Source organism: Azohydromonas caseinilytica, assembly GCF_012927045.1.
GTDB lineage: Bacteria > Pseudomonadota > Gammaproteobacteria > Burkholderiales > Burkholderiaceae_C > Azohydromonas > Azohydromonas caseinilytica.
In genome coordinates this window covers 113,973-169,972 of the sequence record NZ_JABBFW010000011.1, presented here as the reverse complement: position 1 = coordinate 169,972, position 56,000 = coordinate 113,973, and the positions used below count along the sequence as shown (strand labels likewise).

General features: G+C 71.3%; 50 protein-coding genes (2 of these 50 cut by a window edge). 32 read left to right on the top strand and 18 right to left on the bottom strand.

The features are described 5' to 3' along the window. From paaB to HHL10_RS16835, 12 genes are all read left to right on the top strand, one after another. A protein-coding gene (gene paaB / locus HHL10_RS16890; RefSeq protein ID WP_169161563.1) for a 1,2-phenylacetyl-CoA epoxidase subunit PaaB crosses the window boundary here: on the top strand, positions 1-265 show its 3' portion. It extends 32 nt beyond the left edge of the window; only the last 265 of its 297 coding nucleotides appear in the window; the start codon falls outside the window, past its left edge; the stop codon is at positions 263-265. A gap of 7 nt (positions 266-272) precedes the next feature. Beyond that, positions 273-1,055 (top strand): 1,2-phenylacetyl-CoA epoxidase subunit PaaC, encoded by a 783-nt coding sequence (gene paaC, locus HHL10_RS16885; protein ID WP_169161562.1) that lies wholly within the window; start codon positions 273-275, stop codon positions 1,053-1,055. After that, on the top strand, positions 1,052-1,570 hold the full coding sequence (paaD, locus tag HHL10_RS16880) for a 1,2-phenylacetyl-CoA epoxidase subunit PaaD (protein WP_310734614.1): 519 nt from the start codon (positions 1,052-1,054) through the stop codon (positions 1,568-1,570). The genes paaC and paaD overlap by 4 nt, the downstream gene beginning before the upstream one ends. 3 nt (positions 1,571-1,573) lie before the next feature. Next, positions 1,574-2,665, top strand: coding sequence for a 1,2-phenylacetyl-CoA epoxidase subunit PaaE (gene paaE / locus HHL10_RS16875; RefSeq protein ID WP_169161561.1), 1,092 nt, complete (start codon positions 1,574-1,576; stop codon positions 2,663-2,665). Positions 2,666-2,674: 9 nt separating this feature from the next. Continuing rightward, positions 2,675-3,367, top strand: a complete 693-nt coding sequence (locus HHL10_RS16870; RefSeq protein WP_169161560.1) for a TetR/AcrR family transcriptional regulator — start codon at positions 2,675-2,677, stop codon at positions 3,365-3,367. Further along, a complete protein-coding gene (locus tag HHL10_RS16865; RefSeq protein ID WP_169161559.1) occupies positions 3,364-4,524 on the top strand; it encodes an ABC transporter substrate-binding protein in 1,161 nt (386 codons plus the stop codon). Before HHL10_RS16870 ends, HHL10_RS16865 begins: the two co-directional genes overlap by 4 nt. Positions 4,525-4,796: 272 nt before the next feature. Further along, the gene (locus HHL10_RS16860; protein ID WP_169161558.1) at positions 4,797-5,822 is read left to right on the top strand and encodes a branched-chain amino acid ABC transporter permease; all 1,026 of its coding nucleotides are present in this window, start codon (positions 4,797-4,799) and stop codon (positions 5,820-5,822) included. 2 nt (positions 5,823-5,824) lie between these two features. Next, positions 5,825-7,741, top strand: coding sequence for a branched-chain amino acid ABC transporter ATP-binding protein/permease (locus tag HHL10_RS16855; RefSeq protein WP_169161557.1), 1,917 nt, complete (start codon positions 5,825-5,827; stop codon positions 7,739-7,741). Next, a complete protein-coding gene (locus HHL10_RS16850) occupies positions 7,738-8,481 on the top strand; it encodes an ABC transporter ATP-binding protein (RefSeq protein WP_169161556.1) in 744 nt (247 codons plus the stop codon). The genes HHL10_RS16855 and HHL10_RS16850 overlap by 4 nt, the downstream gene beginning before the upstream one ends. A gap of 25 nt (positions 8,482-8,506) precedes the next feature. Next, positions 8,507-10,552, top strand: a complete 2,046-nt coding sequence (paaZ, locus tag HHL10_RS16845; protein ID WP_169161555.1) for a phenylacetic acid degradation bifunctional protein PaaZ — start codon at positions 8,507-8,509, stop codon at positions 10,550-10,552. Positions 10,553-10,830: 278 nt separating this feature from the next. Next, positions 10,831-12,972 carry an Ig-like domain-containing protein gene (locus HHL10_RS16840; RefSeq protein WP_169161554.1) on the top strand — a complete coding sequence of 714 codons (2,142 nt, stop codon included), beginning with the start codon at positions 10,831-10,833 and terminating at the stop codon, positions 12,970-12,972. Positions 12,973-13,244: 272 nt separating this feature from the next. Further along, positions 13,245-15,383, top strand: coding sequence for a hybrid sensor histidine kinase/response regulator (locus tag HHL10_RS16835; protein WP_205833076.1), 2,139 nt, complete (start codon positions 13,245-13,247; stop codon positions 15,381-15,383). Positions 15,384-15,546: 163 nt separating this feature from the next. Here the strand turns inward: HHL10_RS16835 and HHL10_RS16830 are convergent, their stop codons facing one another. Both HHL10_RS16830 and HHL10_RS16825 read right to left on the bottom strand, forming a co-directional pair. Beyond that, complete coding sequence (locus tag HHL10_RS16830) at positions 15,547-16,812, bottom strand: glycosyltransferase (RefSeq protein WP_169161552.1); 1,266 nt, start codon at positions 16,810-16,812, stop codon at positions 15,547-15,549. Between the two features lie 24 nt (positions 16,813-16,836). Then, a complete protein-coding gene (locus HHL10_RS16825) occupies positions 16,837-17,439 on the bottom strand; it encodes a phenylacetic acid degradation protein PaaY (protein WP_169161551.1) in 603 nt (200 codons plus the stop codon). 238 nt (positions 17,440-17,677) lie between these two features. Between HHL10_RS16825 and pcaF the strand changes: the two genes are divergently transcribed. Both pcaF and HHL10_RS16815 read left to right on the top strand, forming a co-directional pair. Continuing rightward, complete coding sequence (pcaF, locus tag HHL10_RS16820) at positions 17,678-18,889, top strand: 3-oxoadipyl-CoA thiolase (protein WP_169161550.1); 1,212 nt, start codon at positions 17,678-17,680, stop codon at positions 18,887-18,889. 27 nt (positions 18,890-18,916) lie between these two features. Then, the gene (locus HHL10_RS16815; protein ID WP_169161549.1) at positions 18,917-19,357 is read left to right on the top strand and encodes an acyl-CoA thioesterase; all 441 of its coding nucleotides are present in this window, start codon (positions 18,917-18,919) and stop codon (positions 19,355-19,357) included. A gap of 55 nt (positions 19,358-19,412) precedes the next feature. On the opposite strand, the gene HHL10_RS16810 is transcribed toward HHL10_RS16815, so the two are convergent. Further along, entirely contained in the window at positions 19,413-20,597 is a 1,185-nt protein-coding gene (locus HHL10_RS16810; RefSeq protein ID WP_169161548.1) for a hypothetical protein, read from the bottom strand. Positions 20,598-21,388: 791 nt separating this feature from the next. Between HHL10_RS16810 and HHL10_RS16805 the strand changes: the two genes are divergently transcribed. The 3 genes from HHL10_RS16805 to ggt all read left to right on the top strand — a co-directional run bounded on the left by HHL10_RS16805 (position 21,389) and on the right by ggt (position 25,046). Beyond that, positions 21,389-21,631: a hypothetical protein gene (locus tag HHL10_RS16805; RefSeq protein ID WP_169161547.1), complete on the top strand. Its 243-nt coding sequence runs from the start codon at positions 21,389-21,391 to the stop codon at positions 21,629-21,631. 12 nt (positions 21,632-21,643) lie between these two features. Beyond that, positions 21,644-22,933: a DUF2325 domain-containing protein gene (locus tag HHL10_RS16800; protein ID WP_169161546.1), complete on the top strand. Its 1,290-nt coding sequence runs from the start codon at positions 21,644-21,646 to the stop codon at positions 22,931-22,933. A gap of 211 nt (positions 22,934-23,144) precedes the next feature. Next, positions 23,145-25,046 (top strand): gamma-glutamyltransferase, encoded by a 1,902-nt coding sequence (gene ggt, locus HHL10_RS16795; protein WP_169161545.1) that lies wholly within the window; start codon positions 23,145-23,147, stop codon positions 25,044-25,046. Between the two features lie 69 nt (positions 25,047-25,115). On the opposite strand, the gene HHL10_RS16790 is transcribed toward ggt, so the two are convergent. Further along, positions 25,116-26,510 carry an aminotransferase-like domain-containing protein gene (locus HHL10_RS16790; RefSeq protein ID WP_169161544.1) on the bottom strand — a complete coding sequence of 465 codons (1,395 nt, stop codon included), beginning with the start codon at positions 26,508-26,510 and terminating at the stop codon, positions 25,116-25,118. 138 nt (positions 26,511-26,648) lie between these two features. Here HHL10_RS16790 and gabT point away from each other — a divergent pair, with 138 nt between their 5' ends. The 9 genes from gabT (at position 26,649) to HHL10_RS16745 (ending at position 37,053) form a co-directional block, all read left to right on the top strand. Then, positions 26,649-27,944, top strand: coding sequence for a 4-aminobutyrate--2-oxoglutarate transaminase (gene gabT, locus HHL10_RS16785; protein ID WP_169161543.1), 1,296 nt, complete (start codon positions 26,649-26,651; stop codon positions 27,942-27,944). Between the two features lie 17 nt (positions 27,945-27,961). Continuing rightward, positions 27,962-29,155, top strand: a complete 1,194-nt coding sequence (locus HHL10_RS16780) for an acyl-CoA dehydrogenase (protein ID WP_169161542.1) — start codon at positions 27,962-27,964, stop codon at positions 29,153-29,155. A 35-nt stretch (positions 29,156-29,190) separates the two neighbouring features. Next, positions 29,191-30,423, top strand: a complete 1,233-nt coding sequence (locus HHL10_RS16775) for a CaiB/BaiF CoA transferase family protein (protein ID WP_169161541.1) — start codon at positions 29,191-29,193, stop codon at positions 30,421-30,423. 74 nt (positions 30,424-30,497) lie between these two features. Then, positions 30,498-31,571 carry an ABC transporter ATP-binding protein gene (locus HHL10_RS16770; RefSeq protein WP_169161570.1) on the top strand — a complete coding sequence of 358 codons (1,074 nt, stop codon included), beginning with the start codon at positions 30,498-30,500 and terminating at the stop codon, positions 31,569-31,571. 80 nt (positions 31,572-31,651) lie between these two features. After that, positions 31,652-32,680 carry an ABC transporter substrate-binding protein gene (locus HHL10_RS16765; RefSeq protein WP_169161540.1) on the top strand — a complete coding sequence of 343 codons (1,029 nt, stop codon included), beginning with the start codon at positions 31,652-31,654 and terminating at the stop codon, positions 32,678-32,680. Positions 32,681-32,720: 40 nt separating this feature from the next. After that, the gene (locus tag HHL10_RS16760; protein ID WP_169161569.1) at positions 32,721-34,001 is read left to right on the top strand and encodes an ABC transporter permease; all 1,281 of its coding nucleotides are present in this window, start codon (positions 32,721-32,723) and stop codon (positions 33,999-34,001) included. A 5-nt stretch (positions 34,002-34,006) separates the two neighbouring features. Beyond that, a complete protein-coding gene (locus HHL10_RS16755; protein WP_169161539.1) occupies positions 34,007-34,828 on the top strand; it encodes an ABC transporter permease in 822 nt (273 codons plus the stop codon). Between the two features lie 47 nt (positions 34,829-34,875). Then, positions 34,876-35,844, top strand: a complete 969-nt coding sequence (gene speB, locus HHL10_RS16750; RefSeq protein WP_169161538.1) for an agmatinase — start codon at positions 34,876-34,878, stop codon at positions 35,842-35,844. A gap of 183 nt (positions 35,845-36,027) precedes the next feature. Continuing rightward, positions 36,028-37,053 carry a lysylphosphatidylglycerol synthase domain-containing protein gene (locus HHL10_RS16745; protein WP_169161537.1) on the top strand — a complete coding sequence of 342 codons (1,026 nt, stop codon included), beginning with the start codon at positions 36,028-36,030 and terminating at the stop codon, positions 37,051-37,053. A gap of 52 nt (positions 37,054-37,105) precedes the next feature. Here the strand turns inward: HHL10_RS16745 and HHL10_RS16740 are convergent, their stop codons facing one another. The 3 genes from HHL10_RS16740 to HHL10_RS16730 all read right to left on the bottom strand — a co-directional run bounded on the left by HHL10_RS16740 (position 37,106) and on the right by HHL10_RS16730 (position 38,515). Then, positions 37,106-37,405: an EscU/YscU/HrcU family type III secretion system export apparatus switch protein gene (locus tag HHL10_RS16740; RefSeq protein ID WP_169161536.1), complete on the bottom strand. Its 300-nt coding sequence runs from the start codon at positions 37,403-37,405 to the stop codon at positions 37,106-37,108. Positions 37,406-37,421: 16 nt separating this feature from the next. Then, positions 37,422-38,279 carry a hypothetical protein gene (locus HHL10_RS16735; RefSeq protein WP_169161535.1) on the bottom strand — a complete coding sequence of 286 codons (858 nt, stop codon included), beginning with the start codon at positions 38,277-38,279 and terminating at the stop codon, positions 37,422-37,424. Between the two features lie 77 nt (positions 38,280-38,356). Next, positions 38,357-38,515: a hypothetical protein gene (locus tag HHL10_RS16730; RefSeq protein ID WP_205833082.1), complete on the bottom strand. Its 159-nt coding sequence runs from the start codon at positions 38,513-38,515 to the stop codon at positions 38,357-38,359. A 151-nt stretch (positions 38,516-38,666) separates the two neighbouring features. Between HHL10_RS16730 and HHL10_RS16725 the strand changes: the two genes are divergently transcribed. Further along, positions 38,667-39,590, top strand: a complete 924-nt coding sequence (locus tag HHL10_RS16725) for a LysR family transcriptional regulator (protein ID WP_169161534.1) — start codon at positions 38,667-38,669, stop codon at positions 39,588-39,590. Position 39,591: 1 nt separating this feature from the next. On the opposite strand, the gene HHL10_RS16720 is transcribed toward HHL10_RS16725, so the two are convergent. After that, the gene (locus tag HHL10_RS16720) at positions 39,592-40,932 is read right to left on the bottom strand and encodes a sigma-54 interaction domain-containing protein (RefSeq protein ID WP_169161533.1); all 1,341 of its coding nucleotides are present in this window, start codon (positions 40,930-40,932) and stop codon (positions 39,592-39,594) included. A 224-nt stretch (positions 40,933-41,156) separates the two neighbouring features. On the opposite strand from HHL10_RS16720, the gene HHL10_RS16715 reads away from it, so the two are divergent. Both HHL10_RS16715 and HHL10_RS16710 read left to right on the top strand, forming a co-directional pair. After that, positions 41,157-41,813, top strand: coding sequence for an MBL fold metallo-hydrolase (locus HHL10_RS16715; protein WP_235971552.1), 657 nt, complete (start codon positions 41,157-41,159; stop codon positions 41,811-41,813). Positions 41,814-41,936: 123 nt separating this feature from the next. Beyond that, positions 41,937-42,404, top strand: a complete 468-nt coding sequence (locus HHL10_RS16710; protein ID WP_169161532.1) for a methyltransferase family protein — start codon at positions 41,937-41,939, stop codon at positions 42,402-42,404. On the opposite strand, the gene HHL10_RS16705 is transcribed toward HHL10_RS16710, so the two are convergent. The 3 genes from HHL10_RS16705 to HHL10_RS16695 form a co-directional block, all read right to left on the bottom strand. Beyond that, positions 42,401-43,228 carry a hypothetical protein gene (locus HHL10_RS16705; protein ID WP_169161531.1) on the bottom strand — a complete coding sequence of 276 codons (828 nt, stop codon included), beginning with the start codon at positions 43,226-43,228 and terminating at the stop codon, positions 42,401-42,403. The genes HHL10_RS16710 and HHL10_RS16705 overlap by 4 nt on opposite strands. A 170-nt stretch (positions 43,229-43,398) precedes the next feature. Continuing rightward, complete coding sequence (locus tag HHL10_RS16700) at positions 43,399-43,590, bottom strand: hypothetical protein (RefSeq protein ID WP_169161530.1); 192 nt, start codon at positions 43,588-43,590, stop codon at positions 43,399-43,401. Between the two features lie 35 nt (positions 43,591-43,625). Continuing rightward, positions 43,626-43,895 (bottom strand): PqqD family protein, encoded by a 270-nt coding sequence (locus tag HHL10_RS16695; RefSeq protein ID WP_169161529.1) that lies wholly within the window; start codon positions 43,893-43,895, stop codon positions 43,626-43,628. A 166-nt stretch (positions 43,896-44,061) separates the two neighbouring features. On the opposite strand from HHL10_RS16695, the gene HHL10_RS16690 reads away from it, so the two are divergent. The 3 genes from HHL10_RS16690 (at position 44,062) to HHL10_RS16680 (ending at position 47,004) form a co-directional block, all read left to right on the top strand. Beyond that, entirely contained in the window at positions 44,062-45,123 is a 1,062-nt protein-coding gene (locus HHL10_RS16690) for a nucleotidyltransferase family protein (protein ID WP_169161528.1), read from the top strand. A 353-nt stretch (positions 45,124-45,476) separates the two neighbouring features. After that, the gene (petA, locus tag HHL10_RS16685; RefSeq protein WP_169161527.1) at positions 45,477-46,082 is read left to right on the top strand and encodes a ubiquinol-cytochrome c reductase iron-sulfur subunit; all 606 of its coding nucleotides are present in this window, start codon (positions 45,477-45,479) and stop codon (positions 46,080-46,082) included. Between the two features lie 100 nt (positions 46,083-46,182). Beyond that, positions 46,183-47,004 (top strand): TlpA disulfide reductase family protein, encoded by an 822-nt coding sequence (locus tag HHL10_RS16680; RefSeq protein ID WP_169161526.1) that lies wholly within the window; start codon positions 46,183-46,185, stop codon positions 47,002-47,004. An 84-nt stretch (positions 47,005-47,088) separates the two neighbouring features. On the opposite strand, the gene HHL10_RS16675 is transcribed toward HHL10_RS16680, so the two are convergent. From HHL10_RS16675 to HHL10_RS16645, 7 genes are all read right to left on the bottom strand, one after another. Continuing rightward, positions 47,089-47,928, bottom strand: a complete 840-nt coding sequence (locus HHL10_RS16675; RefSeq protein ID WP_169161525.1) for an ABC transporter permease — start codon at positions 47,926-47,928, stop codon at positions 47,089-47,091. After that, positions 47,925-48,953, bottom strand: coding sequence for an ABC transporter permease (locus tag HHL10_RS16670; RefSeq protein WP_169161524.1), 1,029 nt, complete (start codon positions 48,951-48,953; stop codon positions 47,925-47,927). Before HHL10_RS16670 ends, HHL10_RS16675 begins: the two co-directional genes overlap by 4 nt. Continuing rightward, complete coding sequence (locus HHL10_RS16665; RefSeq protein WP_169161523.1) at positions 48,950-50,050, bottom strand: ABC transporter ATP-binding protein; 1,101 nt, start codon at positions 50,048-50,050, stop codon at positions 48,950-48,952. Before HHL10_RS16665 ends, HHL10_RS16670 begins: the two co-directional genes overlap by 4 nt. 23 nt (positions 50,051-50,073) lie before the next feature. Beyond that, complete coding sequence (locus HHL10_RS16660; RefSeq protein WP_169161522.1) at positions 50,074-51,552, bottom strand: DUF3138 family protein; 1,479 nt, start codon at positions 51,550-51,552, stop codon at positions 50,074-50,076. A gap of 19 nt (positions 51,553-51,571) precedes the next feature. Beyond that, a complete protein-coding gene (locus tag HHL10_RS16655) occupies positions 51,572-52,687 on the bottom strand; it encodes a polyamine ABC transporter substrate-binding protein (protein ID WP_169161521.1) in 1,116 nt (371 codons plus the stop codon). Positions 52,688-53,043: 356 nt separating this feature from the next. After that, on the bottom strand, positions 53,044-55,776 hold the full coding sequence (locus HHL10_RS16650) for a histidine kinase dimerization/phosphoacceptor domain -containing protein (RefSeq protein WP_169161520.1): 2,733 nt from the start codon (positions 55,774-55,776) through the stop codon (positions 53,044-53,046). Positions 55,777-55,940: 164 nt separating this feature from the next. Beyond that, on the bottom strand, positions 55,941-56,000 hold the final stretch of the coding sequence (locus HHL10_RS16645) for a zinc-dependent alcohol dehydrogenase family protein (protein WP_169161519.1). The gene runs 930 nt beyond the window's last position; only the last 60 of its 990 coding nucleotides appear in the window; its start codon lies beyond the right edge, outside the window; the stop codon is at positions 55,941-55,943.

The following is a 56,000-nucleotide window of genomic DNA, read 5'->3' as shown; positions in this document are numbered from 1 at the left end:
GTGGGAAGTGTTCGTGCGCAGCCGCGCCGGGCTGGACCACAAGCATTGCGGCAGCCTGCATGCCGCCGACCCGCAGATGGCGCTGCAGATGGCGCGCGACGTCTACACCCGGCGCCAGGAAGGCTCCAGCGTGTGGGTGGTGCGCAGCGACCAGATCATCGCCAGCGACCCGGGCGACAAGGGCATGTACTTCGACCCGATGGAGGACAAGGTCTACCGCCATCCCACCTTCTACAAGCTGCCGGACTCGGTGGACCACATGTGAGGCGGCGATGCAGGCATCCATCCAACTTCAACGCGACCCGCGCCAGCAGTACCTGCTGCGCATTGGCGACACCTGCCTGATCCTGGCGCAGCGGCTGGGCGAGTGGACCGGCCACGCGCCGGTGCTGGAAGAGGACATCGCCCTGGCCAACATGGCGCTGGACCTGCTGGGCCAGGCGCGCGCGGTGCTGACGCTGGCCGGCAGCGCGCAAGGGCTGGACGAGGACCAGCTCGCCTTCCTGCGCGAGGAGCGCGACTACTTCAACCCCACGCTGGTGGAGCTGCCCAACGGCGACGGCCGCCCCGGCGACTTCGCGCTCACGGTGCTACGCAACCTCTTCGTCTCCACGCTGCTGCGGCACCTGTGGGTGCGGCTGCACGACTCCAGCGACGAGGAGCTCTCCGCCATCGCCGCCAAGGCCGTCAAGGAGGCGAGCTACCACCAGCAGCACGCGGCTGACTGGGTGCTGCGCCTGGGCGACGGCACCGACGAGTCGCACCGCCGCATGCAGGCCGCGCTTGAAAAACTCTGGCCCTACGTGGCCGAGCTGTTCGAGGACGACGCGGTGGACGAGCAGGCGGCCGCCGACGGCCTGGGCCCGCGCTGGGCCGAGCTGCGCGCGAACTGGCACGCCGAAGTCGCGCCGCTGCTGCAGGAAGCCACGCTGCAGCCGCCGCCGGACAAGTCCTTCATGAGCACCGGCAAGCGCGGCGTGCACAGCGAGCACATGGGCTACATCCTGGCCGAGATGCAGCACCTGCAACGGGCCTATCCGGGAGGCGCCTGGTGAGCGCGCAACGGGCCGTCCCGGCGCGCGTGCAGCGCGCCTGGGACGTGCTGGCCGGCGTGCTGGACCCGGAGGTGCCGGCGCTGTCGCTGTGCGACCTGGGCATCGTGCGCGACGTGCGCGAGGCCGGTGACGCGCTGGAGGTGGTGCTCACGCCCACCTACTCCGGCTGCCCGGCCACCGAGGTCATCGAGCAGAGCGTGCGCGAGGCGCTGGAGCGCGACGGCCTGGGGCCGGTGCAGCTGAAGCTGCAGCGCGCGCCGGCCTGGACCACCGACTGGATCAGCGAGGATGGCCGGCGCAAGCTGCGCGAGTACGGCATCGCGCCGCCCGGCCACATCGAGCCCGGCGCCCCGGTGGCGATCCGCCTGGTGCCGCGGCGCATCGCGCCGGTGGCCTGCCCGCGCTGCGGCAGCACGCACACCGAGCAGCTGTCCGCCTTCGGCGCCACCGCCTGCAAGTCGCTGCACCGTTGCCTGGATTGCCGCGAGCCTTTCGAACACTTCAAGCCCATTTGAGCCATGAGCGTCCTGTTCCATCCGCTGCGGGTGCGCGCGGTGATTCCCGACACCCCCGAGGCCGTGGTCGTCAGCTTCGACGTGCCGCCCGAGCTGCGCGAGGTCTTCGGCTTCACGCAAGGCCAGTACCTGACGCTGCGCAAGACCATCGACGGCCAGGACCTGCGCCGCTCCTACTCCATCTGCGCCGGCGTCGATGACGGCGAGCTGCGCGTGGGCGTGCGCAAGGTCCGGGGCGGCGTGTTCTCCAACTGGATCAACACCTCGCTGCGCCCGGGCGACGAGATCAGCGTCATGGCGCCGCAGGGCCGCTTCTTCGTGCCCATCGAGCCCGAAGCGCAGCGTCACCACGTCGGCATCGCCGGCGGCAGCGGCATCACGCCGATCCTCTCCATCATGAAGACGGTGCTGGCGCGCGAGCCCCGATCTCAGTTCACGCTGATCTACGGCAACCGCTCGCTGCAGTCCACCATGTTCAAGGAGGAGCTGGAGGACCTGAAGAACCGCTACATGTCGCGGCTGGTGCTGCACCACGTGTTCTCCGACGAGCCCACCGACGCGCCGCTGAACATGGGGCTGATGAACCGCGACAAGATCGGCGAGTTCCTGCGCAGTGTGGTGCCGGCCGCGTCCATCGACCATGTCTACATCTGCGGCCCGTTCCAGATGAACGACGAGGCCGAGGCCGCGCTGCTGGCCGCGGGCGTGAGCGAGGAGCGCATCCACATCGAGCGCTTCGGTGTCGCTCAGGCCGCTACCCCGGACGCGAAGGCCGACGCCGTGGTGCACGAGGCGCAGCCCGGCGACGCGGAGAGCGCGCGCATCGTCATCATCCGCGACGGGCTGCGGCGCGAGATCCAGTTCCACAAGCAGCAGCCCAGCATCCTGGATGCGGCCTCGGCCTGCGGCATGGAGGTGCCGTTTTCCTGCACCTCGGGCGTGTGCGGCACCTGCCGCGCCAAGGTGGTCGAGGGCGAGGTGCGCATGGAGCGCAACTTCGCGCTGGACAAGAACGAGGTGGCCGCCGGCTTCATCCTCACCTGCCAGGCGCACCCGCTCACCGAGCGCGTGATCCTGTCCTTCGACGAGCGCTGAAAGACCCGCATGGCCCGCGGACGCGCCGCCAACTACGAAGACCAGCGCGAGATGATCCTCGCGCGGGCGGCGGAGCTGTTTGCCAACCGCGGCTATCCGGCCACCTCCATGAACCAGGTGGCCGAGGCCGCGGGCCTGTCCAAGGCCACGCTCTACCACTACTACCGCGACAAGTACAGCCTGCTGGTGGAGATCGCCGAAGGCCATGTGGCGCGGCTGGTGGCGATGGTGGAGGACGTGCAGGCCCAGCCGCTGGAGCCCGAGGCGCGCGTGCGCGAGCTGGTGGCGCGCATCATGCGCGAGTACGCGCATGCGCAGCACGCGCACCGCGTGCTCACCGACGACGTGCGCTTTCTCGACCCCAAGGACTGCGAGCGCATCCGCGCCATGCAGCGCCGCGTCACGGCCGGCTTCGCGGCGGCGCTGGCGCAGTGGCATCCCGAGCAGGACGTCGCCGGGCTGGTCAAGCCGTTGACCATGTTACTTTTTGGCATGATCAACTGGATGTTCACCTGGCTTCGGCCCGAGGGTGAGCTCACCCATGAGACCATGGGCTCCATCGTGGCGGACCTGCTCGTCGGCGGCGTGCCGGCGGTCAGGGCGCCCGATGTCACGACCATTTCCTACAAAAGCACCAAGACGGCCCCGCGCCGGCGCCCTGCGCGCGCGGAGGCCACATCCACCGAAGGAGACAACACATGAGCAAGAGCTTCAAACTCGTCGCTGCCGCGGCCGCGCTGCTGGCGGCCACGCTGGCGCAGGCCGACATCAACGTCGGCGTCACGCTCTCGGCCACCGGCCCGGCGGCCTCGCTGGGCATCCCGGAGAAGAACACGGTGGCGCTGATGCCCAAGACCATCGCCGGGCAGAAGGTCAACTACATCGTGCTCGATGACGCCTCGGACACCACGGCGGCGGTCTCCAACGCCCGCAAGCTCGTGAGCGAGCACAAGGTGGACGTGCTGCTGGGCTCCACCACCACGCCGAACTCGCTGGCCATGATCGACGTGGCCGCCGAGTCGCAGACGCCCATGATCTCCATGGCCGCGTCGGCGCGCATCGTCGAGCCCATGGATGCCAAGCGCAAGTGGGTGTTCAAGACGCCGCAGAACGACATCATGATGTCGCTGGCCATCGCCGAGCACATGGCCGCCGCGGGCGTGCAGAACGTGGCCTTCATTGGCTTCTCCGACGCCTACGGCGAGGGCTGGTACCAGGAGTTCAGCAAGGCCGCGGCGCTCAAGAAGCTCAAGATCGTCGCCAACGAACGTTACGCGCGCACCGACACCTCCGTCACCGGCCAGGCGCTCAAGATCATGTCGGCGCGGCCCGACGCGGTGCTGATCGCCGGCTCGGGCACGCCCGCGGCGCTGCCGCAGAAGACGCTCAAGGAGCGCGGCTTCAACGGCAAGGTCTACCAGACGCACGGCGTGGCCAACGCCGACTTCCTGCGCGTGGGCGGCAAGGACGTGGAAGGCACGCTGCTGCCCGCCGGCCCGGTGCTGGTGGCCGACCAGCTCCCGGCCACGCACCCGGTGAAGAAGAGCGCCCAGGCCTACGTGGCCACCTACGAGGCCGCGCATGGCAAGGGCAGCGTCTCCACCTTCGGCGCGCACGCCTGGGACGCCGGGCTGCTGATGGCCGCGGCCGTGCCCGCGGCGCTGAAGAAGGCGCAGCCCGGCACGCCGGAGTTCCGCAGCGCGCTGCGCGACGCGCTGGAGTCGTCCAAGGAAGTGGCGGGCGCGCACGGCATCTTCACCATGTCCGCCAACGACCACCTGGGTCTGGACCAGCGCGCGCGCGTGATGGTCAAGATCGAGAACGGTGCCTGGAAGTACCAGCCGGCCACGCAGCCTTGAGTCACTGATCGTTGCCCCCAGTGGGCTGGAGCGCGTGCCAGTTACCACTCCGTCATTCCCGCGAAGGCGGGAACCCAGGCGGTCCCCGAGCCAGCCATTGCCGTATGAGTCAGCGTGCCAGTGCTTGGGGTCTCTTTTGCCTGCATGGGCGCTCACGCTTTGGCGTGGGACCGCCTGGGTCCCCGCCTGCGCGGGGATGACGAAGTAGAGAGCGGGCTGCCCAGGCTCACGGCGTGACGAAGCCGTAATCCCCCTACGGGAATCCGACCCTCATGGACCTACAAATCGCCCTCTTGCTGGGGCAGGACGGCATCGTCAACGGTGCCGTCTACGGACTCATGGCACTGGCCCTGGTGCTGGTGTTCTCGGTCACGCGCGTGATCTTCATTCCGCAGGGCGAGTTCGTCGCCTTCGCGGCGCTGTCCATGGCCATGCTGCAAAGCGGCCGCGCGCCGGCCAGCCTGTGGCTGCTGCTGGCGCTGGCCGCGGTGGTGCTGGCGGTGGAGGCCTGGCGCGCGCAGCGCGGCGCCGCGGTGGACTGGCGCTCGACGCTGGTCTGGTGCGTGGCCTGCCCGGCGGCGGCCGCGGCGCTGGTGGCGCTCAAGCCCGAAGGGCAGGCGCTGCAGGCCGTGGCCACGCTGCTGCTGATCACGCCGCTGGGCCCGCTGCTGTACCGGCTGGCCTACCGGCCGCTGGCGCGCGCCAGCGTGCTGATGCTGCTGATCGTGTCGGTGGCGCTGCACGGCGTGATGGTGGGCCTGGGCCTGCTGTTCTTTGGCGCCGAGGGCTCGCGCACCGCCGCCTTCTCCGAGCTGCGCCTGGACCTGGGCGGCTTGAGCATCACCGGCCAGTCGCTGGTGGTGGTGGGCACGGCGCTGGCACTGGTGGTGGCGATGTTCGTGTTCTTCGAGCGCTCCATCGTCGGCAAGGCGCTGCGCGCCACGGCCATGAACCGCGTGGGCGCGCGGCTCATGGGCATTCCCACCGAGCTCTCGGGTGACGTGTGCTTCGCCTTCGCCGCGCTCATCGGTGCGGTGGCGGGGCTGCTGGTGGCACCCATCACCACCGTCTACTACGACACCGGCTTTCTCATCGGCCTCAAGGGCTTCGTCGCCGCCATCGTGGGAGGCCTGGCGAGCTACCCGCTGGCGCTGGCCGGCGCGCTGCTCGTGGGCCAGCTGGAAGCCTTCGCATCGTTCTGGTCCAGCGCCTTCAAGGAGGTGCTGGTGTTCACGCTGATCATCCCGGTGCTGTGGTGGCGCAGCCTGCGCAGCCACCATGTGGAGGACGAGGAGTGACCATGTCCCACACCGTGTCCGACCCCGTGCCGGGCGGCGCCTCGAAGGCGGCCCAGGCCGCATCCGTGCCCGCCGCGGCGGCCTCCGCTCCGTCGCGGGGCCTCAACACGCGCCACGTGGTGCTGGCGGCCGTGGCGCTGCTGCTGGCGTCCTGGGGCTTCCTGCCCGAGTTCAGCGTCACGCTGCTCAACTACATCGGCCTGTACGCGCTGGTGGCGCTGGGGCTGGTGATGCTCACCGGCGTGGGCGGCATGACCAGCTTCGGCCAGGCCGCCTTCGTGGGCGTGGGCGCCTATGCCACGGCCTGGGTCTGCACCTCGGCGCAGGCGGCCCAGTGGCTGGGCGGCCTGCCGCCGGCGCTGCTGCCGTGGGCCGGCCTGGCCCTGGGCCTGGCGCTGACCTTTGCCGTGGCCTGGTTCCTGGGCGCGATCACGCTGCGGCTGTCGGGCCACTACCTGCCGCTGGGCACCATCGCGTGGGGGCTGAGCCTGTACTTCCTGTTCGGCAACCTGGAGGTGCTGGGCGGCCACACCGGCCTCGCCGGCGTGCCGCCGCTGGTGGTGGCGGGCTTCTCGCTGGCCTCGCCGCGGGTGCTGGGCCTGCTGATCTGGGCCGTGCTGCTGCTGGCGCTGTGGGCGCTGCACAACCTGCTCGATTCGCGCGAGGGCCGCGCCATCCGCGCGCTCAAGGGCGGGCGCGTGATGGCCGAGTCCATGGGCGTGGACACCGCGCGCTACCGCATCAAGGTGTTCGTGCTGGCGGCGCTGTTGGCGGCCGTCTCCGGCTGGTTGTACGCGCACCTGCAGCGCTTCGTGAACCCCACGCCCTTCAACCTCAACATCGGCATCGAGTACCTGTTCATGGCGGTGGTGGGCGGCGCCGGGCACCTGTGGGGCGCGGTGCTGGGCGCGGCGCTGATCACGCTGCTCAAGGAGCAGCTGCAGGACTGGCTGCCGCGCCTGCTGGGCAGCAGCGGCAACTTCGAGGTGATCGTCTTCGGCCTGCTGATGCTGGTGGTGCTGCAGCGCTTCGCCGACGGGCTGTGGCCGCAGCTGGCGGCGCTGGCTCGGCGCTGGGTGCGGCCCGCGCCCTCGGTGCTGCCCGCGGCCGCGCCGCTGCCCGCGCGGCCGCTGCCGCCGCGCGGCCAGGTGGTACTGGAGGCGCGCGAGGTGACCAAGCGCTTCGGCGGGCTGGTGGCCAACAACGCCGTCAACCTCACGGTGCGCGCCGGCGAGGTGCTGGCGCTCATCGGCCCCAACGGCGCGGGCAAGAGCACCTTCTTCAACATGATCTCGGGCGTGGACGATCCCACCACGGGCGAGGTGCGGCTCATGGGCAAGCCCATGGCCGGCAAGCCCTCGCGCGAGTTCGCGGCCCTGGGCCTGTCGCGCAGCTTCCAGCATGTGCGGCTGCTGGGGCAGCGTACGGTGCTGGAGAACGTCGCGGTCGGCGCGCACCGGCGCGCCCACCGCGGCTGGATCGCCTCGATGCTGCGGCTGGACCGCGCCGAGGAGGCGTCGGTGCTGGCCGAGGCGCGGCGCCAGATCGAGCGCTGCGGCCTGGCCGCGCATGCCGACACGCCGGCGGCCTCGCTGGCGCTGGGGCAGCAGCGCATCGTGGAGATCGCCCGCGCGCTGGCGAGCCAGCCCGCGGTGCTGCTGCTCGACGAGCCCGCGGCGGGCCTGCGCCACCTGGAGAAGCAGGCGCTGGCGAAGTTGCTTGATCAACTCCGGGCCGAAGGCCTGGGCATCCTGGTGGTGGAGCACGACATGGAGTTCGTGATGAATCTGGCCGACCGCATCACGGTGCTGGAGTTCGGCACCGTCATCGCCGAGGGCACGCCGGCGCAGATCCAGGGCAACCAGCGCGTGCTGGATGCCTACCTGGGCGGCGGCGACGACCTGGGGGTGGCGGCATGAGCGGCAACGCAACACTGCTGGAGCTGCGCGAGCTGTGCGTCTCCTACGGCGAGGTCGAGGCGGTGCACCGCGTCAACCTCACGGTGAAGCAGGGCGAGATCGTCACCGTCATCGGCCCCAACGGCGCGGGCAAGACCACGCTGCTGTCGGCCGCCATGGGCCTGCTGCCCTCGCGCGGCGAGCTGCTGCTGAGCGGCGAGCGCATCGCGCGGCCCACGGTGGAGAAGATGGTGGCGCAGGGCGTGGCGCTGGTGCCCGAGAAGCGCGAGCTGTTCAGCGAGATGTCGGTGGAGGACAACCTGCTGCTGGGGGGCTTCTCGCGCTGGCGCCGCGGCCAGCGCGACCAGAAGGCGCGCATGCAGGAGGTGTTCGAGCTGTTCCCGCGCCTGCACGAGCGCCGCGCGCAGATGTCGGGGACGCTGTCCGGCGGCGAGCGCCAGATGCTGGCCATCGGCCGCGCGCTCATGGCGCGCCCGCGCCTGCTCATGCTCGACGAGCCCTCGCTGGGCCTGGCGCCGCTGATCGTGCGCGAGGTGCTGCGCATCGTGGCCTCGCTGCGGCAGTTGGGCGTGTCGGTGCTGCTGGTGGAGCAGAACGCGCGCGCGGCGCTGCAGGTGGCTGACCGCGCCTACGTGCTGGAGATGGGCGCCGTGGCGCTCAGCGGCGACGCGCAGGAGCTGATGCACGACCGCCGGATCATCGACACGTACCTGGGCCTGGGCGCTAAGAAGGCGGCCTGACGGACCCGTTCAAGGAGACCCATTCATGACCCCCATCCTCCAAAGCTTCATCGCCGGCCGCTGGATCGGCCAGGAGGCCGCGCAGCAGTTGCGCAGCGCCGTCAACGGCCGCCCGGTGGCGGCCACGCATGCCGAGCGCCTGGACTTCGGCGAGGCCGTGGCCTACGCGCGCGGCACGGGCCTGAGGAGCCTGCTGGCGCTGGATTTCCAGAAGCGCTCGGCCATCCTGAAGGCGCTGGCCAAGTACCTGAACGAGCACAAGGAAGAGCTGTACGCGATTTCCGCCCACACCGGCGCCACCCGCAGCGACAGCTGGATCGACGTGGAAGGCGGCACCGGCACGCTGTTCGCCTACGCCAGCATCGGCAGCAACGAGCTGCCCTCGGGCAACCTGCTGCACGAGGGGCCGGCCATTCCGCTGGGCAAGCAGGGCCACTTCGCCGGCACGCACATCCTGGTGCCGCGCGGCGGCGTGGCGGTGCACATCAACGCCTTCAACTTCCCGATCTGGGGCCTGCTGGAGAAGTTCGCGCCCAGCTTCCTGGCGGGCATGCCCTGCATCGGCAAGCCGGCCACGGCCACGAGCTTCGTCACCGAGGCGCTGATCCGGCTCATCGAGCGCTCGGGGCTGCTGCCCGCGGGCGCGCTGCAGCTGGTCATCGGCGGCACCGGCGACCTGCTGGACCGGCTCGAAGGCTCGGACATGGTGACCTTCACCGGCTCGGCCGACACCGCCGCCAAGTTGCGCGTGCATCCCAACCTCATCCGCCACTCGGTGCCTTTCAACGCCGAGGCCGACTCGCTCAACTGCGCCGTGCTCGCGCCCGACGTGACGCCCGACGACGAGGAGTTCCAGCTCTTCGTCAAGGAGGTGGCGCGCGAGATGACGGTGAAGGCCGGCCAGAAGTGCACCGCCATCCGCCGCGCCATCGTGCCGCGCGGCCTGGTGGACGCGGTGGCCGGGGCGCTGCGCGAGCGCCTGCGCAAGACTACCGTGGGCGACCCGGCCATCGAGGGCGTGCGCATGGGCGCGCTGGCCTCGCACAGCCAGCAGTCCGACGTGCGCGCACAGGTAGACAAGCTGATGCAGGGCGCCGAAGTGGTGTATGGCGAGCGCGACGGCTTCAGCCCCCAGGGCGAGGGCGTCGCGGAAGGCGCCTTCTTCGCGCCCACGCTGCTGCTCAGCCGCGATCCCATGAACCACGAGGCCGTGCACGACGTGGAGGCCTTCGGCCCGGTGAGCACGCTCATGCCCTACGAGGGCCTGGACGAGGCGCTGGCGCTGGCCGCGCGCGGCCGCGGCTCCCTGGTGGGCACGCTGGTGACCAAGGACCCGGCCACGGCGGCGAAGTTCATCCCCGTGGCCGCGGCGCTGCACGGGCGGCTGCTGGTGCTGGACCGCGAGGCGGCCAAGGAGTCCACCGGCCACGGCTCGCCGCTGCCGCCGCTCAAGCACGGCGGCCCGGGGCGCGCCGGCGGCGGCGAGGAGCTCGGCGGCCTGCGCGCGGTCAAGCACAACCTGCAGCGCGCGGCGGTGCAGGGCTCGCCCACCATGCTCAGCGCCGTCACCGGCGAGTACGTGCGCGGGGGCAAGGTCAACGAGAGCGAGGTGCACCCGTTCCGCCGCCACTTCGAGGACCTGCAGATCGGCGACTCGCTGCTGACGCACCGCCGCACGGTGACGGACGCCGACATCGTCGCCTTCGGCGGCATCTCGGGCGACTTCTTCTACATGCACTTCGACGCGATCGCGGCCAAGGACACGGCCTTCGGCCAGCGCATCGCGCACGGCTACTTCGTGCTGTCGGCGGCGGCAGGCCTCTTCGTGTCGCCGGCACCGGGGCCGGTGCTGGCCAACTACGGGCTGGACACGCTGCGCTTCGTGAAGCCCGTGGCCATCGGCGACACCATCCAGGCGCGGCTCACCGCCAAGCGCAAGATCGACCGCAACAAGACGGATGCCAAGGGCCAGGGGCAGGGCGTGGTGGCTTGGGACGTGCAGGTCACCAACCAGCACGGCGAGCTGGTGGCGAGCTACGACATCCTGACGCTGGTGGCCAAGCGGGGCTGAGCCGGGGCAGCCCAGCCCGCGCTGCCTGGGGGACCGCATGCCCGCCCAGGCGTCCCGAGCCCACCCATCAACCGCCGCGGTGGCATCGCCGCGGCGGTTTCGTTTTAGGGGTTGCCAGGACACCCCGCCTGCCACACCCATGACAAAACAACTACCCGCATTCGCAGAAATTCTCATGTGACTGCTATCCCTGGTTCATAGGATGGTCACCAGAGCAACCGTCCATGAGGGCGGGCCATCCGAAGGGCCGCAGTGCCCGAGAACCTGGGACATCGAACATGAGATTCAAACTGGCAATCGCGGCGGTGATGCTGGCTTCGCTGGTGGGCTGCGGCGGTGGGGGAGGGGGCTCCAGCGGGAGCGGAAGCGACAGCGCCAGCTGCACGCCCACCATGGCCAACCCTCAGGCGTGCAACGCCACGATGAGCCTGGTGCTGGTCGATGGCGCCGGCGCAGCGCTGGCGCAGCTCTCGCCCGACCGGGCCGGCACGCTGGTGGCCACGGTGAAGAACTGGGACGGCAAGCCGGTGGTCAACACCGTCGTCAGCTTCAGCACCACCGACCAGGTCAAGCTGGTGCCCGCCTCGGGCACCGCCACCACCGACGCCAACGGCGTGGCGCGCATCGGGCTGCCCGCGGGCGCGAACGCCGGCGGCTTCTCCGCCACGGCCTCGGCCAGCGTCAAGGGCTCGGTGCTGAGCGCTTCCACGTCCTACGCCGTCAAGTTCCCGCAACTGGCATTGAGCGCCTTGGTGCCCGAGCCCGCCAGGCTGCAAGCCGGCGGCAATGCCAGCATCAGCGTCAGCGTCACCAGCGACGGCCAGCCCTACACCGCGCCGCTGCAGGTGAGTTTCACTTCGCCCTGCGTGAGCGCGGGCAAGGCCGCGATCGGCTCGCCGGTGACGACGCAGAACGGCGTGGCCCGGGCCAGCTACTCCGACCGCGGCTGCGGCGTGCGCGACGTCATCACCGCCGCCGTGACGCTGGGCGACACCACCGTCACGCAGACCGGCGCCATCGACGTGCTGCCGGCCGCGCCGGGCTCGCTGACCTTCGTTGCGTCCGACACCACCAACATCGCGCTGGTGGGCACGGGCGGCGCGGGACGGCAGGAGTTCGCGACGCTGCGCTTCAGGCTGTTCGACACCACGGGCAACCCCGTCAGCGGCACGGCCGTGGACTTCGCCTTCGCCGACCGCGAGGGCGCGCAGGCCAGCACCACCGGCGGGTTGCGCTTCAACCCGGCCAGCGCCACGTCCAGCGCCGACGGCACCGTCACCACGCTGGTGACCGGCGGCACCATCCCGACCTCGGTGCGCGTCAAGGCCACGGTGCGCGGCACGAATCCGGCCATCTCGACCCTGTCCAACGTGCTGGTGGTCTCCACGGGCGTGCCGGTGCAGAGCCGCTTCTCGCTGTCCACGGCCATCGGCAATTGCGAGGGCTGGGACTACGACCAGGACGAGTGCTCCATCGTCACGGCGCAGCTGGCTGACCACTTCGGCAACCCCGCCCCGGACGGCACCGCGGTGAACTTCACCACCGAGGGCGGCAACATCCAGGCCTCGTGCATCACCGGGCAGCTGCTGGAATCCACCACGCCGCTGGGCCAGTCCACCAACTCGCGGCAGGGTCCGGGCTCGGGCATGTGCAGCGTCAAGCTGCGCTCGGCCAACCCCCGCCCCACCGAGCCGTACACCGCCCCGGCCGACGTCGAGCCCGGCAAGTTCAGCCGCCGCGGACGCATCACCGTCATGGCCTACGCGCTGGGAGAGGAGGACTTCCACGACGACAACGGCAACAACCGTTGCGACAACTGCGACGATCTGACGGGCCCTGAATTCCTGCGGCCTGGCGTGAGAACCGATGTCCCGAAGGGGCATGACCTGCCGCGCGACATCTACCGCGACGATGACGAGAGCGGCACCTACACCGGCGGCGAGCCCTGCGTCGGCCCCAACGCCAGCGGCCGGTGCAACACGCCGGGTGACGGCAAGTACAACGGCGTGCTGCGCAGCCCGCTGCAGTCCGGCGCGGCCCCGACGCTGTACGTCTCCGACCAGCTGGTGCAGTTCTTCTCGGGCCGCGAGGCGAACTTCGAGTTCCTGTCGGACAAGTTCACCTGCCCTGTCGGCGGCGCGATGACGGTGCGCTTCCATGCCCGGGACCTCAACGGCAACCCCATGCCGGCCGGCTCGACGATCAGGGTGTCGGCGCTGTTCGGCGTGGTCAGCGCGCCGGTGGCGCCCGCGGAGATCAAGGTCAACAACTACGTGCTCAAGGTAGGCAACCCCACGCCGCAGCCGGTCTACGAATTCGTGGTGGGTTGCCCGAGCAGCGGCAGCGGCAGGCTGATGGTCGAGCTCACCACGCCGGTGAGCAAGACAACGACCACCGCGACCCGCCCGATCAACAACTGATGTGACCCAGGGGACGCGCGAGGCGAGGCGCTCGCGCTTGAACGGCCGGTACCGCGAGGTACCGGCCGCTTTGTTTTGTCCCGGAGGCCTCCCGTGCCGGCATGCCGCCCCGGATGCGCGCGAGACAATAGGCGCCCGCATGTGCTCCTGGGCGTAGTGATTGCTCGCCGCGAGCATCCTCCCGCATCTCCGCCTTCCCCTTGATACCCATTGACGACGCCCGCGGCCCACGCGGTGCCAGCGCCGCCCTCCCGCCCGCCTGGGAGCGCCGGGTGCTGGCGGGCGGGGCGCTGGTGATCCTGCTGCTCACCGCCGCGGCGGCGCTGATGCTGTGGCGCGGCCGCCAGGAGAGCCTGGACACCTGGCGGCTGTACCTGGGCAACTTCGCCGCCACGGCAGCCGAGCACGCGGCGCAGACCATCCGCACGGTGGACTTCGTGCTCAGCCGCGCGGTGGACCGCATCGAGCGGGAGCAGCTCGACGGCGAGCGCCCGCCGTCCGAGACGCTGGGCACGCGGGCCGTGCACGACATGCTGCGCGAGCGCGTGGCCGAGGTGGCGGTGATCGACGGCATCGCCCTGGTGACGCCGCAGGGCCAGCCCGTCAACGGCAGCCGCACCTTCCCGCCGCCGGAATTGAACCTGGCCGACCGGGACTACGTGCAGGCCCATGTGGCCGACCCTTCGCTGGAGCTCTTCGTCTCGGCGCCGGCGCGCAACCGGGTTTCCGGGCGCTGGACCTTCTACGTCTCGCGCAAGCTGCGCGCGCCTTCGGGCGGCATGGTGGCGCTGGCCGTGGCCGGCATCGAGCTGGGCTACTTCGAGCGGTTCTACAGGTCCATCAGCCTCAGCGAGAGCGACAGCGCGATCCTGCTGCTGCGCCGTGACGGCACGCTGCTGGTGCGCTACCCCGAACGCGCCGAGGCGCTGGGCCGCTCCTACCGTGCCGCGCCCTTGATGCAGGCGCTGAGCGAAGCCCTGGCCCAGGGCCGCTCGGGCGCGACGGTGCACACCAGCGCGCCGCGCGTCATCAATGCCAGCGACACGCAGCCGCGCCTGGCGGCCGCGCATGCCGTGAGCGACTTCCCGCTGGCGGTGAGCATCACCGCCACGGAGGACTTCATGCTGCGCGGCTGGACGCGCATGGCCCGCGCCGTGGGGGCCGGCGTGCTGGCCACGGACCTGCTGATCGCGGGGCTGGCGCTGTGGATTCACCGCCTGCTGCGGCGCCGGCGCCTGGCACTGCAGCAGCTTGAAGCGGCGCGCAAGGCCGCCGAGGCGGCCAGCCGCGTCAAGTCGCAGTTTTTGGCCAACATGAGCCACGAGATCCGCACACCGCTGCACGGCATGCTGGGCATGGCGCAGCAGCTGCTGGAGGAGCCGTTGCCGCCGCCGCAGCGCCAGCGGGCCGAGGTCATCCAGCGCTCGGGCGAGCTGCTGCTGGGCGTGATCGATGACGTGCTGGACTTCTCGCGCATCGAGGCCGGCCGCCTGGAGCTCGAGCGCGTGCCCTTCGAGCTGGTGCAGCTCGCGCGCGACAGCGTGGCGCTGTTCCAGACCCAGGCCCGCGCCAAGGGGCTGGCGCTGCGCCTGGCGCTGGAGGACGGCACCGCGCAGGCGCGGCTGCTGGGCGACCCGCTGCGGCTGAGCCAGATCCTCAACAACCTGCTGGCCAACGCCGTGAAGTTCACGCCTTCGGGCAGCGTGGCACTGCAGCTCACGCCGCTGGGGGGCGGGCGCTGGCGCGTGGCCGTGCGCGACACCGGCATCGGGCTGAGCGAGGCCGAGTGCCGGCGCATCTTCGAGCCCTTCATGCAGGCCGACAGCTCCACCACGCGGCGCTTCGGCGGCAGCGGCCTGGGGCTGGCCATCGTGCGCAGCCTGCTGCGGCTGCACGGCAGCGAGCTGGGCGTGGACAGCGCACCGGGCAAGGGCTCGACCTTCTGGTTCGTGCTGGAGCTGCCGCCGGCCCCGGCGGCGCCCGCACCCGCTCCCGTGCCCAGCGCCAAACCGGCCCCGGCGCCGGCTGCCAGCCTGGCCGGGCGCCGCGTGCTGGTGGCCGAGGACAACGAGGTCAACATGGAGCTGGCTTGCGCGGTGCTGCGGGCCCTGGGCGTGGAGGTGCGGCAGGCCGCCGACGGGGCGCAGGCCGTGCAGGCCTACGCGGCGGCACGGCCCGACCTGGTGCTGATGGACATGCACATGCCCGAGGTGGACGGCCTGGCCGCCACGCGCCAGATCCGGGCGCAGGAGGCGGCGCGGGGCTGGCCGCGGCGGCCCATCGTGGCGCTGACCGCCAGCGCGCTGCCCGAGGACCGCCAGCGCTGCCTGGACGCCGGCATGGACGACGTGCTGGTCAAGCCCTTCGGGCTGGGGCAGCTGCGGCGCATGCTGGAGCAGCACTGCCGCTGAGCCCTGGGTATCGACGGCATGCGGGTCTGCCTCGACACCATCACGCGCGTGCTGCGGGCCGTGGTCGGGCCCATCGGCCTCAGGGGCCGTGAGCGCCGGCGCGGGGGGGCGGCCAGCATCAAGCGAGCAAGAACCGGCACCAGCGCTTCGGCGCGGCGGTGCTCTAAGCGGCAAGACCCAGCGCGGCTTCGATGTCCCGGCACAAGGCCTCGGGGCCGCGCGCCTGGGCAAACCGCGCCGCCACCTGCCGGCCACGGGCCGTCACCGCCTCGGCGGCGCACAGCGGACGCAACGCGGCCGTCAGGCGGCGCGTGTTCACCCGCGCCGCCGGCAGGGTGACGCCCATACCCAGCGCCTCGACCCGGGCGGCGTTGTCGAACTGGTCCCAGGCGAAGGGCGTCACCAGCTGCGGCACGCCGGCGCGCAGCGCCTCGGCCGTGGTGCCGATGCCGCCGTGGTGGACGAGGGCGGCGGTGTGCGGCAGCAGCATGGCCAGCGGCACGTAGGGCTGCCAGAGGATCGTGCCGGGCAACCGTGCAGGCACCTGCTCCCGGTGCCGGGTCAGGAACACCGCGCGCAACCGGAGCCGCTGCGCGGCCTCGGCGGCGGCCTTGAACAAGTGCGCCGCGTGCGCGTTGCCGGTGCCGGGCGTGACCACCAGCGGCGCCGGGCCCGCGGCCATGAAGGCCGCCAGCTCGGCCGGCCAGGGCGCGCCGGCCGTGGCGTCGTAGAGCGGGAACTCGCCCATGAGCAGCGGCCGGGGCCAGTCCGGTTGCGGCGGCGCGAACCAGGCGGGAAACAGCGTCACCGACAGCTCCGGCGCCTCCTGCAGGTGGGCCACGTAGCGGCCCACCTGCGGCAGGCCCAGCACGGCGCGCGCGGCGTTGACCTCGGCGCCGATGAGCGGGTCAATGGCAGTGCGGTCCAGCAGCGCCCACAGCGCCCGGCGCGCCGGCAGCGGCACCCAGCGCGCAATGGGCACATGGCCGATGACCAGCGGGTCGTGCACGGTGCGCAGGTTGGAGGGTGCCAGGTAGGCGGCCACGAGCCGCGCCGGCCAGCCTTTCTCCCGGGCGATGGCGAAGGTGGGCAGCGCCAGCGGATGGCTGATGACCACCAGCGGCGCGGCCGGCCGGATCGCCATCACCGCCGGCAGCGAGCTGAGGATGCGCTCGCGGTAGTTTTGGAACAGCACCCGCAGCCCCTTGCGCGGATGCCAGACGTCCGGGTTGGCGAGGACGCGCAGCACGTCCTCGTCGCTGCCCATGCCGATGAAGGGAATGCCGGTCGGGCGCACCAGGTCGTCATGGAAGGCCGGACCCATCAGCCGCACCTCCCTGCCCATGCCCTGAAGCACCTGCGCCAGGCTCATGAACGGGTGCATGTCGCCGTGGGAGCCGGCGGTGGCGAGGAGGTAGTGGGGGGGCATGGGCGGGCCGGGCAAGGGCGGCGCCTAGGCCCTCTTCACCGCCACCAACGGCTTCACATGCGGCGCCTTCAATTGCGGCCGATCCGCATCCAATGCCGCCAGCGGCTGCACCTCCACCATCGACGCCAGGCTGCGCTTCGTCAGGTCCTGGTACACCCGCGTCCCCTCCAGCTTCCACTCGATTTCGGCGTCGCTGAGCTCGCGCAGCGCCTTGGCCGGCACGCCGGCCATGAGCGTGCGCGGCGGCACCTTCACGCCGGCGGGCACGAAGGCACAGGCGGCGACGATGGCCTTTTCGCCCACCTCGGCCTCGTCCATCACCACCGCGTTCATGCCCACCAGCGCGTCGCGGCGCACCACGCAGCTGTGCAGCACGGCGCCATGGCCGATGTGACCGTTCTCCTCCACCACCGTGTCCTGGTCGGGGAAACCGTGGATCACGCAGGTGTCCTGCACGTTGGCGCCGGCCTTGAGCACGATGCGGCCAAAGTCGCCGCGCAGGCACGCCGCCGGGCCCACGTAGCAGTCGGGGCCCACGATCACGTCGCCGATCAGCACGGCCGTGGGGTGCACGTAGGCGCTGGGGTGCACCACCGGAATCACGCCTTCCAGGCTGTAGCAGGGCATGTGTTGTCTCCTTGTCAGGGGCAGCGCAGGGCCAATGAGCCTGCGGCCCGGGTTTTCTCGGACGCTGCTTGACTTGCGTCACAGCGCGGCGGCACCTTACTATCAACCGACCGGTCGGTAAATCGGGGCAAGGCAGCGTCCGCGTGGCGCGGCCTGCGGTCCCGGGCGGCCGTCCTCTTCCACCAGACCCCTACAACACGGCGGCAGCCGGCATCGCGGCGCCCCAGGAGACCTCCCCATGAAGACTTCCCAAGCCTGGATCGTGGACGGCGTGCGCACGCCTTTCGGCCGCTACGGCGGCGCGCTGGCGCAGGTGCGCGCCGATGACCTGGGCGCCGTGCCGCTGCGCGCGCTGATGGAGCGGCATCCGGGCCTGGACTGGGCCGCGGTGGACGACGTGCTCTACGGCTGCGCCAACCAGGCCGGCGAGGACAACCGCAACGTCGCGCGCATGGCGGCGCTGCTGGCCGGGCTGCCGGTGGACGTGCCCGGCGTCACCCTGAATCGGCTGTGCGGCTCGGGGCTGGACGCCATCGGCCAGGGTGCGCGCAGCCTGCGCACCGGCGAGGCGGACCTGATCCTGGCCGGCGGCGTGGAGAGCATGACGCGAGCGCCCTTCGTCATGGGCAAGGCCGAGAGCGCCTTCGCGCGCACCGGCAAGATCGAGGACACCACCATCGGCTGGCGCTTCGTGAACCCGAAGATGAAGGCGGCCCACGGCATCGACTCCATGCCCGAGACCGCCGAGAACGTGGCCAGCGAGTTCGGCATCGCCCGCGCGGACCAGGACGCGTTTGCCTGGCGCTCGCAGCAGCGCTGCCAGGCGGCGCGGGAAGCGGGCTTCTTCGACGGCGAGATCGTCCCGGTGACGATCCCGCGCGCCAAGGGCGAGCCCATCACCGTCAGCCAGGACGAGCATCCGCGCCCCGAGACCACGCTGGAACAGCTCGGCAAACTCAAAGGCGTGGTGCGGCCGGACGGCTCGGTCACCGCGGGCAACGCCTCCGGCGTCAACGACGGCGCCTGCGCACTGCTGCTGGCCTCGGACGCGGCGCTGGAGCGCTACGGCCTCAAGCCGCGCGGCCGGGTCGTGGGCATGGCCGTAGCGGGTGTGCCGCCCCGCATCATGGGCATCGGCCCGGCGCCGGCGACGCAGAAGCTGCTGGCGCGCGTGGGCTGGTCGCTGGCCGAGGTGGATGTGATCGAGCTCAACGAGGCCTTCGCGGCTCAGGGCCTGGCGGTGCTGCGCCAGCTGGGGCTGCCCGACGACGCGGCGCAGGTCAATCCCAACGGCGGCGCCATCGCGCTGGGCCATCCGCTGGGCGCCTCGGGCGCGCGGCTGGCGCTGACCGCACTGCGGCAGCTGGAGCGCAGCGGCGGGCGCCGCGCCATCGCCACCATGTGCATCGGCGTGGGCCAGGGCATCGCCATGGCCATCGAGCGCGCCTGATCAATTTCACCCGGGAGACCCGACCGCATGGCCCGCAACGACCGCCACCGCCGCGCCGACTACCGCGCCTTCAGCGACATCAGCACGCGCTGGATGGACAACGACGTCTATGGCCACGTCAACAACGTCGTCTACTACAGCTGGTTCGACACGGCGGTGAACGGCCATCTCATCGAGCAGGGCGCGCTCGACATCGCCGCGAGCCCGACCGTGGGGCTGGTGGTGGAAACGGGCTGCCAGTACTTCGCTCCTATTGCCTTCCCGGAGCGCGTGCGCGCCGGGCTGCGCGTGGCGCATGTGGGCAACTCCAGCGTGCGCTACGAGGTTGGTCTGTTCCGCAACGACGACGACGAGGCCGCGGCACAGGGCCACTTCGTGCATGTCTACGTGGACCGCGCCACGCGCCGGCCGGTGCCGCTGCCCGAAGGACTGCGCCGCGTGGTGGAGGCGCTGCTGCGGGCCGGTTGAGCCCAAAAAAGCGGGCCCTTGGGCCCGCTGAATGCGTGTCTGGTGCGCCCGGTGCTCAGAGCTTGGACACGCAGGACACGAAGGTGGCCGGGCAGGTCGTGGCCAGGCCGCCCGCGGCGTCCTTGGGGAAGCTGGCCGACTTGAACATGTTGAGCACGTTGTTGTAGGCGTACAGCGGCGCGACCGAGTTCTTGGCCCAGAAGATGTAGTTGGCGTGCAGCCGGTTCTTGGCGAAGGCGTAGAGGTCCGTCACCGGCGGCGGTGCGTAGGGGCCGTTCTGGTAGGTGGTCACGTAGTTCTCGGCCTGCACCGACGGGCCCAGCGGCACCTTGCCGGCGGCGGTGTCGTAGTGCGGATAGGCCGAGAGCTCCAGCTCGCTGTCGTTGAGGAAGGTGTCGGGCCCGCCCAGCGCCACGCCGGAGTTCAGCGCGTTGTTCACCAGCCCGGGCATGTACACGCGCGGGAAGTTGATGAACTGCATCACCACGGTGTTGGGGAAGGCGCGCCGCGTGGCGGTGTCGACCTGGGCCAGGTTGTCGAAGAAGGCCTGCTTCTGCGCGCTGGTCAGCGGCACCACGGCCTGGCCCAGCGCGGTCTCGTTGAAGGCGATGCCCTCGAAGGCGTTGTGGCCGTTGTAGCGCTGGCCCAGGGCTGTGACGAGCGCGATCATGCGGTCGCGCACGCTGGGCTCGTACATGGCCATGTTCTCGCCGGTGGTGTCCTCGGTGCCCAGGGTGTCCTTGCCGTCGATGAGGATGCGGAACACGCCGCCGCCGTACTCGGCCGTGTGCATGTAGTCGGGCAGGGCGCGTCCGCCGGCCTTGAAGGCCTTGGTGCCGACCATGATGAACAGCCGCTTGCCCACGGCCTGGGCCATGGCCACTTCCTTGTCGATCTCGCTGAAGTCGTAGCCGTCCTTGGTGGGCTCCAGGTCGCGCCACATGTAGCGCGTCTGCACGCCGCGCACGTTGGGCAGCGCGGCGATCTCCTTGAAGGTGTAGCTCACCAGGGAGTCGGTGGCGCCGGCGTTGAGCTGGATGTAATGGCCCGGATTCCACTTCACGCGCGTATCGCCGGGCATGAGCGCCATCGGCCGCGCCAGCTCGGCCGCGGCCGCCGTCGCGCCGCTGGCCGAAGCCTGGTCCTGCGTCGCTTCCCCACCGCCGCCGCAAGCCGCCAGCAGCACCACCACCGAGGACACGGCGGCCAGCGCCGGGCGCAGTTTGAATTGGAAATTCATGATCTTTTATTCCAGCAATATTTAAGAGCAGCCCCCCTCAGGGCCGGTACTGGAATTCACGAGGCGCCATGGCAAACATCCAGGCAAAACCAGAGGCGCGTTGGTGAAATTCCCATCCGTCGGGTTTGACCGCGGCAGATGCGTTGTTCAAGCGGTACGCCTCTGTTTCGACAGATTGTAAAAGGCTGTTAGGAATGTGAATGTGTGCCTTAGTGTCTTAGGTAACTGAATATTTGTAACTTAAATCATGAACGACAGGCTCGGCGCCGAATTCAGCGTTGAAACGTCTTGGAGTTGAGTTGTGTCAACTGGCTTGCAATGGATGGTCTATGGACATGAACGGCGGTGAAATAAGGGCTTTTTGTAACTACACGTCAAGTAACTTGTAACCCATGCAATGCTGATAAGCCATCTTTGTGAATCTCTCGAACGGGTGTATGGAACACCCTGGAAAATTTGAGTCGCATTCGGGTGCGGTTTTGCCGTGACTCGGCAGTCGGGAATGTCATTGGCGTGGCAAATCACGCTGCCAAGCTGGTATAGGAAATTGCCGGCATGCCAAGGTGAAAGGGAGCCGGCAAGAAGGCATCGGAAATATTTCCGCTCCCAACCAGCATGAAGATGCCGGCGCAACCGGTATGACGGCCATGGCCGTCAAAGGTTGCTGGCCGTGCCGCGGCCAAGCCATCGCCTGCACCGTCCCGAGCGCCCGGCAGTGCTCCGGTTGCAAATGAGAATGGTTCGCAATAAAGTGGCTGCATCGACGCCTTGGGCGATGGATGGAGAACGACTTGGGACATGACGATCCGGACCGCGCCGGCGCCTGCGCGCCCCGCCCGCTGGCGCAAGGCGCGGTGGGGCAGGTGCTGTGGTGCGAGCACTGCCGCCAGGTGCACTTGCAGGTGGGCCCGCTGACGCTGCGGCTCACGGTTGAGGCTTTCGAGGACCTCGCGGGCCTGGCGCAGTCGGCGCGGCAGCGCCTGCCGGCACCGTCGCTGCCTGCGGCGCCGGCCGCCACCGCGGCCTGGCATTGAGGGGAGGCGGCCATGTGTGCTGAAGAACGCCTCGGCCAGCCGCCCTGCCGGCATGCGCAGGCTGCCGCCGCGGCCGTGAGCCTCGTGCGCGGCTCGCGCCGGCGCCGCCTGTGGGATCTCGCGCCCACGGCCTACTGCCCGGTGATCGGCGTGTGCGTGCCGCTGCCGCTGCTGCGCCGCGTGGCGCAGAAGGTGGTCGATGCGCCGCTGCCCCAGGACGACTACGAGCTGCATTGCGCCGCCATCACCGAGTCCAAGAGCCGCACGGCGCTGGCCGAGCGGCTGCAGCGCGAGCTCGACGAGCGCTTCGCGCCCACGCTGGCCGCGGCCGCGCGCTGCAAGAGCACGCCGGAGCTGGCGCAGTGGTGGCAGCGCCAGCTGCAGGACGGCGAGGCCGTGCCCGCCGCGTTCTGGGCCGCGCTCACGCATGCCCGCTGCGACGCCGTGCTGGAGGAGCGGGTGCTGCGCGACATCCACATGCTGCAGCACCAGGTCGGCGCGGCCGAGCGCGTGGACCGCGCCCGCTTCGCGGAGCTGGCGCGCGAGCATGGCGTGCTGGTGCGCGAGCTGGCCGCGGCGCAGCAGCGCAGCACCCAGGCGCTGGCGCAGCGCACGGCCTGCATCGAACAGCAGGCCGCCGAGCTGGTGCGGCTGCGCGCGGCACTGATCGCGCGCGACACGGCGCTGCAGAGCCTGCGCGCCGAGGTCGAGGAGTTGCGTGCGGGCATGCCCGACCTGCCCGCGCGCCGGGCCCAGGCCGAGCAGATCACGCGCCAGCAGGCCCGCATCGACAGCCTGGAGCGCCGGCTGGCCGAGGCGCTGCGCACGCCGCGGGCGACCGAGCCGCAAGCGCGTGGCGCCGGCACGCCGGGCCCGGTATCGCCCGAGGCCGCCGAGGCGCCCGCGGCGTCGGTGGTGACCGCATTGCCCCTGCCGCCGCGGCTGCGCGACAAGGCGGTGCTGTGCGTGGGCGGGCGCTCGGGCAGCGTGCCGGTGTACCGGCAGCTGGTGGAGCGCACCGGCGGGCAGTTCCTGCATCACGACGGCGGCGAGGAGGACAGCCCTGCGCAGCTGGAGTCCAGCCTGGCGGCGGCGGACCTCGTGATCTGCCAGACCGGCTGCATCAGCCACGGCGCCTACTGGCGCGTGAAGGACCATTGCAAGCGCACCGGCAAGCAGTGCGTGTTCGTGGACAAGCCCAGCGCCGCCGGGCTGATGCGCGGGCTGCAGGAAGCGGCCTCGCTGCTGCCGCCAGGGCAGGAGGCAACTGTTTCGCCCGCAACTTCAGCGGTGCAGGACTGAGCCCGGGGCCGCCGGCGACTGCCGCGCGGGCACGGTGCCTGGACGGTCGCGGAATCATTTACTAACAACAGCCCGCCGATTCGTCCGCCCGCATCTGGGCGTAGGCGGCCCCGTTGAAGTGGTGCTTGACGCTGGGCACAGTGAACCGCTCGGGCGCGCCATGGCGAGCGCCCGCGCCTTCATCACTGTCCGTCCCACGAGGAGCCCATCCATGCCCGCTTTGCAACTTGTGTCCCTGCGACCCTCGCGCCTGTGCCGGGCGGCGCTGCTGGCCTGCGGCGGCATCGCCATCGCGGCACAGGCCGCCACCGGCGTGTCGGTCGAGGCCGCCGTGTCGCTCGGCAAGCTGCCGCCGATCCCGGGCGCGCCGCGGCATCAGCAGGCCGTGGTGGCGGTGAGCAATCCCTACGGTGCCGAGGCCGGCGCGCAGGTGCTGGAAAAGGGCGGCAACGCCATCGACGCGGCCGTGGCCATCGCTTACGCGCTCAACGTGGTGGAGCCGCAGTCGGCGGGCATCGGCGGCGGCGGCTTCATGATGATCCACCACGCCGCTTCGGGCCGCACCTTCTACATCGACTCGCGCGAGAAGGCCCCGGCCGGCGCCACGCCCTCGATGTTCGCGGGCGTGCCCAATCCGTCGCTGCAGGGCGTGGCCGTGGGGGTGCCGGGCATGGTGCGCGGCACGGCGCTGGCGCTGGAGCAGTTCGGCAACATGAAGCTGTCGCAGGTGCTCAAGCCCGCCATCAAGCTCGCCGACAAGGGCTTCAAGGCCACGCCGCGCTACTCGGCCGCGAGCTGCAACAACCGCTCCCAGAACTCGCCCGAGGCCGCGGCCTTCTTCTGCCCCAACGGCTCGGCGCCGCCGGTGGGCACGCTGATCAAGAACAGGCCCCTGGCCGATACGCTGCGCCTCATCGCCGCGCATGGCGCGGATTGCTTCTACGTCTACCTGCCCACCAAGGGCTGCGACATCGCCAAGGGCATCGTCGAAGGCCAGAAGTTCGGCCGCGGCGGCAGCATGAGCTACGCCGACCTGCAGAACTACCGGCCCGCGCTGCGCACGCCGGTGGAAGGGCGCTACCGCGGCTACCTCATCAAGGCCATGCCGCCGCCGTCCTCGGGCGGGCTCACCGTGCTTCAGATGCTGGACATGCTGGAGCGTTTCCCGCTGGGCGACGAAAGCAAGGGCTACGGCTTCGCCACGCCCAAGACCGCCAACGTGATGGCCAGCGCCATGCGCATCGCCTTCGCCGACCGCGCGGTGTGGATGGGCGACGCCGACTTCGTGCCCGTGCCGTCCAGAGGGCTGCTGCACCCCAGCTACGTCGGCCTGCGCGGCGCGCCCATCCTGCCCACCGTGCGGCTGAGCCCTGACCCGATGGCCGGCGACCCGCGCCCCTACCAGAACGCGGGCGTCAAGGCCACCAAGCCGCTGGCCGTGGCCGCGCCGGTCAACGGCCCGGGCGAGACCACCACGCACTTCTCGGTGATCGACCGCTGGGGCAACCTGGTGTCCTACACCAACACCATCGAGTCCTCCCACGGCATCGGCGTGTTCGCCGGCTACCGCAAGCCCGACGGTTCCTTCCGCAACCACGGCTTCCTGCTCAACAACGAGCTCACCGACTTCAACCTGCTGCCCACCACCAACCCCTATACCGGCACGGCCGGCTACAACGACGTGCAGCCCAACAAGCGCCCGCGCAGCAGCATGACGCCGGTGATGATGTTCACGCCCGACGGCCGGCCGCTGCTGGCCTACGGCTCGCCGGGCGGCTCGACCATCATCAACTCGGTGCTCAACGTCACGCTCAACCTGGTTGACCACCGCATGGGGCTGCAGCAGGCCATCGACGCGCCGCGCCTGTCGGTGACCAGCGCCGGCTCCACGGTGTCGCTGGAAGCGGGCATGCCGCAGGCGACCGTCGACGCGCTCAAGGGCCTGGGCTACACCGTGGGCGTCACCGAGATCGGCTCGGTGCAGGCCGTGGGCGTGGACCCGCGCACGGGCCGCTACTACGGCGGCGCCGACAACCGCCGCGAAGGCACCGTCATCACGCTGCCGCGCGGCAAGCCGCTGCTGCCCTGGGTGGGCGACCTGCTGGCGCCGTGAGGCGTTAAGGTTGCTGGGCTGAAAGGCCCAAATGCCATGCCCGCGCAAGCGGGCATTTTTCATGGCCGCTCAAATCCCCCGCCGCTGCGCCTCCAAGAACGAGAACAGCCGCTCGTCGTCGCAGTGCGCCACGTTGAAGCGCAGCCAGGGGCTGGGGGCCAGCTCGGTCATGAACAGGTGCCCGGGGCCGAGCATGATCCCCTCGGCCGCGGCCCGGTTGGACAGCTCGCCGCTGTCGGCCACGTCCGGGTGCCGCGCCCACAGGTACAGCCCGCAGCCGGGCTCGGCAAAGAGCTCGAAGCCGATGTCCGCCAGCCGCGCCGCCACGCGCTGCTGCGCCTGCATCAGGCGCTCGCGCAGGCCCTTGAGATGGCGGCGCCAGCGCGAGTCGGTCAGCGCGATGTGCACCAGCCGCTCGTTGAGCTCCGAGGAGGTCAGCCCGGCCACCATCTTGAGCTGGCCCAGGTCCTCGATCAGGTCTGGATGCGCCGCCAGCCAGCCCACGCGCAGGTTGGGCGAGATGGTCTTGGAGAAGCTGCCGATGTGCACCACGCGCTGCAGCTGGTCGAGGCTCGCCAGCGAGGCGCGCGGCTCCGGGTCCAGCTCGGCGTAGATGTCGTTCTCCACCAGCGTGATGTCGTGCTGCTCGGCCAGCTGCAGCAGCCGGTGCAGCTGCGACAGCGGCGCGATCGAGCCGGTGGGGCTCTGCAGCCGCGGCTGGGTGAAGAACACGCGCGGGCGGTGCTCCTGGATCAGCGCGGGCAGGGCGGCCAGGTCCCAGCCGTTGGGGGTGCGCGGCACGCCCACCAGCCGCGCGCCCTGCAGCCGCAGCATGAACAGCAGGTTGGCGTAGCCGGGCTGGTCCACCAGCACCGCGTCGCCCGGGCGCACCAGGCGCCGCGCCGCCAGGTCCAGCGCCTGGCTGGAGCCCTGCGTCAGCAGCAGCTGCTCCGCTGGCGCGGTGATCTCCTGCTCGGCCAGTTGCGCGCTCAGCAACCGGCGCAGCTCGGTGTAGCCCTTGGGATGGCCGTAGCCGGTGATGTCGATGGGCTCGGTGGCGAGCTGGCGCAGCGCGCGGCGCATGCCGTCCTCGAACAGCCAGTCGCCCGGCAGCCAGCCGCAGCCCGGCTTCAGGCGCAGCTCGCGGTTCTCGAAGATCTTGCGCAGGTACCACATCGAGTCGAAGCCCGAGCCGGGGCGCTCGGCGGCGTCGGCCGCGGCCTGCGGCAGGCGCTGGCGCACGAAGAAGCCCTGGTGCGGGCGCGACACCAGCCAGCCCTGCGCCACCAGCCGGTCGTAGGCCTCCACCACCGTGAACACGCTCACCTCGTGCGCGGCGGCGAACTGCCGCACCGAGGGCACCTTGGTGCCCGGGCGCAGCTTGCCCGTCTCGGCCAGCCGCCGGAAGCCCTCCACGATCTGCGTGACGAGGGGTACGGACGAACGGGGCTGCAGGTCGAGCATCGCGAAAGCTGAACAGGTCGGGCGGGCGGCGGTGTAGCGGTACGGCGGCCAGTACAGGCCGGCCGAAGCTGTACATGGTAGTGGCCGCCTCAGGCTCCTAGAGTGAGCCACTCCTCAACGTCTGACCTGAAGCAAGCCATGCCCGATGCCGCCAACTCCCCCGCCACCACCAATGCCGCGCTGATGGCGCGCCGCGAGTCGGCGGTGCCGCGTGGCGTGGGCCAGGTGCACCCCGTCTTCATCGAGCGCGGCGAGAACGCCGAGATCTGGGACGTCGAAGGCAGGCGCTACATCGACTTCGCCGGCGGCATCGCCGTGCTCAACACCGGCCACCGGCATCCGGACGTGGTCGCCGCCGTGCAGGCGCAGCTGGAGCGCTACACCCACACCTGCTTCCAGGTCGTGGCCTACGAGCCCTACGTGGCGCTGGCCGAGAAGCTCAACGCCATGGCGCCCGGCGCCTTCGCCAAGAAGACGCTGCTGCTGACCACCGGCGCGGAAGCGGTGGAGAACGCCGTCAAGATCGCCCGCGCCTACACCAAGCGCTCGGCCGTGATCGCCTTCGGCAGCGGCTACCACGGCCGCACGCTGCTGACGCTGGGCCTCACCGGCAAGGTCGCGCCCTACAAGACCGGCTTCGGCCCCTTCCCGAGCGAGATCTTCCACGCCCGCTTCCCGAACGCGCGCCAGGGCGTGACGGTGGACGACGCCATCGCCTCGGTGGAGGCGCTGTTCAAGAACGACGTCGAGGCCGAGCGCGTGGCGGCCATCATCATCGAGCCGGTGCAGGGCGAGGGCGGCTTCAACGTGGCGCCGCCGGAGCTGCTGCAGCGGCTGCGCGCGCTGTGCGACGCGCACGGCATCCTGCTCATCGCCGACGAGGTGCAGACCGGCGCCGGCCGCACCGGCACCTTCTTCGCCATCGAGCACTCGGGCGTGGCGCCGGACCTCATCACCCTGGCCAAGTCGCTGGCCGGCGGCTTCCCGCTGGCGGCCGTGGTCGGCCGTGCCGAGGTGATGGACGCGCCCGCGCCCGGCGGCCTGGGCGGCACCTACGCCGGCTCGCCGCTGGGCTGCGCCGCGGCGCTGGCGGTGCTGGACGTCTTCGAGCGCGACCAGCTGCTGCAGCGCAGCCGCGAGGTCGGCGCGCTGCTCACCGAGGGCCTGCGCGCCATCGCCGCGCGCCGGCCGCAGATCGTGGAGGTGCGCGGCCTGGGCGCGATGGTGGCCGTGGAGCTGGCCGACGCGCAGGGCCGGCCCGACGCCGAGCTCACGCGCCGCGTGGTGACGGAGGCGCAGCGGCGCGGGCTGATCCTGCTGTCCTGCGGCACCTACGGCAACGTGCTGCGCATCCTGGTCCCGCTCACCGCCCCGGATGCACTGCTGCGCGAGGGGCTGTCCATCATGGATGCAAGCTTCGACGCCGCGGCTTGAACTTCAGGAGACACCCGATGAGCACCCGATCCAACAAACCCGTTTTCGCCTGGGACGACGCCTTGCAGCTGGAGCAGCAGCTCACGGCCGACGAGCGCGCCGTGAGCGACGCCGCACGCGACTACTGCCAGGGCCGCCTGGCGCCGCGCGTGCTGCAGGCCTTCCGCCATGAGCAGACCGACCCCGAGGTCTTCCGCGAGATGGGCGAGCTGGGCCTGCTGGGCGCCACCATCCCCGAGGCCTACGGCGGCGCCGGCCTGAACTACGTCTGCTACGGCCTGATCGCGCGCGAGGTCGAGCGCGTGGACTCGGGCTTCCGCTCGATGATGAGCGTGCAGAGCTCGCTGGTGATGCTGCCCATCCACGAGTTCGGCACCGAGGAGCAGAAGCAGAAATACCTGCCCAGGCTCGCGCGCGGCGAGTGGATCGGCTGCTTCGGGCTGACCGAGCCCGACCATGGCTCCGACCCCGGCAGCATGGCCACGCGTGCGCGCAAGGTGCCCGGCGGCTTCGAGCTCACCGGCTCCAAGACCTGGATCACCAACAGCCCCATTGCCGACGTGTTCGTGGTCTGGGCCAAGGACGACGAGGGCGCGATCCGCGGCTTCGTGCTGGAAAAGGGCATGCAGGGCCTGAGCGCCCCGGTGCTGCACGGCAAGGTAGGCCTGCGCGCCTCCATCACCGGCCAGATCGTGATGGACCGCGTGTTCGTGCCCACCGAAAACGCTTTCCCGGAAGTGCGCGGCCTCAAGGGCCCCTTCACCTGCCTCAACAGCGCGCGCTACGGCATCGCCTGGGGCGCGCTGGGCGCGGCGGAGGACTGCTATGCGCGGGCGCGGCAGTACGTGCTGGACCGCCGCCAGTTCGGCCGCCCGCTCGCGGCCAACCAGCTGATCCAGAAGAAGCTGGCCGACATGCTCACCGAGATCTCGCTGGGCCTGCAGGGCTGCCTGCGCCTGGGCCGCATGAAGGACGAGGGCACCGCGCCGGTGGAGCTGACCTCGATCATGAAGCGCAACAGCTGCGGCAAGGCGCTGGACATCGCCCGCGTGGCGCGCGACATGCTCGGCGGCAACGGCATCAGCGACGAGTACGGCATCGCCCGCCACCTGGTGAACCTGGAGGTGGTCAACACCTACGAGGGCACGCACGACGTGCACGCGCTGATCCTGGGCCGGGCCATCACCGGGCTGCAGGCTTTCTCGGCCTGAGGCGCGGCCATGGCTTGCCACGAAGGAGCACGCCCGTGAGCCCGCTGGCCGGAGTACGGGTGCTGGACCTCTCCCGCGTGCTGGCCGGCCCCTGGGCCGGGCAGCTGCTGGCCGACTACGGCGCCGACGTCATCAAGGTGGAGCGCCCGGGCAGCGGCGACGACACGCGCGCCTGGGGCCCGCCGTGGTGGGGCGAGGCGGCGCAGCGCATGTCGGCCTATTACCTCTGCGCCAACCGCGGCAAGCGCTCCATTGCCATCGACATCGCCAGCCCCGAAGGCGCGGCGCTGGTGCGCACGCTGGCCGCCGAGGCCGACGTGCTCATCGAGAACTACAAGGTTGGCCAGCTCGCGCGCTACGGGCTGGACGCGCCCACACTGCGCGAGCTCAACCCGCGCCTGGTGTACTGCTCCATCACCGGCTACGGACAGAGCGGGCCGGACGCCGCGCGCGCGGGCTACGACTTCGCCATCCAGGCCGCGGGCGGCCTCATGAGCATCACCGGCGAGGCCGAGGGCACGCCCGGCACGCAGCCGCAGAAGGTGGGCGTGGCGGTGGTGGACCTGATGACCGGCGTGTACGCCACCACGGCCATCCTGGCCGCGCTGCAGGGCCGCGAGCGCACCGGGCAGGGCTGCCACATCGACACCGCGCTGCTGGACGTGCAGGTGGCCATGCTGGCCAACCAGGCCAGCAACCACCTGGTGGGCGGCATGGTGCCCAGGCGCATGGGCAATGCCCATCCCAACATCGTGCCGTACCAGGTCTTTGCCACGGCCGACGGGCACATCGTGCTGGCGGTGGGCAACGACGCGCAGTTCGCCAAGCTGTGCGAGGTGGCCCATCACCCCGAGGTCGCGAGCGACGCGCGCTTTGCCACCAACGCGGCGCGCGTGGCGCATCGGGCCGAGCTGGTGCCGGTGGTCGCGGCCTGGATGGTTGAGCACGAAACCGGGGCGTGGTGTGCACGCCTGGATGCGGCCGGTGTGCCCTGCGCACCATTGCGCAGCATCGACCAGGTGTTCCAGTCCCCGCAGGTCATGGCACGGGGCATGCTTGTGCACCGCCAGTGCGGTGGCGATGGCAGCGATGCCCGAGGCCCCGCGGGCCGCGTGCCGCTGGTGGCCGCGCCGGTGCTGCTCGATGGCGAGCGCGCGGCGGCCCGGCGCGCGCCGCCACGGCTGGACCAGGACGGTCCCGCGCTGCGGCAGGCCCTGGGCCGGCACCCCGGCTGGCCCGCCGCATCCACGGATGGAGAAACCGAGTGAGTACCGTCGTTGCTGAACGCCCCGCACTGGCCGCCGTCGCCGAATCCCCGCTGTCGCGCAGCGCCGATGCGCAGGTGAGCTTCAGCGGGGTGCAGAAGAGCTACGACGGCCGGACGCTGGTCGTGCGCTCGCTGGACCTGCACATCCGCCGCGGCGAATTCCTCACGCTGCTGGGCCCCTCGGGCTCGGGCAAGACCACCACGCTGATGATGCTCGCCGGCTTCGAAAGCCCCACCGCCGGCGAGATATTGCTCGATGGCCGGCCCATCACGCGCACCCCGCCGCACAAGCGCAACTTCGGCATGGTGTTCCAGAACTACGCGCTGTTCCCGCACATGACGGTGGCCGCCAACGTGGCGTATCCGCTCACCGTGCGGCGCGTGCCGCGCGATGAGATCGCGCGCCGCGTCAAGCAGGCGCTGGCCATGGTGCAGCTCGGCGGCAAGGACGAGCGCTACCCCGCGCAGCTCTCCGGCGGCCAGCAGCAGCGCGTGGCGCTGGCGCGCGCGCTGGTGTTCGACCCGCAGCTGGTGCTGATGGACGAGCCGCTGGGCGCGCTGGACAAGCAGTTGCGCGAGCACATGCAGATCGAGCTCAAGGCGCTGCACCAGCGCCTGGGCGTGACCTTCGTCTACGTCACGCACGACCAGGGCGAGGCGCTGACCATGAGCGACCGCGTGGCCGTGTTCAACGACGGCGAGATCCAGATGATCGACGCCGTGGAGCGCCTGTACGAGGAGCCGGTGAACCGCTTCGTGGCCGGCTTCATCGGCGACAGCACCGTGCTGCAGGGCACTGCCGGCGCGGTCGACGCCACGGGCCGGCGCGAGCTGGTCCTGGCCGATGGGCGGCGCCTGGTGGGCGTGGACGTCAACGGCGTGCCCGCGGGCCAGCCGCTGACCGCCTGCATCCGGCCCGAGCGCATCGAGGCGCTGCCGCAGGCGGCCACCGCCGTGGGCCTGCCCAACGTGCTGCAGGCCAGCGTGCGCGACGTGCTGTATTTCGGCGATCACCTGCGCCTGCGCTGCGAGCTCCCGGGCCAGAGCGAGGCCACCGTGAAGCTGCCGCTGTCGATCGAGTGGCATCCCCAGCCGGGGCAGCCGCTGTGGCTGCGCCTGCCGCCGCAGCACCTGCGCCTGTACGCCTGATCCCGAGGCCGGGCGCGTTCCCCGCGCCCGCGCAGGCTTTTCGAGTTCCCGTGGTCCCCTCACATCCTGGAGACATTCGCATGAAAACCAAGACCATCGTCGCCGCCGTGCTCGCGCTGGGTGCGCTGCCGGTGCTGGCGCAGAGCCTGACCGTCGTCAACTTCGGCGGCGCCAACGGCGCGGCGCAGCGCAAGGCCTTCACCGAGCCCTTCGAAAAGAGCAACGGCGTCAAGGTCGTGCCCGTCGAGTACAACGGCGAGCAGGCCAAGGTGAAGGCCATGGTCGAGGCCAGGAAGGTGACCTGGGACCTGGTCGAGGTCGAGAGCCCGGACGTGAACCGCGGCTGCGACGAGGGCCTGTTCGAGAAGATCGACTGGGCCCAGGTCGGCAACAAGGCCGACTTCCAGCCCGCGGCCGTGCACGAGTGCGGCGTGGGCATCTTCGTGTGGTCCACCGTGCTGGCCTATGACGGCGACAAGCTCAAGAACCCGCCCAAAAGCTGGGCCGATTTCTGGGACGTGAAGAAGACGCCCGGCAAGCGCGCGCTGCGCAAGGGCGCGCGCTACAACCTGGAGTTCGCGCTGCTGGCCGACGGCGTGGCGCCGGCCGACGTGTACAAGGTGCTGGCCACGCCCGCGGGCGCCGACCGCGCCTTCAAGAAGATGACGGAGCTGCGCCCGCACATCCAGTGGTGGGAGGCCGGCGCGCAGCCGCCGCAGTTCCTGGTGGCCGGCGACGTGGTGATGAGCACCGCCTACAACGGCCGCATCGACGCCGCGCAGCGCGAGGGCAAGCCGCTCAAGATCAGCTGGAGCGGCGGCATCTACGACCTGGACTACTGGGCCATTCCCAAGGGCACGCCCAACAAGGCGCTGGCCATGAAGTACATCGCCTTCGCCTCCAGCGTGGACGCGCAGGCCGAGTACGCGAGGAACATCTCCTACGGCCCGACCAACAACAAGGCGCTGGCCAAGCTCGACCCCAAGGTGCTGGCGCAACTGCCCACCTCGCCGGCCAACGCCAAGGACGCGCTGCGCTTCGACGTCCAGTTCTGGGCCGACCAGGGCGAGGCGCTGGAGAAGCGCTTCGCGGCCTGGGCCGCGCAGTAAGGCCCTGTCGAGCGGAGGCGGCATGGCTGGCGCAAGCGCGATGCAGGAGCTGGCCCCGGCGGGGGCCTCATACGGCGGCGACACGGCCGCGGCGCAGGCCCTGTCGCTGGCGGCGGCGCAGGCGCGGGTCGAGCGCCGACGGCGGCGCCAGTCGCTGCTGCTGGCGCTGCCGCTGCTGAGCTTCCTGGTGGCGGTGTTCATCGTGCCCATTGCCGCGCTGCTGCTGCGCGCGGTGGAAAACCCCGAGGTGGCGCGGGCCCTGCCGCGCACCGCGCAGGCGCTCTCCGGCTGGGACCGCCGGAGCGAGCCCGCGCCCGCCGCCTTCGCCGCCGTGGCGGCGGACCTGGCCGCCATGTCCGACAGCGCCGATGCCGGCGCGCTGGCGCGGCGCCTCAACAGCGAGGTGCCCGGCGGCCGCTCGCTGGTGATGAAGACCTACCGCGCCAGCCGCGATGTCGGCGCCGGCGCGCCGCCGCCCGAAGCCGTGCGCGAGAAGATGCTGGCCCTGGATGCGCGCTGGGCCGAGCTGCCGTACTGGCAGGCCATCGCCCGCAACGCCTCGCGCTGGACGCCCGACTACCTGCTGGCCGCGGTGGACCTGCGCCGCGACGGCGCCGGCACCGTCGAGCCCATGCCCGAGGAGCAGCGCGTGTTCGGGCGCATCCTGCTGCGCACCTTCCAGATCAGCGCCGTGGTGACGCTGGTGTGCCTGGCGCTGGGCTACCCGCTGGCCTACTGGCTGTCCACGCTGCCGGCGCGCAGCGCCAACGTGCTGATGATCCTGGTGCTGGTGCCGTTCTGGACCTCCATCCTCGTGCGCGTGGCCGCGTGGATCGTGCTGCTGCAGCGCGAGGGCCTGGTCAACAAGGCATTGCTGGGGCTGGGCGTGATCGCCGAGCCGCTGACGCTGCTGTTCAACCGCGCCGGCGTCGTGATCGCCATGACCCACATCCTGCTGCCCTTCATGATCCTGCCGCTCTACAGCGTCATGAAGTCCGTGCCGCCCAGCTACATGCGCGCGGCGGTGTCCCTGGGCAGCACGCCGCTGGCGGCCTTCGTGCGCGTGTACGTGCCGCAGACCTTTGCCGGCGTGGGCGCCGGGGCGTTGCTGGTGTTCATCCTCTCCATCGGCTACTACGTCACGCCCGCGCTGCTGGGCGGGGCGGACGACCAGATGCTGTCCTACTACATCGCGCAGTACACCAACGTGGACGTGAACTGGGGCATGGCCGCCGCGCTGGGCGCGCTGCTGCTGTTCAGCACGCTGGCGCTGTACGGCGTGTACCGGCGCTTCGCGCGCGCCGAGCTGAGCCTGGGGTGAGCGCCATGCGACGACTGCTGCCTGAGTTCCCCGCCTACGCCACGCCGCTGGACAAGCTGGGCTGGTGGGCGCTGCGCGCGCTGTGCGTGGCCGTGCTGCTGTACCTGCTGCTGCCGATCCTGGCCATCGTGCCGCTGTCCTTCTCGGCCAGCTCCTTCCTGGCCTACCCGATGCCGGGCTGGTCGCTGCAGTGGTACGAGCAGCTGTGGGCCTCCGACGACTGGGCCCGTGCCGCGCGCAACAGTTTCATCGTGGCCCCGCTGGCGACGCTGCTGGCCACGGTGCTGGGCACGCTCGCGGCCGTGGGCCTGTCGCGCGTGCAGTTCAGAGGCAAGTCTTTGCTGATGAGCGTGCTGATCGCGCCGATGGTGGTGCCCATCGTCGTGGTCGGCGTGGGCACCTACCTCGTGTTCGCGCGCATCGGCCTGGCCGACACGTACCTGGGCCTGGTGCTGGCGCATGCGGCGCTGGGCGCGCCCTTCGTGCTCACCACCGTGCTGGCGACGCTGCAGGGTTTCAATCACAACCTGGTGCGCGCCAGCCTGGGCCTGGGGGCGGGGCCGATTGAAACTTTCTTCCGCGTCACGCTGCCGGTGATCGCGCCGGGCGTCATCTCCGGCGCGCTGTTCGCCTTCGCCACCAGCTTCGACGAGGTGGTGGTGACGCTGTTCATCGCCGGCCCGGAGCAGGCGACGCTGCCGCGGCAGATGTTCACGGGCATCCGCGAGAACATCAATCCGACCATCGCCGCGGTGGCAACGCTGTTGATCCTGTTCACCACCGCGCTGATGCTGACGCTGGAGTGGATTCGCGGCCGCCGCCGCTGAGACCCTCCACGCTGCGCCGCGCGCTCACTTGCTGTTTTCCGACTCCCATGAGCGCTTCCGACGACCGTCCCGCCCTCAACCAGCCGCTCAGCGGCAACGCCATGCCGCGCTTCGGCGGCCTGGCCACCATGATGCGGCTGCCGGCCGCGGACTCGCCCGAGGGGCTGGACGCGGCCTTCATCGGCATCCCGCTGGACATCGGCACCAGCCACCGCCCCGGCGCGCGCTTCGGCCCGCGCCAGGTGCGGGCCGAGTCGGCGCTGCTGCGGCCCTACAACATGGCCACCGGCGCCGCGCCCTTCGACACGCTGCAGGTGGCCGACCTGGGCGACGTGCCCGTCAACACCTACTCGCTGGAGAAGTCGCTGGAGATCATCACCGGCTTCTATCGGCGTGTGCTGGCCGCGGGCTGCCGTCCGCTGACCATCGGCGGCGACCACACCATCGCGCTGCCCATCCTGCGCGCGGTGGCCGAGCGCCACGGCCCGGTGGCGCTGGTGCACGTGGATGCGCACGCCGACGTGAACGACACCATGTTCGGCGAGCGCATCGCCCATGGCACGCCCTTCAGGCGCGCGCTGGAGGAGGGGCTGCTGCGCGGTGAGAAGGTGTGGCAGATCGGCCTGCGCGGCACCGGCTATGCCGCGGACGACTTCGACTGGCCGCGCAGCCAGGGCTTCAACATCGTCCCGGCGCACGAGGTGTGGTGGCGCTCGCTGCAGCCGCTGATGGCCCATGTGCGCGAGTCCATCGGCGACGGGGTGCCGGTGTACCTGAGCTTCGACATCGACGGCATCGACCCGGCCTATGCCGGCGGCACCGGCACGCCGGAAATCGGCGGGCTGACGGTGCCGCAGGCGCTGGAGATCGTGCGCGGGCTGCGCGGCCTCGATCTCGTGGGTGCCGACCTGGTCGAGGTGTCCCCTCCCTACGACCCGTCCGGCAACACCGCGCTGCTGGGCGCCAACCTGGTCTACGAAATGCTGTGCGTGCTGCCGGGGGTGCGGGTGCGTTGAGGGCGGGCGCGCCCGGTCAGGGATTGCTGGCGCCACGTCAAGCGAGGCCCGGACGGCCAGCGGCGTGACGGCCGGGGCACGGGTGGCAGGCGCCGTCCGGCACCATCGTCGGAAAGCGCCTACAGCAAGGCGCGGCGGCGGCGTCTGGCGGGCGCGGGCTGGCGCCTGGAACATGGCCTCACCATGCTGACCGACGCGCCTCCCGCCCCGACCAGCCCGCTCTGGGCTTCCCTGTCCGCCGCCTGGCCCCGCATCCGCCGCTGGCTGGTGCCGGCTTTCGGCCTGCTGGTGCTGGGGCTGCTGCTGTCGCGCGCGCACCAGATCGACTGGACCGGCGCCTGGGCCGCGCTCAAGCGCCAGCCGCTGCAGGTGCTGCTTCTGGCCTGGCTGTTCGCCACGATCAGCCACGCCGTCTACGGCTGCTACGACCTCATCGGCCGCGGCCATGTGCGGCACCGCGTCGCGCGCTGGCGCACCTGGGCCATTGCCGTCGCCAGCTATGCCTTCAACCTGAACCTGGGCTCGCTGGTGGGCGGCGTGGCCTTGCGCGCCCGGCTGTACGCCCGCGCCGGGCTGGACGAGGCGACGGTGGCGCAGGTGGTGGGCATCAGCATGGCCACCAACTGGCTGGGCTATGGCCTGTTGGCCGGCAGCCTGTTCGCCGCCGGCGTCATCGCGCTGCCGAGCTCCGCCTTCGTGCCCTCATGGGTGCTGCGCGCCGTGGGCGTGCTGATGGTGCTGCTGGCGCTGGGCTACGTGCTGGTCTGCGCAAAGTGGCGCGATCGCGAGTGGCGCCTGCGCGGGCGGCGGCTGGAGCTGCCCAACCCCGGGCGCGCCGTCGCGCAGCTGCTGTTCTCGGCCGCGAACTGGGCGCTGATGGGCGCGGTGATGTACCTGCTGCTGGGCGAGCGGCTGCCCTACGGCCAGACGCTGGCGGTGCTGATGGCGGCCTCCATCGTCGGCGTGTTCACGCCCATTCCGGCCGGCCTGGGCGTGCTGGAGGCGGTGTACCTGACGCTGCTGTCGGGCCGCCTGGGCCAGGGCACGGTGCTGGGCGCGGTGCTGGCCTACCGCACGCTCTATTACCTGCTGCCGCTGCTCGGCGGCGTGGCGCTGTACCTGCTGCTGGAGCGCTATGCGGCGAGCCACCCGGGTGATGTGGCCGCCAAGGCGGCGGCCGAGCCGACGGCGATGAGGGACCGCGCTTGAAACTCGGCCCGGGCGCACGGCCTGGGCCGGCCCGCGAAGCGGCGGCCCCGGCTCAATCGGGCTTGTCGCGGGGCTGCAGCCGCCAGATCCACGCCAGGATCTCCGCCACCGCGGCGTAAAGCTCGGGCGGGATCTCGCGGTCCAGCTCCACGTGCATCAGCGCCCGCACCAGCTCGGGCGATTCCGTCACCGGCACGCCCGCGGTGCGGGCCAGATCCAGGATGCGCTGCGCCGTCTCGTTGTAGCCCTTGGCCACCACCTTGGGCGCGCTCATGTCCTGCAAGGCGTCGTAGCTCATCGCCACGGCGGCACGGCGTTTCTCGGGGTCGAGGAGGAGGGCATCGTCGTCCATCGCGCGGTCCTCGGTATCAGGCGGAAGGCGCGTCGGCCTGGCGGCTGCGCACGGAAGGCGCCAGGCCGCGCGCGCTCAGCGCCCCGCGCAGGTCGTCGAGCCGCGCGGCGACTTCATCGGCCAGCGACTCGCTGGAGGCAATGTCCACGAGCATCGGCGCACGCTCGCAGCCGGGCAGGCCGGTTTCGGCGCTCACTTTCAGAAAGCCCTGGTCGGTCTGATGCCGGATGCGCACGCGGGTGATGCGAAAGCCGCCATGCCCATCGGGCTCGCGCTGCAGCTCCAGCTGAAGCGGGCGGCCATCCCAGCGCCGCACTTCCACTGCCGTCTGGCCGGTGAGCGCGGCACACAGCAGCGCGTTGAGCAGCGAGCCCGCCGCCTGCTGCGCCGGTGGGCGCGGCCCTTCGGGCCGGTCGCTGCGCGCGGCCTTCTGCATCGCGGCCTCGTCCGCCGGGCGCCTTTCCTTGGGGACGGCTGCGCCCTCGGTGGAGACGCCTGCCGGGGGCAGGCTCAGCGACTCGGCCAGGGTCCGCGCAATGTGCTGCGACGACGCGGCAGGCTTGGATTCCAGCGCCGCTGCGGGCCGGGGCAGGCCCGGCAGTGCCGGCTCGGCACCCTCCTGCGGCGGCTGCCCCCCGCCTTCGGGCCGCACCAGCACCACGGGCGGGCCGAAGGCGGCCAGTGCGGCCACCGTGCGGCCCATGGGGCTGAGGTCGATGGTCCCGGAGGGCTCGCCCCGCGGCACCAGCGCCGCGGCAGGAGTGACCCCGCGCAGCGCGTTCGGGGTGGCGGCCACGCCCGCGCCGGCCACGTGCAGCGACACCGGCTCCAGGTGGACCAGGTGATCGATGGGGGGCGTGGCGGCAACTTTCACGCCTGGATTCTAGGAAGGCGTCCCGGGCCGGCCGGGCGCGAAAAGCGTGCATACCGCACACCCCGCGCGCCGCTTCGTTACAGGAACATCCCGCCCGAGGCCTCGATGCGCTGGGCATTGACCCGATCCATGTCCTGCGACAGCAGCGCGGCCACCAGCTTGCCGATGTCCTCGGGCCGGCCCACGCGGCCCAGGCCGCGGCTGCCGCCGGTGATGAGGGTGATGCCGTGCTCCATGCTCGGCTCCAGTCTTCGCCAGGAAGGTTCATCAGCCCCGGACGCCAGGGCGGCGGGGGATGGAAAGCACTATATTGGTCAGAATTTCTGGATAGAAGCCCCGATGAATGGCTAGACTGTCCAGGAATCTCGAACAATCCGGAGGTGGTGCATGGACCTGGAAGCGATGCGCATCTTCGTGCGGGTGGCGGAGCTGCAGAGCTTCACGCAGGCGGCACAGGTGCTGGGCCTGCCCCGCGCCACGGTGTCGGCCGCGGTGCAGCGGCTGGAGTCGCAACTGGCGGTGCGGCTGCTGCAGCGCACCACGCGCCAGGTGCGCATGACGCCGGACGGCGAGCGCTTCTACGCGCGCTGCCGCGAGCTGCTGGTGGAGCTGGAGGAGCTGCAGGGCATGTTCCGGCCCGACCCGGCCGGGGTGCAGGGCCGCCTGCGCGTGGACATGCCCACGGGCACGGCGCGGCATGTGGTCGTGCCGCGGCTGCTGGAATTCCTGCAGGCGCACCCCGAGCTGCACATCGAGCTCGGCAGCACCGACCGTCGCGTGGACCTGGTGGGCGAAGGCTTCGACTGCGTGCTGCGCGTGGGGCCGCTGGACGACTCCAGCCTGGTGGCGCGGCCGCTGGGGCATTTCGCGCGGATCAACTGCGCCAGCCGCCCGTACCTGGAGCGCCACGGCGTGCCGCGCACGCCGCAGGAGCTGCGCCAGCACCGCCTGGTGCATTACGCCGCCGCGCTGGGGGCTGCGGCGCCCGGCTTCGAGTACGTCGATCCCGAAGGCGGCGAGGTCCGCCACGTGCCCATGGCGGGCAGCCTGACGGTCAACAACGCCCAGGCCTACGAGGCCGCCTGCCTGGCCGGGCTGGGCATCATCCAGGCGCCGGACGTCGGCCTGCGCCAGCACCTGCGCAGCGGCGAGCTGGTGGAGATCCTGCCCGGGCACCGGGCCGCGCCGCTGCCCGTGACGCTGCTCTACCCCAGCCGCCAGCACATGGCGCGGCGGCTGCAGGTGTTCATGGACTGGCTGCAGTCGGTGTTGCGGCCGCACCTGATGGAAGCGTCCGGCGCGCGGGGGTGATTCAGCTCGCCTTGCCCGCGTCTTCGAGTGCGCGCAGCTTGCGGTAGAGGGAGCGCTCGCTGATGCCCAGCTGCCGCGCCAGCTCGGCGCGGCTGCCCCGGTGCGAGGCCAGCATCGCCGCCAGCGCCTCACGCTCGGCATCGCGCAGCGGCTGGCCGCTGCCGGCCGTGGACGCCTGCAGCGCGGGCCCGGGTTGCGGACGCGCCGTGCCGCGCCGGCCCACGGCCAGCGCCTGCTCGATCTGCGCCGCCTCGATGCGCTCGCCGTCGGTGAGCAGCGCCGCGCGCTCCAGCACGTTGCGCAGCTCGCGCACGTTGCCCGGAAAGTCATGCGCGGCCAGCCGCGCCAGCGCCTCGCGCGCAAGCTGCAGCCGCCGCGGCGCCACGCGCTCCAGCAGCGATTTCGCCAACAGCGGGATGTCCTCGCGCCGCTCGCGCAGCGCCGGCAGCCGGATCGGGAAGGTGCTCAGCCGGTAGTACAGGTCCTCGCGGAAGCGGCCGTCGGCCACCATGGCGTCCAGGTCGCGGTGCGTGGCCGACACCACGCGCACGTCGGCGCGGCGCAGCTCGGTGCTGCCCACGCGGCGGTAGGTGCCGTTCTCCAGCAGCCGCAGCAGCTTCACCTGCATCAGCAGCGGGATGTCGCCGACCTCGTCCAGGAACAAGGTGCCGCCGCTGGCGGCTTCCACCAGCCCGGGACGGCTGGTGTGCGCGCCGGTGAAGGCGCCCTTCTCGTGGCCGAACAGCTCGCTCTCGAACAGCGTCTCGGGGAGGCTGGCGCAGTCCACCACCACCAGCGGCCGAGACGCGCGCAGGCTGACCTCGTGCACCGCGCGCGCCACCAGCTCCTTGCCGGTGCCGGACTCGCCCAGCAGCAGCACGCTGGCCTGCGAGGGCCCCACGCGCGCCACCAGCGCCAGCATCTCCTGGAAGGCCGGGGCGCGGCCGATCAGGCCCTGCGCCGCCGGCCGGCCCTCGGCGATGCGCAGCGGCTCCATCTTCTCGACGTAGAAGGCCGCCTCGCCCGAGGCGTCGCGCACCGGCGCCAGCTCGATGTTGACGTAGGCCTCGCCCCGCGGCGTGTGATGCAGGTGCAGCACGCGCTCGCGCTGGCCGCTCTGGCGCGAGCGCGCCAGCGGACAGCTTTCGCCAGCCTGGTCGCAGGGGCGGTCGAAGTGGTGCGAGACCTCGTAGCAGGTGCGCCCGATCACCGAGCCGCCGGGGCTGAACTGCTGCCGGTAGGCACCATTGGCCGCCACGATGCGGTACTGGCGGTCGAACACGATGTGCGGCTCGGGCAAGCCTTCGAGAAAGGAGACGAGCTCGGGCAGGACGCTGGACATGGCGGGCCTCAACGAAGCGCAGGCGCCGCCGTGCCGGCATTGCCGACACCACGATTGAGGGGGCGCCGGGGCCAGTCTACTGCCAGTCCTGGCAGTCGCCGCTGGCAGCCTGGCCCGACTGGCGGGGCGTCAGCGCCGCAAGCACTTGTCGCCACAGTGGTTTGCGCCTTGGCTTGTACCTGGCCCGCTTCTTGTGATCCGCCTTGCATGACTGCTTTCATGACATGCCGCGCGCGTTGCCCCGGGGCCGCCGCGCCGCGGTGCTGAGCCCGGCCATGTACTTCCGCATGCTGCATGACGAGGCCAGCGGGGCGATGAGCTACCTGCTGGCCGACCTGGACGCCGGCGAGGCGGTGCTGGTCGATCCGCGCGGCGCCGACGTGGCGGTGCTGCGCGCCATGCTGGCCGAGCACCGGCTGCGGCTGCGCTGGGTGCTGCGCACGCATGAGCACGATGCCGCGCTGCCTGAAGCCGAACGGCGTGCGCTCGAGGCGCTGCAGGCGCCGCGCGTGGCCGCGCGTCCGGCACCGGACGGCGTGGTGAGCTTTGGCGACGAGATGCTGCGCACGCTGGCCACGCCCGGCCACACCGCGAGCTGCCTGAGCTTTCTGTGGCGCGACCGGCTGTTCTGCGGCGGGTTGCTGGCGGTGGACGCCTGTCCTTACCAGCCGCGTCCGGCCATGCCCGAGGCGCTGTGGGACAGCGTCACGCGCGAGGTGTTCACCCTGCCGGCGGAGACGCTGCTGTTCAGCGGCCACGCGCGGGCCGCGCGGGCGGTGAGCCAGGTGCTGGAGCAGCGGCGCACGCATCCCTGGTTTGCCGGGGCCAGCCGTGACGAGTTCCTTGCCCGCGTGGCCGCGCTTGCGCCAGCGCCGCCGTGAACGCCGCGCCTGGGCCTGGGCCTGGGCCTGGACGGTGCCTCATGCCGCGCGCCCGCAGGCGGACTACGGTGCGGGCCGGGGATACTGGCCCGCACCGCTTGCGCGCCTGATCGCCCTGTCGCCATGCCTTCGCAACCGTCTCCCAACGCCTGGCTGGGCGCCGTCCTGGTCGCCTTCCAGTTCACATTCATGGGCCTGCTGGCCGGGCTGGCGCTGGCCGGCCTGCGCAGCCGTCCCATGCCGCCGGACGCGGCGCTGTCGGCGCTGGGCGCCGTGCTGCTGGGCCTGTGGGCGCTGAGCGCCAATCGCCCGGGCAACTTCAACATCCGGCCCACGCCGCGCCCGGGCGGGCGGCTGGTGCAGCACGGGCCTTACCGCTGGATCAGGCATCCGATGTACAGCGCCGTGCTGCTGGCCGGCTTGGCGACGGCACGCATGGCGCAGGGGCCGGCCGCATGGGTGGTGCTGGCAGCCCTGGCCGCGGTGCTGCTGGTCAAGGCCGGGCTGGAGGAAAGGGCCCTTGGGGCCCTGCATCCGGGCTACGCCGACTATGTCCGGCGCACGCGGCGCTTCATTCCGGGCCTGTTCTAGGCGGGCAGCCGGCTGTGCGCCAGGTCCTGCACCAGGGTGCAGGTGGCGCCCAGGTCGGCGCCGGCCAGCGACCAGCAGGGCACGCTCTTGACCAGCCCCACGACGACGTCCATGCCGTGGCGTGAATGAGCCAGGGCATTGAGCGTGTGGACATAGGCGCGGGCCCCGGCTTCGGCAGCGTGCAGGCGGCGCAGCTCGGGCTCGCGTCGTGCCGGGTCATGCCGCACGAAGATCAGGCCGCCCACCGGGCACGGGCTGTCGGCCATGCTGCCGGGCAGCGCCGCCACCGGCACGTGCAGCGTGCGCTCCAGGTCGATCACCTGCTCGGCCGGGAATGGGTAAGGACCGGGCGGCGGGCGCTTGAGGCACAAGGCGTGCGGGTAGGCGTGCACGGCCATCGTCTCCAGGTCCACCGCGCTGAGCTCGTCGCTGAGGTAGCGGAAGCCGTGGTGCAGCAGCCCCCACGCGGTGGTGGACTTGCCGGCCCCGGAATCGCCGGCCAGCAGCCAGGCTTGGCCGTTGCACTCCAGCGCCGCGGCGTGCAGGTACAGCAGCTCGGGCCGCCGCCACTGCAGCCCGATGATGAGGTCCTTCTCCAGGTGGAACAGCAGCTCGCAGAGGTCCTCGGCCAGCACCGGCTCGCGGCCCTCGCGGCGCAGCACGTAGCCGTCGCCCGCGGGAGCGCGGGCCAGCGTGTAGTCCAGGTCGGACCAGACCGAGTCGCGCGCGCGGGGTAGGGCCGCGAAGTTGGCGCGCACCACCTGCGCCGTGGCGTCGTCGTCGCAGCTGATGTGCACGGTCTGCTCCAGGACCTGGAACGACATCGCGCGCTGTTCGTCCTGCCGAGCCGGTCGGGCCTGCGGGAATGGAATGGAAGTGCTGAGCACCGTGGTCCCTCCGTGACGTGTTGTGGTGGCGGGTGATCACCCGGGAAAAGCAGCGCCGGCGCTCGGTGGTACCGAGACGCCGGCGCGGGTGGCTTGCGGGGCGCCGCTCAGGGCTTCTTGTCGCCCTTGCCGCCCTTGCCGTTGCCGGGATCGTCCTTGGGGCCTTTGCCCTTGCCCGGGTTGTCCTTGCGGGAGCCCGCCTTGGCGAACTCGGGGGCAGCGGCCAGCGTCAGGATCGCGGGGGCGACGTAAGCCCCGCGTTTGACAAAGTTGCGGCGGGAAGTGTCAGGTGAAGCCATCTTGTCTCCTTGGGTGGATGGATGCCGGGCGGGCGTCACGCGCGCGCGCTCAGCAGGTTCAGTGACGCCAGTTGCTGCAGCGTCTGCTGCACGTCCGCCAGCGCGAGAGCTTCATCGACCGTGAAGTCCGCGGCCAATGCGGCCGCGATGGCTGGCGGGTCAGCTCCTTCGCGGCACATGCGCCAGACGATGCTGGCCGTGCGATTGAGCTGGTGGATGTGGTTGGATGCGGTGTCCAGGACGAGCAGCTCGCCGTCCACCTCGCGGACTATCATGCCCGGCGACCCCGGGCTGGTCGTACCCATCAAAGGTTCCCCTCCTTAACCTCTACAGCACACGCCGGCCTCGACGCCGTACTTCGTACATGCCAATTGCCATGCGTTCGCCGATGTTCGGGCCTGAAACTGCACCATGGCCCGAAAAGGGGCCCCCGAAGGTGTGGGTCAACCGATTCAATCCGTTTCCGCCGGCATGCCCGCGACGCTGAGCGGGCTGCTGCTGGCGCATGCCGCCATGGGGGTGCCGCTGCCGGCCGGGCATCCGTTCTTCTCGGCCACGGCGCCCGAGGAACAGGACCGGGAGTTCCAGTGGCTGATGGAGGGCGGGCTGGGCGCGCTGCTGGCGCATGCCACGCGCGATGAGCCCGACGTCCTGCCCGCACGCTGGCGCGACGCGCTGCGCGCGGCCGAGCTGACGGCCCGCGTGCGCCAGGCACCCCTGCTGGAGTCGGCCGCCGAGCTGATCGATCTGTGCCGCCGCCTGGGTATCGAGCCGACGCTGCTCAAGGGCATTTCCGTCAGCGAGCAGCTCTACCCGGCGCCGCACCTGCGGCCGATGTCGGACATCGACGTGCTGCTGCCCGTTCAGCAGCACGATGAAGTTGCGCGCGCACTCACCAGCGAGGATGGCGGCTGGGAGGTGATGGATTTCCAGGCGCGTGCGGGCCTGCACCATGGCGCGCCGCTGCGCCACCGCGCTCGCGGCACGGTCCTGGAGCTGCACCGAGCGCTGTTCCCGGACGACTCGCCCTTCAGCGTGGGCCGGCTCTTCGCGCCGGACGAGGTGCTGGCGCGCGTGGTGCCGTCGAGCTTCCGCGGCCAGCCGGTGCGCAGGCTGCCCGCGGAGCTGCAGCTGGCCTATATCGCCGCGTCATGGTTCAACGACATGACGGAGCTGCAGGTTCATCCCAGCTTCCTGCCATCAGTCTTCGACGCCGCCTACCTGCTGCGCCGCTTTGGCGATTCGCTGGACTGGCGCGCCTTGCGCAACTGGCTGGACGATGGCATGACCCGGGGCTGCCTTTACGCGCTGCTGAGCTATCTGCCGCGCTTCGGCGCTCCGCCCGCGCCCGGCGACTTCACCGCCTGGCTGGCCGCCTCGCAGGACGTGGTGGGGCCGCTGCAACTGCGCCTCATCCACCGCATGCTCGACCGCCACCTGCTGGCCGCACGGCCCTGGACGCTGCCTTTCCCGCCGCCGGTGCCCGGCCGCTACAGCTTGCGCCACCAGTGGCGCAAGCGCGTGAGCGGCTGAGCGCGCCGCGCCAAGGGACGAACCTTCGACGTTGCGCGCGCCACCTGGTCGGGAAGCAGCCTCGTTCGAGCCTGCCTTGGCTGCGCCGAGGCGGGCTGGTGATCGGTCCCGGCACCCCGGTGCCGCCGTGAGCCACGCTGCGCGCCAGGCGGCGAGGCGGCGCCGTGCAGCCGCCACGGGCCGCGCGGCGCACTGACAGCGGTGGCAGCCATGGCAGTGTGGCTCGGGTCCGCACTGGTGCTCGGCCGGTGCAACTGCCCGCCGCGCAAGGGATTCTTGGGGTTGCCCTGCCTTGGCCCGCATCTTGATTGAGAAGGCCGGTTTGACTGCCGCCACATGGCAAAGGACTCCACATGACCGAGCTGACCCTTCCTTCTCCGGGCGTCCCCGACCCTGAGCGCCGCACCTGGCTGCTGGCCGCCACCGGTGCCGGCGGCGCGGCGGCGGTGGCCACGGCCATCCCGTTCGGCTCGACCTTCGCACCCAGCGAGCGCGCCAAGGCGATGGGCGCGGCCGTGGAGGTGGACATCGCCGACATCCCGCCCGGCGGCATGAAGACGGTGGAGTGGCGCGGCAAGCCGGTGTGGGTGCTGCGCCGCACGCCCGAGATGATCGCGGCGCTGCGGAAGAACCTCGATGCGCTGGCCGACCCCGCCTCGGCCAAGGACCAGCAACCCGATTACGCGCGCAACGACACCCGCTCGATCCGCCAGGACGTCTTCGTGGCCGTGGGCATTTGCACGCACCTGGGCTGCTCGCCCAGCGCGGTGCCGGCCGGAAGCGGCAATCCCAGCGTGCCCGCGGACTGGGCCGGCGGCTTCCTGTGCCCTTGCCATGGCTCGAGCTTCGACGGGGCGGGGCGCGTCTTCCGCAACAAGCCGGCACCCACCAACCTGGAGATTCCGCCGCACCGCTTCATCGGCGCCACGCGGCTGCTGATCGGCGACGACGCGGCCTGACGCTCGTCGGAACGGCGCAGCCTTCTCAACGGCAGGCCGCCAGCCGGCGGCGTGGGATGCTCCGCATTCCTGAGCCCGGCCGTTGCGGCCCACTGAACCCATGCTGTCCATCTCCCTCGGTCCGCTGGCGCTGCCCGTTGCCCCGCTGCTGCTGCTGGCGGCGCTGTGGCTCGCCATCCTCGTGGCGCGGCGCCTGGCAGGCAGCGAGGCCGCGCAGGCCGAGCGCGCGGTCTGGGGCGCGGCCGTCGCGGGGCTCATTGCCGCGCGCATCGGTCATGTGCTCATGCATGCGCGGCCCTACCTGGACAGTCCCTGGGCGGTGCTGGACCTGCGCGACGGCGGCTGGGAGGACAGCGTGGGCGTGGCCGTGGCCGCGCTGTGGCTGGCCGAGCGCTGCCGCACGCGGCCCGGGCTGCGCCGCCCGGTGGTGGCCGGCTCGCTGGCGGGCATGTGCGCGTGGGTGCTGGGCAGCGTGGCCGTGCTGGCCGCCGGCGGCGAGGCCGCGCGCACGCCCGCGCCCGACATCGCCCTCGCCGAGCTCGACGGCGGCCGCACGCTGCGCCTGCCCGAGGCGCTGCAGGGCCGGCCCGCCGTGGTCAACCTGTGGGCGAGCTGGTGCGGACCGTGCCGCGCCGAGATGCCGGTGCTGGACGCGGCGCGCCGCCGCGACACCGACATCCGCTTCCTGCTCGTCAACCAGGGCGAATCCGCCGCCGTGGTGCGCGCCTATCTGCAGCGCGAGGGCCTGTCATCCGACGGCGTCTGGCTCGATGCCGACAAGGCGCTGGGTCCGGCCGTGGGCTCGCAGGGCCTGCCCACCACGCTGTTCTTCGACGCGCAGGGCCGCCGCGTCCATGCCCACCTGGGCGCGCTCAACGACGCCGCGCTGCAGGTGCGGCTCAAGCAGCTGCGCGAGCGCTGAATCGTTGCGGCGCTGCGCACCGGCTGAAGGCCCGGTGCCGCGGCGGGCGCGATGGGGCGCGTGGGTTGGCCCGCGGTGGCGCGCTCAACCCTGGCCGGCCGCCTTCTGTTCCCGCCACAGCCGGCGCTCGCGCCGCGCGATGAGGTAGCTCGAACCGATCACGAACACGGCCACCACGGCGATGACCACGGTGGCCAGCGCGTTGACGGTCGGGTCCAGGCCCAGCCGCGCGCGCGAGAAGATCACCAGCGGCAGCGTGGTGGCGCCGGGGCCGGAGAGGAAGGCCGAGATCACCACGTCGTCCAGCGACAGCGTGAAGGTCAGCAGCCAGGCCGCCAGCATCGACTGGGAAATGATGGGCAGCGTCACCAGGAAGAACACCTGCCACGGGCGCGCGCCCAGGTCCTGCGCCGCTTCCTCGTACTGCGGATTGAGGTCGCGCAGCCGTGCCGCGATCACCACCGTGGCGTAGGCCATGCCCACCAGCAGGTGGCCCAGCCAGATCGTTAGCAGCCCGCGCTCGGGGAAGCCCGTGGCGCGCTGCACCGACACCAGCATCAGCAGCAGCGACAGGCCCACGATCACCTCCGGCATTACCAGCGGGGCGTTGACCATGCCCGAGAACAGCGCCCGGCCGCGAAAGCGCGGGAAGCGTTGCAGCGTGAAGGCCGCCAGCGTGCCCAGCACCACCGCGCCGGTGGCCGAGGCCGCGGCCACGCGCAGCGACAGCCACAGCGCGGCGCGGATGTCGGCGTCCTCCAGCAGCTTGCGGTACCAGCGCAGCGAGAAGCCGCCCCAGACGTTGGGTAGCGTCGAGTCGCTGAAGCTGAACAGCACCAGCGACACGATGGGCAGGTAGAGGAAGGTGAAGCCCGCGAGCAGCCACAGGCGGGCGGTCCAGCGTCCGGCGGCGGTGCTGATCATGGGCGCGGCTCCGCGGCGCGGGCCTGGTTGGCGTTGAACAGCGCCAGCGGCACCAGGATCAGCAGCACCATCACCACCGCGACGGCCGAGGCCATGGGCCAGTCGTTGTTGCTGAAGAACTCGTCCCACAGCACGCGGCCGATCATCAGCGTCTGCGGCCCGCCCAGCAGCTCCGGAATGACGTACTCGCCCACGCAGGGAATGAACACCAGCATGGCGCCGGCGACGATGCCCGCGCGCGACAGCGGCACCGTCACGCCCCAGAAGGCCTGCCAGGGCGTGGCGCCCAGGTCCTGCGCCGCCTCCAGCAGCCGAAGGTCCAGCTTGGCGAGGTTGGCGTACAGCGGCAGCACCATGAAGGGCAGGTACGTGTAGACCATGCCCAGCACCAGCGAGAAGGGGCTGTACATGTACTGCCCCAGCGCGGGAATGGCCCCCAGCGCCAGCAGCAGGTGGTCGAGCTTCAGTTGCGTGAGCGCGATGCCGACCCAGCCCGTCTCGGCATCGAGCAGGCCCTTCCAGGCGTAGACGCGCAGCAGGAAGCTGGTCCAGAACGGCAGCATCACGCCCATGAGCAGCAGCGGCTGCAGCGAGGGCGCCGAGCGCGCCATGAAGTAGGCGAAGGGATAGCCGATGCCCAGGCACAGCAGCGTCGTCACCGCCGCGTAGGCCAGCGACAGCGCGTAGGTGCGCCAGTACAGGCCGTCGTTGAAGAGCATGGCGTAGTTGCCCAGCTCCAGCGTCAGCGTCACGCGGCCGTCGGCGTACTTGAGCAGCTCGCTCACCAGCGCGCCGTCCATGGACGCGAAGCTGATGCGCAGCACGATCAGGAAGGGCAGCAGGAAGAACACCACCAACCAGCCGAAGGGCACGCCGATGACGGCACGGCGCCCGCCCGGGCGGCGCAGCCACCCCGCGCGGGGCACAGGCGCGGTGGCTGCGTCCACGGGCTCCGGCAGCGCGGACACCGGCGCCACGCGGGCCGTGGCCGCGGCCGGCGTGGCGGGCGAGGGCAGGGCGCTCATTGCGTCAGCACCACCTGCGCCGTGGGCCGCCAATGCGCCCACACCAGCTCGCCCACGGCGGGGCCTTCGGCATGGCGGTCCTCGTTCTCGACGTTGACCTTGAGCACCGCGCCGCTGGCGAGCTGCAGGTGGTAGAGCGTGAAGCTGCCGAAATAGGACAGCGCCGCCACCCGGCCCTGCACCTGGTTGAATCCTTGCGTGCCCGAAGGTGGCGCGGCGCCGATTGAAATCTTCTCCGGCCGCAGCGCCACCGTCACCGGCATGCCGGCGTAGCCGGTGATGCCGTGGCCGATGTGATGTGTCACGTCGGCGCACTCCACCACCACGCGGTCGGGCTCGTCCACGGTGATGCGGCCGTCCATGAGGTTGACGTTGCCGATGAAGTCGGCCACGAAGCGGGTGCCGGGGGTCTCGTACACGTCCGCGGGCGGGCCCACCTGCAGCAGCCGGCCCTCGCTCATCACGGCGATGCGCGAGGCCATGGTCATGGCCTCTTCCTGGTCGTGCGTGACCATCACGCAGGTCACGCCCACCGACTTCAGGATGTTCACCAGCTCCAGCTGCGTCTGCTCGCGCAGCTTCTTGTCCAGCGCGCCCAGCGGCTCGTCCAGCAGCAGCAGCCGCGGGCGCTTGGCCAGGCTGCGCGCCAGCGCCACGCGCTGCTGCTGGCCGCCGGAGAGTTGATGCGGCTTGCGCTGCGCGAACCTGCCCAGCTGCGTGAGCTGCAGCATCTCCTCCACGCGCTGCGCGATCTTGGCGCGGGGCAGGCGGTCGCGGCGCAGGCCGAAGGCGATGTTCTCCCACACCGTCAGGTGCGGGAACAGCGCGTAGGACTGGAACATCATGTTCACCGGCCGCGCGTAGGGCGGCTGGCCGGCGAGGTCCTGCCCGTCCAGCACGATGCGCCCGGCCGTGGGCGCCTCGAAGCCGGCGAGCAGGCGCAGCAGCGTGCTCTTGCCGCAGCCCGAGGAGCCCAGCAGCGCGAAGATCTCGCCGCGCGCCACCTCCAGGCTGACGTTGTCCACGGCGCGGAAGTCGCCGAAGTCCTTGACCACCGATTCGATGCGCAGGAACGCATCGGTGCCGAGCTGCTGCATGCCCACTCCTGCTCCCGCTCCCGTCAGAAGCTCACCACCACCGAGGCGCCGAGCAGGTGGTTGGTCTTCTTGTACTCGCCGGTCTCCACGTACTCGAACACCGGCTGGCTGGCGCGGTCGAGGCGGTACTCGGCCTTGAGCGTGGTGTTGGTGTCGAAGGCGTAGAGCAGGCCCAGCGACAGCGCCGCGCGGTTGGCGCCGCGTTCCGGATCGCCGCCGGGCGCGTAGCCGATGCCGTTGTGGGAGTCGTTGGCGGTGTAGCCCAGCAGGCCGCCGCCGTTCTTGCGGTTGTTGATGTAGTCCAGCCGCGCCACCGTCTCGAAGCGGGGCGTGACCTTGTAGGCCACCAGGCCCGACAGGCCCCACCAGCGCGCGTCGCGCAGCGCGCCCGTGAGCGGGTCGGGCGTGATGGCGGCGCGGCGCTGGCGCCCGATGCTGGCCTGGCCCTGCAGCGTCCAGTCGCCGCGGATGAAGGAGCCATCGATCTCGAACAGGTCCACGCGCGATTCGGGCTCCTGCGCCTCCACGTCCATCTGCTTGATCACACCGTCCTCGGGGTCAAGCGCCCATTGCTGGCCCACGACGCGCGTCTTGAAGTTGACCGCCTTGCCGTGCACGCCGGCGAAACCCATGCTGTGGAACTCGCCCTTGGCGTAGTCCACGCGGTAAGCGAAGGCCGGCGTCTTGTTGCCCGAGGGCTTCTTGCTGGCGTTCATGTCGGCCAGCAGGGCCTTGACCATCCACTTGCCCATGGTGTGCTGCACGCCCGCGCCGGTGTAGGAGGTGGGCAGCGTGAAGTCGAAGAGCAGGTTGTGCGTGATGAGCTTGTTGAGCGTGGGCTGCAGGTACTCGTAGCCGGACCAGTCGGGAATGTGGCCGGCCAGCAGGTAGGTGCGCAGGCTGCCCAGCGGCACCATGGCCGAGGCCTCGTGCACGAGGCGGTTGTCGCTGCGGCCCACCGACTCGCTGCCGCGGTTGGGGATGAGCGTGAGGCGGTAGCGCGTGCCGCTGTCGGTTTCCTTCTGGACGTCCAGCGCCACCGCGCCGAAGTAGGAGTTGTCGTAGGTGTAGCCGTCGTCGCCCACGCCGTTGAGGAACTGCAGGCTCGCCGTGTTGCGGGCCCGGTTGGCGATGAAGGAGGGGTCGAGGTAGCCGCTGATCTTCAGGTTCTTGAAGCCGTTGGCGTCGCGCGTGTCCTCCAGCGCCTCGGTCTTGGTAGCGATGCGCGCAAAGTCCTGCGCCTGCTCGGCCGTCATACCCGGCTGCGTCTCGGGGGCGGGTGCAGCCGCGGATGCCGCCGCGACCGGGGCCGGGGCGGGGGCCGGGGTGGCCGCCACGCGCTTCTCCAGCTCGGCCACGCGCTCACGCAGCGCGCGCAGCTCCTTGAGCAGCTCGGCGTTGCTCTGCGCGTGGGCGCCGGGCGCGGCCACGGTGAAGGCTGCGGCCAGCGCGGCGGCGAGCACAGTGCGCCGGGCCGCGCTGGCAGTGTTGTTGTTGTTCATGGCAGGGGTCTGCGCGGGCTCAGAGGCCGGTCTTGAAGGAGGTGTAGGTGCGCGTCATGAGGCGGCGCAGGTCGTTGTTGAGCGAGTTGGGCGGCACCATGCGTCCCATGTCCGCATCGGAGAGGAACACCGTCGGGTTGCTGGCCACGTCCTGCTTGACGTAGAGCCGCGAGGCCTTGTTCGGGTTGGCGTAGAAGACCTTGTTGGTCAGCGCCGCATGCACCTCGGGGCGCAGGATGTAGTTGATGAACTTGTGCGCATTGCCCGGGTGCGCGGCATCGGCCGGGATGGCCATGGTGTCGAAGAACAGCAGCCCGCCGGTGCGCGGGATCAGCACCTGGATCTTCTGGCCGGTCTTGCCGTCGATGGCGCGCTGGCGCGCGATGTTCATGTCACCCGACCAGCCCAGCGCCAGGCAGATCGAGCCCGAGGCCATGTCGTTGATGTAGCCCGAGCTGCTGAACAGCGTCACGTACGGGCGCACGCTCTTGAGCAGGTTGGCCGCGTCGGTGTAGTCGCTCGGGTTCTTGCTGAACGAGGGCTTGCCCAGGTAGTGCAGCGCCGAGGGCACGACCTCGGTGGCCGAGTCCAGGAACGACACGCCGCAGCTCTTGAGCTTGGCTGTGTACTCGGGCTTGAACACCAGGTCCCAGGCGTTGTCGGGCATCGGCAGGGCGCCCAGCGCGGCCTTGACCTTGTCGACATTGACGCCGACCGTGGTGTAGCCCCACATCCAGTCCACCAGGAAGTTGTTGCCCGGGTCCATCTTGGCCAGCTGGGCCTGCACCGTCGGGTCCAGGTTCTTCAGGTTGGGGAGCTGGTCCTTGTCGAGCTTGCGCAGCAGCCCGGCCTCGATCTGCATCTTGGCCCAGTGCGAGCCGGGCACGACGATGTCGTAGCCGGTGCGCCCGGCCACGAGCTTGGCGTGCAGGATCTCGTTGCTGTCGAAGTTGTCGTAGCGGACCTTGATCCCCGTCTCCTTCTCGAAGTTGCGGATCGTGTCCTCGGCGATGTAGTCGGACCAGTTGTAGATGTTGAGGACCTTCTCCTCCTCCTGCGCCTGTGCCCCGTGGGCACCCAGCGCCACCACCGCGGCCGCCAGCAGCGTGCGGCCCTTTTCCCAGAACCTTTTCATCGAACTACTCCCTCTGGTTTGGTATCCCGGACAAGCAGGCAGCGCTGGCCCGCGCTCCCAGGGTCGGGAGCGCGGGCCTTGATGGGTCGTGCGTGGTCACCGTGGTCCCGGGCGGACCGCCACAGGTCCGTGGCCCGGCACGTCAGCCCAGCGGTGCCGCTGGTGGAAGACGCCGCCACGCGGGGTCGTCCGGCCGGGGCTCAAGGTCGCCGGGGCTTCGGTGTTGCATCCGTCCCGTGCCGCCTTGTGACGGGAACGTGGTGCGGATTGTGCCAAACGTGAATGAACGTAACGCTTACAGCGCGTTCCAGCATGTTCCAGCGCGGGCACGCCGACAGCGGCGCTGCTGGCAGTCGCTAGGGGGTCGTGGCGGGCGGCGTGGCGGCCGCGGCAGGGCCCGCCTGCACCGGCACGTCCACGTGCCAGTGCGTGCCCGCAGCCTTGCCCAGCGCCACGGACGCATCGAGCTGGCGCGACAGCAGCGTCACCAGCCGCATGCCCAGCCCCGTGGACTCGGCCGGCTCGAAGCCCGGCGGCAGCCCGGGGCCGTCGTCCTGCACTTCCAGCACCAGGCGGCCCGGAGCGCCTTGCGCGGGATGCAGCGCGATGCGCAGCTCGCCCCGGCGGCCCGGCGTGCAGGCGTACTTCAGGGCATTGGTGACGAGCTCGGTGACGATCAGGCCCAGCGGGATGGCGGTGTCCACCGGCAGCCGCTGCGGCTGCAGCGCCAGCGTCAGGCGCACCCGCTGCTCCGCGCCGAAGGAGCGCATGAGCTGGTCGAGCAGCGTGCGCAGGTAGTCGTCGAAGTTCAGCGCCGACAGCGTGGACTGCTGGTACAGCCGCTGGTGCACCAGCGCCATGGCGCGCACGCGGTGCTCGGTCTCGCTGAACGCGGCCTGGATGGCCGGGTCCTGCAGCTGGCGGCGCTGCAGCTGCAGCAGGCTGGTGACGATCTGGAGGTTGTTCTTCACCCGGTGGTGCACCTCCTGCAGCAGCACCTCCTTTTCCGCCAGCGCCGCCTTGAGCGCCGCCTCGGCCTCGCGCCGCGCCGTCACGTCCACGTTGATGCCGATGCGCCGCAGCAGCCGCCCGTCGCTGGAGAAGTGGGCCTGCGCATGGTCGGCGATCCAGGCCCAGCCGCCCTCGGCCGTGCCCAGGCGGTACTCCAGCACGTAGCCCGGTTGCGCCGGGCTCACCTGGGCGGCCTGCCGGCGCAGCGCCGCGCGGTCCTCCGGGTGGACGTGCTGCGTGAACTCCTCGCTGCTGCCTTGTGCGGGCAGGCCCAGTGACCCGTACAGGCTGCCCACGCACTGCACCCGGCGCGTGGCCGGGTCGTAGTCGTAGGCGCCCATGCGCGCGGCTTCCAGCGCCAGGCGCAGCCGCTCCTCGCCCAGGCGCAGCGCCTCCTCGGCGCGCTTGCGCTCGGTGATGTCGATGGAGGTGCCGACGCAGATCTCGCGCCCGGACTCGTCATGCGCCAGGTACAAGTCCAGCAGCACCTCGAACAGGCTGCCGTCGCGCCGCCGCGCCGTGAACTCCATGCGCGACGTGCCGCGGGACTTCAGCTCGGCGCGGATGCGCTCGGCCACGTCCGGGTCCGCGCAGTGTTCGGTCACGGCCACGCCCGCCACCTCCTCGGGTCGCGCGTAGCCGAACTGCAGCGCGTAGGCGTCGTTGGCATAGGTGATGCGGCCCTGCGCGTTGGCGATGCTCACGCCGTTGAGCGAGTGCTGGATGGCCCCGGCCAGCAGCCGCGCCTCGGCCGTGCGCTCGGCCACGTGGCGCTCCAGCGTGCGCAGTTGCATGCGCACTGCGATGGCCGCCAGCACCGACTGCGCGATGCGCTCCAGGTTCGCGCGCTCCTGGGCCGTCCAGTGCCGGGGCTTGTCGTCCACCACGCAGAAGCTGCCCAGCACCTGGCCGTCCGGCGTGGCCAGCGGCACGCCCAGGTAGGCGCCCACGCCCGCGGGCACGGGCCGGCCGTAGCCCGGCGGCGGATGCCGCTGCGCGTCCTCCACCACCAGCGCGCCGCCGGAGGTCACCACGAACTGGCAGAACGACTCCTGCACCGGCATCTCGCGCGTCTCGGCCAGCGCCTCGGGCAGGCCGAAGGCGCTCTTGAAGAACTGCCGCCGCTCGTCCACCAGGCTGATCAGGCCCATCGGCGCGCGCAGCGACAGCGCCGCCAGCCGCGTGAAGCGGTCGAAGTCCTCCTCCGGCGGCGTGTCCATCAGCTGTGTGCGCCGCAGCGCCTCCAGCCGCTCGGGCGCGTCCAGCCGCGTTGGCATCGGCGCGGCCACGGGGCGCGGCGGCACGTCGTCGCCGATGCTGCGCCACAGCGCCGCATTGAGCTCCGTGAGCTGGCCGGCCTGGGCCTGCAGCCGCTCATTGGCCTGCCGCAGCGAGTCCCGCGCCTGCTCCAGCTCGCCGACCGTGTCGCCCAGCCGCCGCAGGCTGCGCTGCTGGCCGCGGCCGGCCCAGGCCACCAGTGCCAGCGACAGCAGGCTGCCCAGCGTGGTGCTGGCGATGGTCAGGTTCATGCTCTGCTGCACCGCCGTGTCGCGCCGGGCCAGCACGCGCAGCTCCTCCGCGTCCAGCGCGTCGAGCAGCGCCTTCACGGCCGTCAGCTCGGCGGCGGCATCGCCCTCGGCGACGCGTTCGCGCGCGGCCTCGAAGCCGGCTTCGGCCGCCTCGCGCAGCAGGTCCTGATCCAGCGCGGTCAGCGTGCGCAGCCGCTCATCGAGCTGCCTGAGCCGCTGCTGCTGCGCCGGGCTGTCGGCGGTGAGCCCCTGGAGCGAGCGCAGCCGCTCGGGCGTGCGCTGCAACGCGTCCTGGGCCGACGCCAGCCCCTCGTCGCGCGCGCTGGCCACGGGGCCGCGCACCGCGCGCGAGATCTCCAGCACGTCGCTGCGCAGCTCGGCCAGCTCCACGCGCACGCGCAGCGTGTGGGCGCGCCAGCGCACCGTGTCGCTGGCGACGTTCTGGAACCACAGCGCCACCGCGGCCATCGCCAGCAACACGGCCAGCGCGACGGCAATGGCCGGGGGTAAGGGCAGCTGCCTGGAAGGTTGTCGTTGTGGCAAGGCCATGAAGGTGGTTGCGGGAAAGTGCCGGCCGAAGACCAGGGCAAACGCTCTCCATCGGCGCCGCGTCAGGCGCATGGAGAGGTGCGATGTAACCGATTGTTTGTGAAATGTTCGTGCGCCGGCCGCGGCCGACGGCTGCCTCGAGAAAGTCCGGGCGGTGGAAGGCCTCAGGGCACGAGCACCGCCGCGCCCTGCAGCCGGCCGTGGCGCAGGTCGTCCAGCGCCTG

What these genes read in the sequence shown, in the direction of transcription:
- paaC (WP_169161562.1), top strand. Translation starts at nt 273, where the DNA reads ATGCAGGCATCCATCCAACTTCAACGCGACCCGCGCCAGCAGTACCTG.
- paaE (WP_169161561.1), top strand. Translation starts at nt 1,574, where the DNA reads ATGAGCGTCCTGTTCCATCCGCTGCGGGTGCGCGCGGTGATTCCCGAC.
- HHL10_RS16870 (WP_169161560.1), top strand. Translation starts at nt 2,675, where the DNA reads ATGGCCCGCGGACGCGCCGCCAACTACGAAGACCAGCGCGAGATGATC.
- HHL10_RS16865 (WP_169161559.1), top strand. Translation starts at nt 3,364, where the DNA reads ATGAGCAAGAGCTTCAAACTCGTCGCTGCCGCGGCCGCGCTGCTGGCG.
- HHL10_RS16860 (WP_169161558.1), top strand. Translation starts at nt 4,797, where the DNA reads ATGGACCTACAAATCGCCCTCTTGCTGGGGCAGGACGGCATCGTCAAC.
- HHL10_RS16855 (WP_169161557.1), top strand. Translation starts at nt 5,825, where the DNA reads ATGTCCCACACCGTGTCCGACCCCGTGCCGGGCGGCGCCTCGAAGGCG.
- HHL10_RS16850 (WP_169161556.1), top strand. Translation starts at nt 7,738, where the DNA reads ATGAGCGGCAACGCAACACTGCTGGAGCTGCGCGAGCTGTGCGTCTCC.
- paaZ (WP_169161555.1), top strand. Translation starts at nt 8,507, where the DNA reads ATGACCCCCATCCTCCAAAGCTTCATCGCCGGCCGCTGGATCGGCCAG.
- HHL10_RS16840 (WP_169161554.1), top strand. Translation starts at nt 10,831, where the DNA reads ATGAGATTCAAACTGGCAATCGCGGCGGTGATGCTGGCTTCGCTGGTG.
- HHL10_RS16830 (WP_169161552.1), bottom strand. Translation starts at nt 16,812, where the DNA reads ATGCCCCCCCACTACCTCCTCGCCACCGCCGGCTCCCACGGCGACATG.
- HHL10_RS16825 (WP_169161551.1), bottom strand. Translation starts at nt 17,439, where the DNA reads ATGCCCTGCTACAGCCTGGAAGGCGTGATTCCGGTGGTGCACCCCAGC.
- pcaF (WP_169161550.1), top strand. Translation starts at nt 17,678, where the DNA reads ATGAAGACTTCCCAAGCCTGGATCGTGGACGGCGTGCGCACGCCTTTC.
- HHL10_RS16815 (WP_169161549.1), top strand. Translation starts at nt 18,917, where the DNA reads ATGGCCCGCAACGACCGCCACCGCCGCGCCGACTACCGCGCCTTCAGC.
- HHL10_RS16810 (WP_169161548.1), bottom strand. Translation starts at nt 20,597, where the DNA reads ATGAATTTCCAATTCAAACTGCGCCCGGCGCTGGCCGCCGTGTCCTCG.
- HHL10_RS16800 (WP_169161546.1), top strand. Translation starts at nt 21,644, where the DNA reads ATGTGTGCTGAAGAACGCCTCGGCCAGCCGCCCTGCCGGCATGCGCAG.
- ggt (WP_169161545.1), top strand. Translation starts at nt 23,145, where the DNA reads ATGCCCGCTTTGCAACTTGTGTCCCTGCGACCCTCGCGCCTGTGCCGG.
- HHL10_RS16790 (WP_169161544.1), bottom strand. Translation starts at nt 26,510, where the DNA reads ATGCTCGACCTGCAGCCCCGTTCGTCCGTACCCCTCGTCACGCAGATC.
- gabT (WP_169161543.1), top strand. Translation starts at nt 26,649, where the DNA reads ATGCCCGATGCCGCCAACTCCCCCGCCACCACCAATGCCGCGCTGATG.
- HHL10_RS16780 (WP_169161542.1), top strand. Translation starts at nt 27,962, where the DNA reads ATGAGCACCCGATCCAACAAACCCGTTTTCGCCTGGGACGACGCCTTG.
- HHL10_RS16765 (WP_169161540.1), top strand. Translation starts at nt 31,652, where the DNA reads ATGAAAACCAAGACCATCGTCGCCGCCGTGCTCGCGCTGGGTGCGCTG.
- HHL10_RS16760 (WP_169161569.1), top strand. Translation starts at nt 32,721, where the DNA reads ATGCAGGAGCTGGCCCCGGCGGGGGCCTCATACGGCGGCGACACGGCC.
- HHL10_RS16755 (WP_169161539.1), top strand. Translation starts at nt 34,007, where the DNA reads ATGCGACGACTGCTGCCTGAGTTCCCCGCCTACGCCACGCCGCTGGAC.
- speB (WP_169161538.1), top strand. Translation starts at nt 34,876, where the DNA reads ATGAGCGCTTCCGACGACCGTCCCGCCCTCAACCAGCCGCTCAGCGGC.
- HHL10_RS16745 (WP_169161537.1), top strand. Translation starts at nt 36,028, where the DNA reads ATGCTGACCGACGCGCCTCCCGCCCCGACCAGCCCGCTCTGGGCTTCC.
- HHL10_RS16740 (WP_169161536.1), bottom strand. Translation starts at nt 37,405, where the DNA reads ATGGACGACGATGCCCTCCTCCTCGACCCCGAGAAACGCCGTGCCGCC.
- HHL10_RS16730 (WP_205833082.1), bottom strand. Translation starts at nt 38,515, where the DNA reads ATGGAGCACGGCATCACCCTCATCACCGGCGGCAGCCGCGGCCTGGGC.
- HHL10_RS16725 (WP_169161534.1), top strand. Translation starts at nt 38,667, where the DNA reads ATGGACCTGGAAGCGATGCGCATCTTCGTGCGGGTGGCGGAGCTGCAG.
- HHL10_RS16720 (WP_169161533.1), bottom strand. Translation starts at nt 40,932, where the DNA reads ATGTCCAGCGTCCTGCCCGAGCTCGTCTCCTTTCTCGAAGGCTTGCCC.
- HHL10_RS16715 (WP_235971552.1), top strand. Translation starts at nt 41,157, where the DNA reads ATGCCGCGCGCGTTGCCCCGGGGCCGCCGCGCCGCGGTGCTGAGCCCG.
- HHL10_RS16710 (WP_169161532.1), top strand. Translation starts at nt 41,937, where the DNA reads ATGCCTTCGCAACCGTCTCCCAACGCCTGGCTGGGCGCCGTCCTGGTC.
- HHL10_RS16705 (WP_169161531.1), bottom strand. Translation starts at nt 43,228, where the DNA reads ATGTCGTTCCAGGTCCTGGAGCAGACCGTGCACATCAGCTGCGACGAC.
- HHL10_RS16700 (WP_169161530.1), bottom strand. Translation starts at nt 43,590, where the DNA reads ATGGCTTCACCTGACACTTCCCGCCGCAACTTTGTCAAACGCGGGGCT.
- HHL10_RS16695 (WP_169161529.1), bottom strand. Translation starts at nt 43,895, where the DNA reads ATGGGTACGACCAGCCCGGGGTCGCCGGGCATGATAGTCCGCGAGGTG.
- HHL10_RS16690 (WP_169161528.1), top strand. Translation starts at nt 44,062, where the DNA reads ATGCCCGCGACGCTGAGCGGGCTGCTGCTGGCGCATGCCGCCATGGGG.
- petA (WP_169161527.1), top strand. Translation starts at nt 45,477, where the DNA reads ATGACCGAGCTGACCCTTCCTTCTCCGGGCGTCCCCGACCCTGAGCGC.
- HHL10_RS16680 (WP_169161526.1), top strand. Translation starts at nt 46,183, where the DNA reads ATGCTGTCCATCTCCCTCGGTCCGCTGGCGCTGCCCGTTGCCCCGCTG.
- HHL10_RS16675 (WP_169161525.1), bottom strand. Translation starts at nt 47,928, where the DNA reads ATGATCAGCACCGCCGCCGGACGCTGGACCGCCCGCCTGTGGCTGCTC.
- HHL10_RS16670 (WP_169161524.1), bottom strand. Translation starts at nt 48,953, where the DNA reads ATGAGCGCCCTGCCCTCGCCCGCCACGCCGGCCGCGGCCACGGCCCGC.
- HHL10_RS16665 (WP_169161523.1), bottom strand. Translation starts at nt 50,050, where the DNA reads ATGCAGCAGCTCGGCACCGATGCGTTCCTGCGCATCGAATCGGTGGTC.
- HHL10_RS16660 (WP_169161522.1), bottom strand. Translation starts at nt 51,552, where the DNA reads ATGAACAACAACAACACTGCCAGCGCGGCCCGGCGCACTGTGCTCGCC.
- HHL10_RS16655 (WP_169161521.1), bottom strand. Translation starts at nt 52,687, where the DNA reads ATGAAAAGGTTCTGGGAAAAGGGCCGCACGCTGCTGGCGGCCGCGGTG.
- HHL10_RS16650 (WP_169161520.1), bottom strand. Translation starts at nt 55,776, where the DNA reads ATGGCCTTGCCACAACGACAACCTTCCAGGCAGCTGCCCTTACCCCCG.